This is a genomic window from Pelomonas sp. Root1217, from assembly GCF_001425705.1.
GTDB lineage: Bacteria > Pseudomonadota > Gammaproteobacteria > Burkholderiales > Burkholderiaceae_C > Pelomonas.
The window spans coordinates 842,123-896,881 of sequence record NZ_LMDC01000001.1; the positions used below are offsets into that span (position 1 = coordinate 842,123).

Annotated in this window: 55 protein-coding genes and 1 tRNA gene (2 of these 56 only partly in view); 35 read left to right on the top strand and 21 right to left on the bottom strand. The window is 67.3% G+C overall.

Annotated features, from left to right (window positions below; all coding sequences use genetic code 11):
• From adk to ASC95_RS03880, 6 genes are all read right to left on the bottom strand, one after another.
• Nucleotides 1–587: the 5' portion of an adenylate kinase gene (gene adk, locus ASC95_RS03855; protein WP_057296431.1), read on the bottom strand. The gene continues 67 nt to the left of window position 1, outside the view; only the first 587 of its 654 coding nucleotides appear in the window; it begins with the start codon at nt 585–587; the stop codon falls past the left edge of the window.
• 89 nt (nt 588–676) lie between these two features.
• Nucleotides 677–1,414: a 3-deoxy-manno-octulosonate cytidylyltransferase gene (gene kdsB, locus ASC95_RS03860; protein ID WP_057296432.1), complete on the bottom strand. Its 738-nt coding sequence runs from the start codon at nt 1,412–1,414 to the stop codon at nt 677–679.
• Nucleotides 1,415–1,487: 73 nt separating this feature from the next.
• Nucleotides 1,488–1,703: a Trm112 family protein gene (locus tag ASC95_RS03865; protein ID WP_056197799.1), complete on the bottom strand. Its 216-nt coding sequence runs from the start codon at nt 1,701–1,703 to the stop codon at nt 1,488–1,490.
• Nucleotides 1,703–2,746: a tetraacyldisaccharide 4'-kinase gene (gene lpxK / locus ASC95_RS03870; RefSeq protein WP_057296433.1), complete on the bottom strand. Its 1,044-nt coding sequence runs from the start codon at nt 2,744–2,746 to the stop codon at nt 1,703–1,705. Before lpxK ends, ASC95_RS03865 begins: the two co-directional genes overlap by 1 nt.
• The gene (locus ASC95_RS03875; protein ID WP_056197797.1) at nt 2,712–3,128 is read right to left on the bottom strand and encodes a biopolymer transporter ExbD; all 417 of its coding nucleotides are present in this window, start codon (nt 3,126–3,128) and stop codon (nt 2,712–2,714) included. The genes lpxK and ASC95_RS03875 overlap by 35 nt, the downstream gene beginning before the upstream one ends.
• A gap of 165 nt (nt 3,129–3,293) precedes the next feature.
• A complete protein-coding gene (locus ASC95_RS03880; RefSeq protein WP_057297034.1) occupies nt 3,294–3,911 on the bottom strand; it encodes a MotA/TolQ/ExbB proton channel family protein in 618 nt (205 codons plus the stop codon).
• 371 nt (nt 3,912–4,282) lie between these two features.
• Here ASC95_RS03880 and xseA point away from each other — a divergent pair, with 371 nt between their 5' ends.
• Nucleotides 4,283–5,584 carry an exodeoxyribonuclease VII large subunit gene (gene xseA / locus ASC95_RS03885; RefSeq protein WP_057297035.1) on the top strand — a complete coding sequence of 434 codons (1,302 nt, stop codon included), beginning with the start codon at nt 4,283–4,285 and terminating at the stop codon, nt 5,582–5,584.
• 57 nt (nt 5,585–5,641) lie between these two features.
• Complete coding sequence (locus tag ASC95_RS03890) at nt 5,642–6,223, top strand: superoxide dismutase (protein WP_057296434.1); 582 nt, start codon at nt 5,642–5,644, stop codon at nt 6,221–6,223.
• 184 nt (nt 6,224–6,407) lie between these two features.
• Here ASC95_RS03890 and ASC95_RS03895 read toward each other — a convergent pair whose 3' ends face one another.
• A complete protein-coding gene (locus ASC95_RS03895; RefSeq protein ID WP_057296435.1) occupies nt 6,408–7,622 on the bottom strand; it encodes a polyhydroxyalkanoate depolymerase in 1,215 nt (404 codons plus the stop codon).
• A 103-nt stretch (nt 7,623–7,725) separates the two neighbouring features.
• On the opposite strand from ASC95_RS03895, the gene ASC95_RS03900 reads away from it, so the two are divergent.
• Nucleotides 7,726–8,463 carry a glutathione S-transferase family protein gene (locus ASC95_RS03900; protein ID WP_082567460.1) on the top strand — a complete coding sequence of 246 codons (738 nt, stop codon included), beginning with the start codon at nt 7,726–7,728 and terminating at the stop codon, nt 8,461–8,463.
• A gap of 3 nt (nt 8,464–8,466) precedes the next feature.
• Here ASC95_RS03900 and ASC95_RS03905 read toward each other — a convergent pair whose 3' ends face one another.
• Complete coding sequence (locus ASC95_RS03905; RefSeq protein ID WP_057296436.1) at nt 8,467–8,919, bottom strand: cupin domain-containing protein; 453 nt, start codon at nt 8,917–8,919, stop codon at nt 8,467–8,469.
• 107 nt (nt 8,920–9,026) lie between these two features.
• On the opposite strand from ASC95_RS03905, the gene ASC95_RS03910 reads away from it, so the two are divergent.
• The 9 genes from ASC95_RS03910 to ASC95_RS03950 are packed head-to-tail and all read left to right on the top strand — an operon-like array spanning nt 9,027 to nt 16,603.
• Nucleotides 9,027–11,234 (top strand): cation-translocating P-type ATPase, encoded by a 2,208-nt coding sequence (locus tag ASC95_RS03910; protein WP_157255935.1) that lies wholly within the window; start codon nt 9,027–9,029, stop codon nt 11,232–11,234.
• Nucleotides 11,234–11,383, top strand: coding sequence for a cbb3-type cytochrome oxidase assembly protein CcoS (gene ccoS, locus ASC95_RS03915; RefSeq protein ID WP_056197788.1), 150 nt, complete (start codon nt 11,234–11,236; stop codon nt 11,381–11,383). Before ASC95_RS03910 ends, ccoS begins: the two co-directional genes overlap by 1 nt.
• Before the next feature lie 46 nt (nt 11,384–11,429).
• Complete coding sequence (gene ccoN / locus ASC95_RS03920; protein ID WP_057296437.1) at nt 11,430–12,878, top strand: cytochrome-c oxidase, cbb3-type subunit I; 1,449 nt, start codon at nt 11,430–11,432, stop codon at nt 12,876–12,878.
• 10 nt (nt 12,879–12,888) lie between these two features.
• The gene (gene ccoO, locus ASC95_RS03925; RefSeq protein ID WP_057296438.1) at nt 12,889–13,512 is read left to right on the top strand and encodes a cytochrome-c oxidase, cbb3-type subunit II; all 624 of its coding nucleotides are present in this window, start codon (nt 12,889–12,891) and stop codon (nt 13,510–13,512) included.
• A 12-nt stretch (nt 13,513–13,524) separates the two neighbouring features.
• Nucleotides 13,525–13,656 (top strand): cbb3-type cytochrome c oxidase subunit 3, encoded by a 132-nt coding sequence (locus tag ASC95_RS30355; protein WP_057296439.1) that lies wholly within the window; start codon nt 13,525–13,527, stop codon nt 13,654–13,656.
• A complete protein-coding gene (gene ccoP, locus ASC95_RS03935) occupies nt 13,653–14,573 on the top strand; it encodes a cytochrome-c oxidase, cbb3-type subunit III (RefSeq protein ID WP_057296440.1) in 921 nt (306 codons plus the stop codon). The genes ASC95_RS30355 and ccoP overlap by 4 nt, the downstream gene beginning before the upstream one ends.
• Nucleotides 14,574–14,578: 5 nt before the next feature.
• On the top strand, nt 14,579–16,033 hold the full coding sequence (gene ccoG / locus ASC95_RS03940) for a cytochrome c oxidase accessory protein CcoG (protein WP_057296441.1): 1,455 nt from the start codon (nt 14,579–14,581) through the stop codon (nt 16,031–16,033).
• Between the two features lie 16 nt (nt 16,034–16,049).
• On the top strand, nt 16,050–16,313 hold the full coding sequence (locus tag ASC95_RS03945) for a hypothetical protein (RefSeq protein WP_057296442.1): 264 nt from the start codon (nt 16,050–16,052) through the stop codon (nt 16,311–16,313).
• Entirely contained in the window at nt 16,310–16,603 is a 294-nt protein-coding gene (locus ASC95_RS03950; protein ID WP_235537679.1) for a hypothetical protein, read from the top strand. The genes ASC95_RS03945 and ASC95_RS03950 overlap by 4 nt, the downstream gene beginning before the upstream one ends.
• Here the strand turns inward: ASC95_RS03950 and ASC95_RS03955 are convergent.
• A complete protein-coding gene (locus ASC95_RS03955) occupies nt 16,566–17,891 on the bottom strand; it encodes an NAD(P)/FAD-dependent oxidoreductase (RefSeq protein ID WP_157255936.1) in 1,326 nt (441 codons plus the stop codon). The two genes, ASC95_RS03950 and ASC95_RS03955, sit on opposite strands and share 38 nt — an antisense overlap.
• A 141-nt stretch (nt 17,892–18,032) precedes the next feature.
• Here ASC95_RS03955 and ASC95_RS03960 point away from each other — a divergent pair, with 141 nt between their 5' ends.
• The 4 genes from ASC95_RS03960 (at nt 18,033) to ASC95_RS03975 (ending at nt 22,239) form a co-directional block, all read left to right on the top strand.
• Nucleotides 18,033–19,538 carry a HAMP domain-containing sensor histidine kinase gene (locus tag ASC95_RS03960; protein WP_082567461.1) on the top strand — a complete coding sequence of 502 codons (1,506 nt, stop codon included), beginning with the start codon at nt 18,033–18,035 and terminating at the stop codon, nt 19,536–19,538.
• Nucleotides 19,522–19,980 (top strand): hypothetical protein, encoded by a 459-nt coding sequence (locus ASC95_RS03965; RefSeq protein WP_157255937.1) that lies wholly within the window; start codon nt 19,522–19,524, stop codon nt 19,978–19,980. The genes ASC95_RS03960 and ASC95_RS03965 overlap by 17 nt, the downstream gene beginning before the upstream one ends.
• 308 nt (nt 19,981–20,288) lie before the next feature.
• Nucleotides 20,289–21,695, top strand: a complete 1,407-nt coding sequence (locus ASC95_RS03970) for a sigma 54-interacting transcriptional regulator (protein WP_057296445.1) — start codon at nt 20,289–20,291, stop codon at nt 21,693–21,695.
• 199 nt (nt 21,696–21,894) lie between these two features.
• Complete coding sequence (locus ASC95_RS03975; RefSeq protein ID WP_082567462.1) at nt 21,895–22,239, top strand: BON domain-containing protein; 345 nt, start codon at nt 21,895–21,897, stop codon at nt 22,237–22,239.
• A gap of 57 nt (nt 22,240–22,296) precedes the next feature.
• On the opposite strand, the gene ASC95_RS03980 is transcribed toward ASC95_RS03975, so the two are convergent.
• Nucleotides 22,297–23,034 carry a helix-turn-helix domain-containing protein gene (locus tag ASC95_RS03980; RefSeq protein WP_057296447.1) on the bottom strand — a complete coding sequence of 246 codons (738 nt, stop codon included), beginning with the start codon at nt 23,032–23,034 and terminating at the stop codon, nt 22,297–22,299.
• Between the two features lie 84 nt (nt 23,035–23,118).
• Here ASC95_RS03980 and hemN point away from each other — a divergent pair, with 84 nt between their 5' ends.
• From hemN to ASC95_RS04000, 4 genes are all read left to right on the top strand, one after another.
• Nucleotides 23,119–24,525 (top strand): oxygen-independent coproporphyrinogen III oxidase, encoded by a 1,407-nt coding sequence (gene hemN, locus ASC95_RS03985; RefSeq protein ID WP_057297040.1) that lies wholly within the window; start codon nt 23,119–23,121, stop codon nt 24,523–24,525.
• Nucleotides 24,525–25,145, top strand: a complete 621-nt coding sequence (locus tag ASC95_RS03990) for a sulfite exporter TauE/SafE family protein (RefSeq protein ID WP_057296448.1) — start codon at nt 24,525–24,527, stop codon at nt 25,143–25,145. The genes hemN and ASC95_RS03990 overlap by 1 nt, the downstream gene beginning before the upstream one ends.
• Before the next feature lie 62 nt (nt 25,146–25,207).
• Complete coding sequence (gene icd / locus ASC95_RS03995; protein WP_057296449.1) at nt 25,208–26,464, top strand: NADP-dependent isocitrate dehydrogenase; 1,257 nt, start codon at nt 25,208–25,210, stop codon at nt 26,462–26,464.
• Between the two features lie 33 nt (nt 26,465–26,497).
• Nucleotides 26,498–26,773 (top strand): hypothetical protein, encoded by a 276-nt coding sequence (locus tag ASC95_RS04000; RefSeq protein ID WP_057296450.1) that lies wholly within the window; start codon nt 26,498–26,500, stop codon nt 26,771–26,773.
• Nucleotides 26,774–27,011: 238 nt separating this feature from the next.
• Here the strand turns inward: ASC95_RS04000 and ASC95_RS04005 are convergent, their stop codons facing one another.
• Both ASC95_RS04005 and ASC95_RS04010 read right to left on the bottom strand, forming a co-directional pair.
• Entirely contained in the window at nt 27,012–29,249 is a 2,238-nt protein-coding gene (locus tag ASC95_RS04005; protein WP_057296451.1) for an NADP-dependent isocitrate dehydrogenase, read from the bottom strand.
• A 164-nt stretch (nt 29,250–29,413) separates the two neighbouring features.
• Nucleotides 29,414–29,668: a cold shock domain-containing protein gene (locus tag ASC95_RS04010; RefSeq protein WP_056199553.1), complete on the bottom strand. Its 255-nt coding sequence runs from the start codon at nt 29,666–29,668 to the stop codon at nt 29,414–29,416.
• 195 nt (nt 29,669–29,863) lie between these two features.
• Between ASC95_RS04010 and clpS the strand changes: the two genes are divergently transcribed.
• Complete coding sequence (gene clpS / locus ASC95_RS04015) at nt 29,864–30,244, top strand: ATP-dependent Clp protease adapter ClpS (RefSeq protein WP_082567463.1); 381 nt, start codon at nt 29,864–29,866, stop codon at nt 30,242–30,244.
• Entirely contained in the window at nt 30,241–32,568 is a 2,328-nt protein-coding gene (gene clpA, locus ASC95_RS04020; RefSeq protein ID WP_057296452.1) for an ATP-dependent Clp protease ATP-binding subunit ClpA, read from the top strand. Before clpS ends, clpA begins: the two co-directional genes overlap by 4 nt.
• A 48-nt stretch (nt 32,569–32,616) precedes the next feature.
• Here the strand turns inward: clpA and ASC95_RS04025 are convergent, their stop codons facing one another.
• From ASC95_RS04025 to ASC95_RS04045, 5 genes are read right to left on the bottom strand one after another with little or no spacing between them, the layout of a single operon-like run.
• Nucleotides 32,617–33,390, bottom strand: a complete 774-nt coding sequence (locus ASC95_RS04025) for a zinc-dependent peptidase (RefSeq protein WP_369820588.1) — start codon at nt 33,388–33,390, stop codon at nt 32,617–32,619.
• On the bottom strand, nt 33,390–34,136 hold the full coding sequence (locus ASC95_RS04030) for a UDP-2,3-diacylglucosamine diphosphatase (protein WP_057296454.1): 747 nt from the start codon (nt 34,134–34,136) through the stop codon (nt 33,390–33,392). The genes ASC95_RS04025 and ASC95_RS04030 overlap by 1 nt, the downstream gene beginning before the upstream one ends.
• Complete coding sequence (locus tag ASC95_RS04035) at nt 34,133–34,630, bottom strand: peptidylprolyl isomerase (RefSeq protein WP_057296455.1); 498 nt, start codon at nt 34,628–34,630, stop codon at nt 34,133–34,135. The genes ASC95_RS04030 and ASC95_RS04035 overlap by 4 nt, the downstream gene beginning before the upstream one ends.
• Nucleotides 34,627–35,190, bottom strand: coding sequence for a peptidylprolyl isomerase (locus ASC95_RS04040; protein WP_057296456.1), 564 nt, complete (start codon nt 35,188–35,190; stop codon nt 34,627–34,629). Before ASC95_RS04040 ends, ASC95_RS04035 begins: the two co-directional genes overlap by 4 nt.
• 13 nt (nt 35,191–35,203) lie before the next feature.
• On the bottom strand, nt 35,204–35,731 hold the full coding sequence (locus ASC95_RS04045) for a tetratricopeptide repeat protein (RefSeq protein ID WP_057296457.1): 528 nt from the start codon (nt 35,729–35,731) through the stop codon (nt 35,204–35,206).
• Between the two features lie 119 nt (nt 35,732–35,850).
• Between ASC95_RS04045 and cysS the strand changes: the two genes are divergently transcribed.
• The 8 genes from cysS (at nt 35,851) to ASC95_RS04085 (ending at nt 44,918) form a co-directional block, all read left to right on the top strand.
• Nucleotides 35,851–37,224, top strand: a complete 1,374-nt coding sequence (gene cysS, locus ASC95_RS04050; protein ID WP_057296458.1) for a cysteine--tRNA ligase — start codon at nt 35,851–35,853, stop codon at nt 37,222–37,224.
• Nucleotides 37,224–37,853: a DNA-3-methyladenine glycosylase gene (locus ASC95_RS04055; RefSeq protein WP_057296459.1), complete on the top strand. Its 630-nt coding sequence runs from the start codon at nt 37,224–37,226 to the stop codon at nt 37,851–37,853. Before cysS ends, ASC95_RS04055 begins: the two co-directional genes overlap by 1 nt.
• Before the next feature lie 103 nt (nt 37,854–37,956).
• Nucleotides 37,957–38,928: an acetyl-CoA carboxylase carboxyltransferase subunit alpha gene (locus ASC95_RS04060; protein WP_057296460.1), complete on the top strand. Its 972-nt coding sequence runs from the start codon at nt 37,957–37,959 to the stop codon at nt 38,926–38,928.
• Complete coding sequence (gene tilS, locus ASC95_RS04065) at nt 38,897–40,201, top strand: tRNA lysidine(34) synthetase TilS (protein WP_082567464.1); 1,305 nt, start codon at nt 38,897–38,899, stop codon at nt 40,199–40,201. The genes ASC95_RS04060 and tilS overlap by 32 nt, the downstream gene beginning before the upstream one ends.
• A gap of 60 nt (nt 40,202–40,261) precedes the next feature.
• On the top strand, nt 40,262–41,542 hold the full coding sequence (locus tag ASC95_RS04070; protein ID WP_057296462.1) for an aspartate kinase: 1,281 nt from the start codon (nt 40,262–40,264) through the stop codon (nt 41,540–41,542).
• A 48-nt stretch (nt 41,543–41,590) separates the two neighbouring features.
• Nucleotides 41,591–41,684, top strand: a tRNA-Ser gene (locus ASC95_RS04075).
• Between the two features lie 166 nt (nt 41,685–41,850).
• Complete coding sequence (locus tag ASC95_RS04080; protein WP_057296463.1) at nt 41,851–42,849, top strand: tripartite tricarboxylate transporter substrate binding protein; 999 nt, start codon at nt 41,851–41,853, stop codon at nt 42,847–42,849.
• Nucleotides 42,846–44,918 carry a GGDEF domain-containing protein gene (locus tag ASC95_RS04085; protein WP_057296464.1) on the top strand — a complete coding sequence of 691 codons (2,073 nt, stop codon included), beginning with the start codon at nt 42,846–42,848 and terminating at the stop codon, nt 44,916–44,918. The genes ASC95_RS04080 and ASC95_RS04085 overlap by 4 nt, the downstream gene beginning before the upstream one ends.
• Nucleotides 44,919–44,925: 7 nt before the next feature.
• On the opposite strand, the gene fdhD is transcribed toward ASC95_RS04085, so the two are convergent.
• Nucleotides 44,926–45,690, bottom strand: a complete 765-nt coding sequence (gene fdhD, locus ASC95_RS04090) for a formate dehydrogenase accessory sulfurtransferase FdhD (RefSeq protein WP_057296465.1) — start codon at nt 45,688–45,690, stop codon at nt 44,926–44,928.
• Nucleotides 45,691–45,728: 38 nt separating this feature from the next.
• Here fdhD and ASC95_RS04095 point away from each other — a divergent pair, with 38 nt between their 5' ends.
• Together ASC95_RS04095 and ASC95_RS04100 are read left to right on the top strand one after the other, a co-directional pair.
• The gene (locus tag ASC95_RS04095) at nt 45,729–46,346 is read left to right on the top strand and encodes an FMN-binding negative transcriptional regulator (RefSeq protein ID WP_057296466.1); all 618 of its coding nucleotides are present in this window, start codon (nt 45,729–45,731) and stop codon (nt 46,344–46,346) included.
• A gap of 123 nt (nt 46,347–46,469) precedes the next feature.
• On the top strand, nt 46,470–49,349 hold the full coding sequence (locus tag ASC95_RS04100) for a pitrilysin family protein (protein WP_057296467.1): 2,880 nt from the start codon (nt 46,470–46,472) through the stop codon (nt 49,347–49,349).
• 3 nt (nt 49,350–49,352) lie between these two features.
• Here the strand turns inward: ASC95_RS04100 and ASC95_RS04105 are convergent, their stop codons facing one another.
• Both ASC95_RS04105 and ASC95_RS04110 read right to left on the bottom strand, forming a co-directional pair.
• The gene (locus tag ASC95_RS04105) at nt 49,353–50,168 is read right to left on the bottom strand and encodes a DUF72 domain-containing protein (protein ID WP_057296468.1); all 816 of its coding nucleotides are present in this window, start codon (nt 50,166–50,168) and stop codon (nt 49,353–49,355) included.
• A 36-nt stretch (nt 50,169–50,204) separates the two neighbouring features.
• The gene (locus ASC95_RS04110) at nt 50,205–51,881 is read right to left on the bottom strand and encodes an electron transfer flavoprotein-ubiquinone oxidoreductase (protein WP_057296469.1); all 1,677 of its coding nucleotides are present in this window, start codon (nt 51,879–51,881) and stop codon (nt 50,205–50,207) included.
• A gap of 132 nt (nt 51,882–52,013) precedes the next feature.
• On the opposite strand from ASC95_RS04110, the gene ASC95_RS04115 reads away from it, so the two are divergent.
• Genes ASC95_RS04115 through ASC95_RS04125 form a run of 3 tightly spaced genes read left to right on the top strand, consistent with a single transcriptional unit; the run spans nt 52,014 to nt 53,836 of the window.
• Nucleotides 52,014–52,796: an SDR family oxidoreductase gene (locus tag ASC95_RS04115; protein WP_057296470.1), complete on the top strand. Its 783-nt coding sequence runs from the start codon at nt 52,014–52,016 to the stop codon at nt 52,794–52,796.
• Complete coding sequence (locus tag ASC95_RS04120) at nt 52,797–53,420, top strand: YceH family protein (RefSeq protein WP_057296471.1); 624 nt, start codon at nt 52,797–52,799, stop codon at nt 53,418–53,420.
• On the top strand, nt 53,417–53,836 hold the full coding sequence (locus ASC95_RS04125) for a thioesterase family protein (protein WP_057296472.1): 420 nt from the start codon (nt 53,417–53,419) through the stop codon (nt 53,834–53,836). The genes ASC95_RS04120 and ASC95_RS04125 overlap by 4 nt, the downstream gene beginning before the upstream one ends.
• On the opposite strand, the gene ASC95_RS04130 is transcribed toward ASC95_RS04125, so the two are convergent.
• Nucleotides 53,829–54,759, bottom strand: the 3' end of a protein-coding gene (locus ASC95_RS04130; RefSeq protein ID WP_057296473.1) for a TonB-dependent receptor. Its footprint extends 1,772 nt past the window's final position; 931 of the gene's 2,703 nt are visible here — the last part of the coding sequence; its start codon lies off the right edge, out of view; its stop codon occupies nt 53,829–53,831. The two genes, ASC95_RS04125 and ASC95_RS04130, sit on opposite strands and share 8 nt — an antisense overlap.

The following is a 54,759-nucleotide window of genomic DNA, read 5'->3' on the forward strand; positions in this document are numbered from 1 at the left end:
TACTTGGGCGCGTTGGCGTCGCCGGTGGCGGCCCACTGCGAGTAGTAGTCGACCAGAGGCCGGGTCTGGGCCGAATAAACGTCCAGGCGCTTCTTGACGGTCTCTTCCTTGTCGTCCTCGCGCTGGACCAGCGGCTCGCCGGTCTCGTCGTCCTTGCCTTCGACCTTGGGCGGGTTGAACTTGACGTGGTAGGTGCGGCCTGAGGCCACATGCACGCGGCGGCCGCTCATGCGTTCGATGATGGCGTCGAAGGGCACGTCGATCTCGAGCACGTAGTCCAGCTTAACGCCGGCCGCCTTCATCGCGTCGGCCTGCGGGATGGTGCGCGGGAAGCCGTCGAAGAGGAAGCCCTTGGCACAGTCGTCCTGGGCAATGCGTTCCTTCACGAGGCCGATGATGATGTCGTCGCTGACCAGGGCGCCCGAATCCATGACGGCCTTGGCAGCCAGGCCCATTTGCGTGCCGGCCTTGATGGCAGCGCGCAGCATGTCACCGGTGGAGATCTGCGGAATGCCGAATTGCTTGCAGATGAAGGCAGCTTGGGTGCCTTTGCCGGCGCCTGGCGCGCCCAGAAGAATCAGTCGCATGGGTCTCCTCGTCTCGTCAGGACTGTGAAAAAGTCCTGCATCTGGTCAGCGGTCGAGTATCGCATGGGGCCTTTCGGGGGCCTGACGTGTCAACCCTTGATGAGGCGGCGAACGCGCTCCAGATCCTCGGGCGTGTCGACGCCCGGACCGGGCCGTTCAACACTGATGTGCACGGCGATGCGCTCGCCATGCCAGAGCACGCGCAGCTGCTCCAGCGACTCGATCTGCTCCAGCGGACTGACGGCCAGTGTCGGGAAGCGACGCAGGAAGCCGGCGCGGTAGGCATACAGGCCGACATGGCGCAGTGCGCCGTTCGGCTGGCCGCCGCCGTCGCGCCACCAGGCGATGGGCGCGCGTGAGAAATACAGCGCCCGGGCCGCCTTGTCGGTGACCAGCTTGACGACATTCGGGTTCGCGAACTCGGAAGGATCAGTGAGCGCATGCGCGACGGTAGCCATTACGCAGTCGGCCTGGGCGGTCAGCGTTGCCGCGCAGGCGTCGATCATGGCCGGCGCGATCAGCGGCTCGTCGCCCTGCACATTGACGACGACGGCATCGTCAGCCAGCCCGAGCTGCTCGACGGCTTCGGCCAGACGGTCGCTACCGGACGGATGGTCGGCCCGCGTCATCAGCGCGCGCACACCATGGGCGACGCAGGCGGCCGCAACTTCGGGAGCATCGGTCGCCACGACGATCTGGCTGGCACCCGACTCGGCAGCACGCCGGGCAACGCGCACGATCATCGGCAGTCCGGCGATGTCGGCCAGCGGCTTGTTCGGCAGCCGCGTCGATGCCAGGCGCGCGGGGATGATGATGGTGAAGCTCATTGGTGCACCCTTCGGCCTGCGGCCTGTCCCGCCAAGCGGGAGCGAGCTTGCTTGGGGCGGCCCGGCGCGGCGCTCACGGTGCCAGCACGACCGGTGGCGCGGGAGCGTCAGGGTCCCAGGCCTTGGCTTCGCTCTCCAGCATCAGAGGAATGCCGTCGCGCACGGGAAAGGCCAGGCGGTCGGCGCGGCAGGCCAGCGCCGGCAATTCCAGTCCGGCACCTTCACGCAGCAGCGTCAGCGGCCCCTTGCACAGCGGGCAGACCAGCATTTCGATGAGGCGTTGATCCATCAGACGAGAGCGAAGAGTTTTTGCAGTTGGGTGTCCAGCGCCGCCTCGAAGCCGGCACCGGGCGAGAAGTCTAGCGCCACGACCCAGACGGGCAGGGTGCCGACGCGCTCGGGTGGCAGCTTCACGGCATCCTTCTCGGTCAGCAGGATGCCGGCGGCATCGGCCGGCCAGGGGAGGTCGGCGAAGTCGGCATGGTCCGGCAGGGACCGTGCGTCGAAGGACAGCCCCAGCCCGGCCAGCATGTCGAAGAAGCGCTGTGGCCTCGCGACACCGGCAACGGCGAGCAGCCCTGGCCGCCCACGCAGTGCCAGCAGCGTGTCCATCTGCGCCGGCTTGCCGGCCCACCAGTCGACCAGGGTCACCGCACCGGCCAGGCGCCGCTCGGCGACAAAGCCGGGCAGGGTGGTGCTCGGCCGGGGCGCGTTATAGACAACCAACTGGTCGGCCCCAAGCGGCGCGGGTGGTTGGCGCAACGGGCCGGCCGGCAGCAGGCGGCCATTGCCAAGCCCACGCTCATCGAACACCAGCAGGCTCAGGCGTCGAGGCAGGCGCCAGTGCTGCAGGCCGTCGTCGCTGACCAGCAGCTGCAGCCCCGGCTCGGCCGCCAGCAGCGCGCGCGCGGCGGCAACGCGATCCTGGCCGACCGCCACCGGCACACCGCTGCGCAGATGGATGAGCAGGGGCTCGTCGCCGACTTCGCGCGCCGTCGACACACGAGTGACGAGGCGCACGCCGTCGCCCTCGCGGCCATAGCCACGCGACACAACGCCGGCACGCAGGCCGCGTGTGCGCAACATCTCCAGCAGGGCCAGCGTCGTCGGCGTCTTGCCGGCGCCGCCGACGATCCAGTTGCCGACGACGATGACGGGCACGGGCAGCGTTTGGACGCGCGTCAGCCCCGTGCGGTAGGCGAGATGGCGCAGCGCCAGCAGCGCGCGGTAGAGCCAGCTCAGCGGCAGCAGCGTGACCGACAGCGCACCGCCGCTCAGCCACTGCTGCTGGAGCCGATCACCGAGCGTCGGTCTGCGCGGCGAAGGTGACACGCGTCAGGCCGACGCGGCGCGCGGCGTCCATCACGTTGATGACGGCCTGGTGGGGCGTGGCGGCGTCGGCTGAGATGATCAGCGACGCGTCGGCGTTGCCCCCGGAGGCCTGGCGCAGCGCGGCGATCAGGATGTCCACCGAGCGGCCTTCCACCGGCTGGCGGTTGATGACGAAGCGGCCGTCCGCGGCGATGCCGACGATGACCTCCTGTGGCCTGTCCTTCAACTTCTCGGCATCGGCCGAGGGCAGGGTGATCTGCAGCTCGGTGAACTTGGAGTACGTCGTCGACAGCATCAGGAAGATCAGGATCACCAACAGCACGTCGATGAAGGGGATCAGGTTGATCTCCGGCGGCTCGCGGTGCGGGGAGCGGAATCTCATGATGTCAGTTCATCCATTGTGTGTGGCACTCAACGCATTGCGGGCCGAGCGCTGGGCCGCTCCCGAGCCGGCCCGCACTGACGATGTGCTTGCGGCTCGATGCCGCAAGCATCGTCGTCCCCTCGGGGGACCGGCCAAGGTACGCCTTGGACGAGGGGCTTCATCTCAAGCCGTATAGCGGCGCAACTGGCCCAGCAGGCGGTCTGCAGCGGCTTCGAGTTCCAGCACGTATTCCTCGATGCGGCCACGGAAGTAGCGGTAGAACATCAGCGAGGGGATGGCGATCATCAGGCCGAAGGCGGTGTTGTAGAGGGCGATGGAGATGCCGTGGGCCAGCTGCGCGGGGTTGCCGCCGCCGGGCGTCTGGCTGCCGAAGATCTCGATCATGCCGACCACGGTGCCCATCAGCCCCAGCAGCGGCGCGGCCGTGGCGATGGTGCCCAGGGTGTTCATGTAGCGCTCGAGCTGGTGCACGGCGCGTCGGCCGGCAAATTCGAACACCAGGCGCAGCTTGCCCTCGGGCATTTGCGGCTCGGCGGTCACGGCGCGCAGGCCGGCGGCCAGCACCTCGCCCAGCAGGGAGTTCTCGGCCAGGCGGTCGACCATGTCGGGCGCTGGCAGTTGCTGGGCGCTGACGTTCATGACGTCCTCCAGCAGCCGCGGCGGCAGGATGCGGCTGGCGCGCAGGCTGGACAGCCTCTCGATGATCAGGGCCAGGGCCACCACGGAGCACAGGAGCAAGGGCCAGATCGGCCAACCGGCGGCTTGTATGATCGAAAACAAGGGCGTCCCCGTCGATGAAAAGGCCAGCAGGCCGGTCACAAAAACGGCCGCTGGCGGCCGGATGAGTGCGCGGGATTATGGCCCCAGCCTTGCGCGCCTCGGCCGATCTGCGCCACTGCGAAAGCGTTCTCACAATCCACCGTTACTGTGGATAACTTTGTGGGCAACGCAGCGGCGCTGGCCTGCAGAGGCCGTCAAATCAAGGCCTTGGACAAGTTGCCTCCAATTTGAGCAGTGGAATTCGAATTGAAAAACAAGGCCTTATGTGCTCATGACAGCTCTGTGACGGGCGAAATGAGCCGAAATTGCCCGCCAGCCCAGTATCGGCGCGGCTGTGGACTTCCCGGCCCGCGCCGGCATTGGGTTTGCGCGTGATTGAGCCCCGCGAAGCCGCTTCAAATCGTCGTGTCTGGGGCGTGGCTGGTTTGCTGGAGGCGGTGAGCCAGAGCCTGGCTGAACGCTTTTCGGTCGTCGCGGTCGGCGGCGAGATCACCGGCTTCACGCGCGCCGCCAGCGGCCATTGCTATTTCGGACTGAAGGACGCAGACGGTCAGGCCGCCAGCCTGCGCTGCGCGATGTTCCGCCGCGCCGCGGCGATGCTGGACTTTGCGCCGGCCGAAGGCGTGCTGGTCGAGGTGCGCGGCCGCGTCGCCGTCTACGAGCCGCGCGGCGAACTGCAGTTCGTCGTCGAGGCCATGCGCCGCGCTGGCGCCGGCACGCTGTACGAGCAGTTCCTCGCGCTTCGAGCGCGGCTGACGGCCGAGGGCCTGTTCGATGCCGACACCAAGCGCGCGCTGCCCACCCACCCGCGCCGCATCGGCGTCATCACGTCGACGGCCGGTGCGGCCCTGCACGACGTGCTGACGGCGCTGGCCCGGCGAGCGCCCCAGGTCGAGGTGCTGGTCTACCCGAGCCCGGTGCAGGGCGCCGAAGCGCCACCGGCGCTTGTTGAAGCGCTGAGGCGCGCCAACGAGCGGGCCGAGGTCGACGTGCTGCTTCTGGTACGCGGTGGCGGCTCGCTGGAGGACCTGTGGGCCTTCAATGACGAACGCGTCGTCCGCGCGGTGGCGTTGTCAGCGCTGCCGGTCGTCTGCGGCGTCGGCCACGAGACCGACGTGACGCTGTGCGACCTGGCCGCCGACCTGCGCGCGCCCACGCCCACAGCGGCCGCCGAACTGGCCGCGCCGTCGCGCACCAGTCTCCTCCAGCACCTCGCCGCGCTGGAGCGTGGCCTGATCCTGCGCGTCGACCACCGCCTGCAAACCCTCGCCCAGCGCCTGGATCGCCTCGCGCTGCGCCTGTCCCGCCCCAGTGATGTACTGACCCGCCAGCGCCGCTTGCTGGAGCTGCTCGCCCAGCGGGCCAGCGCGGCGCCGCGGCGGCGCGTCGAATTGCAGGGCCAGCGGCTGATCCATCTGGAGCAGCGCCACGAACGCGCCCATCGCGAGATCCTGGCGCGCCAGCACACCCGGCTGAACGCGCTGCAGGCCCGGCTGCAGGCCCTGGACCCGCAGCATGTGCTGGCGCGCGGCTACGCCTGGCTGGATGACGGCGCCGGCGGTGCGGTGACGTCCGTGCATGCCTTGCTGCCGGGCGCCGAGGTGCGCGCGGTACTGGCCGACGGCAGCCTCGACTTGCGCGTTCTGGGGGTACAGCCTTCGCCGCAGGGGTGATTGGCTCTCCCTACAATCTTTGCGTTTCCCTTCCCCCCAACACCTGAGGACTCCACGATGGAACACACGCTGCCCCCGCTGCCTTACCCGATCGACTCGCTGGCCCCGCACTACAGCAAGGAGACCCTCGAGTACCACCACGGCAAGCACCACAACGCCTATGTGGTGAACCTCAACAACCTGCAAAAGGGTACCGAGTTCGAATCGATGACGCTCGAGGAGATCATCAAGAAGAGCTCCGGCGGCATCTACAACAACTCGGCCCAGATCTGGAACCACACGTTCTTCTGGAACTGCATGAAGCCGCAAGGCGGCGGTGAGCCCAGCGGCGCGCTGGCCGCGGCCATCAACGCCAAGTGGGGCAGCTATGCCGCCTTCAAGGAAGCCTTCGTCAAGAGCGCCGTCGGCAACTTCGGTTCGGGCTGGACCTGGCTGGTCAAGAAGGCCGACGGCTCCGTCGACATCGTCAACATGGGCGCCGCCGGCACGCCGCTGACGACCGGCGACAAGGCCCTGCTGACCGTCGACGTGTGGGAACACGCCTACTACATCGACTACCGCAACCTGCGCCCCAAGTTCGTCGAGACCTTCCTGAGCAATCTCGTGAACTGGCAGTTCGCTGAGTCGAACTTCGCCTGAAGTCAGCAAGCCCCTCGTCCAGTCGTGCTCCCGCTGAACGCGGGCACGTCTGGCCGGTCCCCCGAGGGGACGGCGATGCCCGCGGCATTGAGCCGCGGGCCCATCGCCAGAGCGGGCCGGCTCGGGAGCGGCCCAGCGCTCGGCCCGAATACCCAATGAAAGAAGCCGGCCTCGTGCCGGCTCTTTATTGCGATACCTGGATCACGTGCCGCACCAGTGGATAGACCTGGTGCTGCCAGCGCCGCCCGCTGAACACGCCGTAGTGGCCCACATTGGGCTGGATGTAGTGGGTGCGCATATAGGCCCGCAGGCTGCTGGCGAGGTCCTGGGCGGCCAGCGTCTGGCCGACGGCGCAGATGTCGTCGCGCTCGCCCTCCACGGTCAGCAGCGCGGTGCGGCGAATGGCCGCCGGGTTCACGCGGCGGCCCCTGAAAAACATCTCGCCGCGCGGCAGGTCGTAGGTCTGAAAGACGCGCTCTACCGTCTCCAGGTAGAAGTCCGCCGCGAGGTCGGCCACGGCCAGGTATTCCTCGTAGAACACGCGTGTGACCTCGGCCTTGTCGAACTCGTCGGCGACGAGGTGCTTGTAGTAGTCCTTGAAGGCGTTGGTGTGCCTGTCCTTGTTCATGCTCATGAAGGCCGACAGCTGCACGAAGCCCGGGTAGACGCGCCGCCCCGCGCCCGCGTGCTGCCAGGGCACGTGGCTGATCAGGTTCTTCTTGAACCACGAGATGGGCTTGCTGGTGGCGAGTTCGTTGACCGCGGTGGGGCTGACGCGGCAGTCGATCGGGCCGGCCATCAGCGTCAGGCTGGCTGGCGTGGCGGGGTGGTCGTCCTCGGCCATCAGCGCCACGGCCGCCAGTGCGCTGACACAGGGCTGGCAGACGGCCACCACGTGGGCCTGCGGGCCGATGGCGGCCAGGAAGTCGATCAGGTGGCCGGTGTATTCGTCCAGCCCGAAGCGGCCGGCCGCCAGCGGCACGTCGCGCACGTTGTGCCAATCGGTGATGTAGACGTCATGGTCCTGCAGCAGCGTGCGCACCGTCTCGCGCAGCAGCGTGGCGAAGTGGCCCGACATCGGCGCCACCACCATCACTTTGGGTTGCTCAGGCGCGCCTTCCTTGCGAAAGCGCAGCAGCGTCGCAAAGGGCGTGGTCAGCGTGGCTTCTTCGGTGACAGGCCACCGTTCGTCGCCGCTGACGATCTCACCAATGCGCCAGGGCGGGCGGGTGTGGGTGATCTGGGCCAGCTCGAAGACCTTGCCTGCCGCCGACCACTGGCGCGCTGGCAACCAGCTGGCGTCAGCAATGCCGGGCTGCTGCAGGAAGGGAATCGACATGCGCGTGGCCATGCGCAGCGGCCACAGCAGATCGGTATGGGCCTGGTAGGCGGGGTACATGGTTGCTCCTGCAAGGCCGGTGATGCCAGGAGCGACGCAAGGAGCGCGCCAGCATGGCATGGGCCTTGCGTCGATGGAGTGCCCAGACCGAGAAGGAGACGCCATGCCTGTTGCCACGCCGACCCGCCCCGCCGCCAAGGCGGCGAAAACCGCTCCAGCACCGGCGCGCAAATCCAAGACCGCGACACCCGCGGCCACGCTGACGCTGAGCAGCAAGAACTACTCGTCCTGGTCGCTGCGCGGCTGGCTGCTGACGCGCTTTGCCGGCCTCTCCTTCGAGGAGATCATGGTCTCGCCTGACGACGAGGATGCGCGCAAGGAACTGCTGCTGCTGGCGCCCTCTATCCGCGTGCCCTGTCTGCGCCACGAGGGTGTCACGGTGTGGAACAACCTGGCCATTGCCGAGTATCTGAACGAGCTTTCCCCCAAAGCCGGTCTGTGGCCCGCGGACCGCGTTGCGCGGGCCCATGCGCGGGCCATCTGCGGCGAGATGAACTCAGGCTTCGCCAATCTGCGCGCGTCGCTGCCCATGAACCTCAAGGGCCACTTTCCGCGCCACAAGATCTGGGCCGGGGCCAAGCCCGACATCGAGCGCATCACCGAGATCTGGACCGACTGCCTGGCCCGCTACGGCGGGCCCTATCTGTTCGGCGCCAAACGCAGCGCTGCCGACGCGATCTTTGCGCCCGTCGTCACGCGTTTCCTGACCTATGACGTGCCGCTGAACCCCGCCTGCATGGTCTATTGCAAGGCCATCGCCGCCATGCCGGAGCTGAAGGAGTGGACCGCCGCGGCGCGCCAGGAGCCCGACGAGATCGAACAGCTCGACATGGATTTTTGAGCTTCACGCCCAGGGCGCCGGGATCGGCACCTCGCAAGGCGCCGGCATGTCCACCGTCTTGAAGTCCGCCGGCGAGACGATCTCCAGGTACTCCATGTCCGGCGAGTAGTCGAACAGGTAATGCACGATGCCGGGGCGCTGGTGCACGCAGTCACCCGCCTCGACCAGCGTCACCTGATCGCCGTACATGAACTTGGCCCAGCCCTTGGTCATCAGCACGATCTGGAACTCCGCCTCATGGCGGTGCCATCCGGTGCCCTTTTCAGGGGCCATGTTCGCCTTCACAAGGTGCGCGATGACCCTGCCCGCCGTGGCTTGGGCCACGCCCAGGTCGCGGTAGAGGAAGAAATCTCTCAGGCCGTCGGGGCGCCAGGGCGTGTCCCCGGGCTTGACGTGGGAGAACTGCGTGGCGGACGCGTCGTTGGCGGCGTCCACGGGTATCGACAGATCCGACATGAGGGGCCTCCTGAAATGCTGCAGGTTGGAGCACACGCAATATGTGTTCCCGCAAAAGCTTGACCCAGGTCATGGGGGCGGCGGGGCGAGCCATCTAGATTGGCGGCGTGAGTGCACCCCCTCCCGGCTTGTGTGCGGCTGATGCCGACGCCCGCCTCCTAGCCCCCTTCACGACCTGGCCCGATGGCCCGGGTGGTGTGGCGCTGTCGCAGTTCCAGGTGGCAGGCATGCATTGCGCGGCCTGCTCGGGGTTGATCGAAGCGGCGCTGCTGAAGCTGCCGGGCGTGCGCGGCGCCAGCGTCAATCCGGCGTCGGCCCGGCTGGCCTTGCAGTGGTTGCCTTCACAGCTCGCGCTCGCCGACGTGCTGGCCGCGCTGCAGGTGGCAGGTTACCGGGCCACGCCCGACGTCGCCGCGCCGGCGCGCGAGCTGCGCCGGCAGGAAAGGCGCCAGGCCCTGTGGCGGCTCTTTGTCGCTGCCTTCCTGATGATGCAGGTCATGATGATGGCGGCGCCGGCCTATGTCGCCGCTCCGGGTGAGCTCAGCGCCGACCTGGACCGCCTGCTGCGCTGGGCCAGCTGGGTGCTGACGCTGCCCGTCATGGTCTTTTCGGCCGCCCCCTTCATGGTAGGCGCCTGGCGACAGCTCAGGGCAGGGCGGCTGGGCATGGATGTGCCGGTGGCGGTGGGCATCGCCGTCACTTTCGTGGCCAGCACCGGCGCACTGTTCGACCCCGGCGGGCCCTTGGGCCACGAGGTCTACTTCGATTCGCTGACGATGTTCGTCGCGTTGCTGCTCCTGGCGCGCTGGTTCGAACTGGGCGCGCGGCATCGTGCGGCGGATGCGCTGGAAGCGGTCGCCGGTGCGTTGCCGACGGCGGCCGAGCGGCTGCGTGAGGACGGCAGCAGTGAACGCGTCGCGCCCGAGACACTGCGCGTGGGTGATCGCATCCGCGTCGCGGCCGGCGAGGCCTTCGCGGCCGACGGCCGCGTGCTGTCCGGCCAGGGCTGGGCCAATGAGGCCCTGCTGACGGGCGAATCCGCGCCGGTCGCCAAGACGGCGGGCGATGCGGTCGTGGCCGGCAGCATCAACCTGGACGGCCCGCTCATCGTCAGCGTGCAGCGCGTGGGTGCCGACACGACGGCGCAGGGCATCGTGCGATTGATGCAACAGGCACAGAGCCAGCGGCCTTTTGTCAACGGCGTGCTGGACCGCGTCGCCGCGGGCTTCACGGCGGTCGTGCTGCTGCTGGCGCTGGCGGCGGGCATTGCCTGGTGGTGGATCGATCCGTCGCGCGCGGTGGCCGTTGCGGTCGCAGTGCTCATCGTCACCTGCCCCTGCGCGTTGACGCTGGCCGCGCCTGCGGCCTGGCTCTCGGCCAGCGGCGCGCTTGCGCGGCGTGGGTTGCTGCTGACAGACCTGGCGGCGCTGGAGCGGCTGTGCGCCATCGACACCGTCGTCTTCGACAAGACCGGCACGCTCAGCGAGGACCGTCTGCAGCTGCGTCGCCACTGGGCGCAGGGCGCCGATGCCGGCGCGCTGCTGAACGTCGCCCGCAGTCTCGCCGGGCTGTCGCGTCACCCGGTGGCGCAGGCGCTGGCCGACGGAAGCGCCGGCAGCTGGACGAACGTGCGCGAAGTCGCCGGCCGCGGCGTGGAGGCGCGCGACGCAACCGGCCAGGTCTGGCGCCTCGGTGCGCCGGCCTGGGTCAGCGCGCAGCCCGACCCGGCTGCGCGGCTGGCGTTCGGCCCAGTGGGCTGCGGCGACTGCGTGCTGTGGCTGGACGTTGCCGAGGCGCCACGTGCCGACGCGACCGCAACGATCAAGGCCTTGCGTGCCCAGGGCAAGCGCGTGCGCCTGCTGTCGGGCGACCAGCCGGCCGCGGTCGCGCGCATGGCGGCGTTGCTGGACATCGCCCACTGGCGCGCGGGCGCCACGCCCGAGTCCAAGCTTGCTGCGCTGCGTGACTGGCAGGCGCGCGGCGAGCGCGTGCTGATGGTCGGCGACGGCATCAACGACGCGCCGGTGCTGGCCGCGGCCGACGTGCGCATCGCCATGGGACAGGGCGCCATGCTGGCCCGCAGTGCCGCAGATGCGTTGCTGGTGTCCAACCAGCTGATGGTCATCCCGCAGGCACTTGCGCTGGCGCACAGGACGCGCCGCGTGCTGCGTCAGAACCTCGCCTGGGCGGCGCTCTACAACCTGGCCTGCGTGCCGCTGGCACTGACCGGTTGGCTGCCGCCACTGGCGGCGGGCCTGGGCATGGCGGCGAGTTCGCTGTTTGTCGTGCTCAATGCCCAGAGATTGGCCCGCTGATGGACATCCTGTATCTCCTCATCCCCTTCTCGGTCGTGCTGGTGCTGCTCATCGTGGCGGTTTTCGGCTGGGCTGTGCACTCCGGGCAACTGGACGGCTTCGAACACGAGGCTGAACGCATCCTGCTTGACGAGGATCAAGGCGTCTAGGAGCCCTCGCGCGAAGAATCGTTTGCATCAGACTGAAGGAGTCGCGATGGCGAACGAAAAGGCGCTGGCCACCACTGGGGCGGTATACGAAGACGGGCCGGTACGCGCATTTGCGCTGGCCGCCGTTCTATGGGGAGTGGTGGGCATGCTGGTGGGCGTCATCATTGCTGCCCAGCTGGCCTGGCCAGATCTCAACCTCGGCATTCCCTGGCTGAGCTACGGGCGCCTGCGGCCCCTGCACACCAATGCCGTCATCTTCGCCTTTGGCGGCTGCACGCTGTTCGCGACCAGCTACCACGTGGCGCAGCGCACCGGGCAGACGGCGCTCTTCTTGCCGAAGCTGGCCTGGTTCACCTTCTGGGGCTGGCAGCTGGTCATCCTGCTTGCGGCGCTCTCGCTGCCCATGGGCTACACGACCGGCAAGGAATACGCCGAGCTCGAATGGCCCATCGACATCCTGATCACCGTGGTCTGGGTGGCGTATGCGGTGGTGTTCTTTGGCACGATCGGCACCCGCAAGATCCGCCACATCTACGTGGCGAACTGGTTCTTCGGCGCCTTCATCATCGCCGTGGCCCTGCTGCACATCGTCAACAGCGCCGAGATCCCGGTCAGCATGACCAAGAGCTACTCGGCCTACGCCGGCGTGCAGGACGCGATGGTGCAGTGGTGGTACGGCCATAACGCGGTGGGCTTCTTCCTGACCGCAGGCTTCCTCGGGATGATGTACTACTACATCCCCAAGCAGGCCGAGCGCCCCGTCTACAGCTACCGGCTGTCCATCGTCCACTTCTGGGCGCTGATCTTCACCTACATGTGGGCGGGCCCCCACCACCTGCACTACACGGCGCTGCCGGACTGGGCGCAGAGCATCGGCATGATCTTCAGCCTGGTGCTGCTGGCGCCGAGCTGGGGCGGCATGATCAACGGCGTCATGACGCTGTCGGGCGCCTGGCACAACCTGCGTGACGACCCCATCCTGAAGTTCCTCATCGTCGCGCTGTCGTTCTACGGCATGTCGACCTTCGAGGGGCCGATGATGTCGATCAAGACGGTGAACTCGCTGTCGCACTACACCGACTGGACGGTGGGCCACGTGCACAGCGGCGCCCTGGGCTGGGTGGGCCTCATCTCGATGGGCTCGCTCTACCACCTGATCCCGCGCATGTTCGGCCGCACGCAGATGTACTCCAAGAGTGCCATCGAGCTGCACTTCTGGATCGCGACGCTGGGCATCGTGCTCTACATCGCCGCGATGTGGATTGCCGGCGTCATGCAGGGCCTGATGTGGCGCGCGGTCAACCCCGACGGCACGCTGGTCTACACCTTCGTCGAAAGCGTCAAGGCGACCTGGCCCTTCTACGTGATCCGACTCAGCGGCGGCCTGCTCTACCTCGCCGGCATGCTGATCATGGGCTGGAACGTCATCAAGACCGTGCAGGCCGGCAACTCGCAGTCCGTGCGCATCCCGGCCCCCGTGCTGGCCCACGCCTGAAGGAGATTCCATGAGCAACAACACCCAAGCCGTCTCCGGCCACCAGCGCATCGAAACCAGCAACCTGCTGATGATCGTGCTGGTGCTGCTGACCGTGCTGGTTGGCGGCGTCGTCGAGATCGTGCCGCTGTTCTTCCAGCGCTCCACCACGCAGGCCGCCCCCGGCCTCAAGCCCTACACGCCGCTGCAGCTGGCCGGCCGCGACATCTATCTGCGCGAGGGTTGCTACAACTGCCATTCGCAGATGATCCGCCCGCTCGCCGCCGAGACGCTGCGTTATGGCAAGTACTCCACTGCGGGTGAATTCGTTTACGACCACCCCTTCCAGTGGGGCAGCAAGCGCACCGGTCCCGACCTGCACCGCGTCGGAGGCAAATACAGCGACGACTGGCACCGCATCCACCTGAACAACCCGCGCGACCTGGTGCCCGAATCCAACATGCCCGCCTACCCCTGGCTGGTGAGCGCCCCGGTGGACGCCGCCGGTATGCCGGCGCGCCTGGCGGCGATGCGCATGCTGGGCGTGCCCTACACCGAGGACGAGGTGAAGGCCTCCTCCGACGACGTGAAGGGCAAGACAGAGCTCGACGCGCTGGTGGCCTATCTGCAGGTGCTTGGCACCGCGAACAAGTAAGGAGCCCGCACCATGGGCATCAACGAACTGCGTATCGCCGTGACCCTGGTGTCGCTGGCTGTCTTCCTCGGCATCATCGCCTGGGCCTGGCGCGGCCGCTTCGACGACGCCGCACGCCTTCCTTTCGAAGGAGATGAGCAATGAGCGACTTCTTCAACGGCGGCTGGTCGGTCTTTATCGCTGTCGCCACCATCGCCGGCCTGATCGCCTGCGGCATCCTCCTGATCATCGCCAGCCGCCGCCAGGTGATGGCGACCGACAACACGACCGGGCACGTCTGGGACGAGGATCTGCGCGAACTCAACAACCCGCTGCCGGCCTGGTGGATGGGCCTGTTCGTTCTGACCATCGTCTTCGCCGGCATCTACCTGGCGCTGTATCCGGGCCTGGGCAACCAGGCGGGCAAGCTGGGCTGGACGAGCCTGGGCGAGCACGCCAACGACCTGGCACAGGCTCGCGCCACCATGGCACCGGTCTATGCCGCCTTCGCCGACAAGACGCCGGAGCAACTCGCCAAGGATCCCAAGGCCCACGCTATCGGTGAGCGGTTGTTCGCCAACAACTGCGCGCAGTGCCACGGCGCTGACGCCAAGGGCTCCAAGGGCTTCCCCAACCTGACCGACACCGACTGGCTGTGGGGCGGCTCGCCTGAAACCATCACCGAGACCATCACCAAGGGCCGCGAGGGCAACATGCCCGTGATGGCACCGGCAGTGGGCGCGGCGGAGGACGTGCGCAACGTCGCCCATTACGTTCTGTCGCTGTCGGGCAGCCCGCACAACGCGCTGTATGCCCAGCTCGGCAAGCCCAAGTTCACCGCGTGCGCGGCCTGCCACGGGCCCGGCGGCCAGGGCAACCCGGCCCTGGGGGCGCCCAACCTGAGCGACAAGGTCTGGCTGCACGGCTGGGGCGAGGAGGCCGTCACGGCCATGGTCAACAACGGCAAGCACAACGTGATGCCGGCCCACGGCGAGCGGCTGACGCCCGAGCAGATCCGCGTGCTGGCTTCCTATGTCTGGAACCTGTCGCAATCGCAAGGCGTCATCGCTGCCGCCCCCTGAGTCCCATGCCTGTTCCCTCTGCGCCCGGTTCGGGCGATGCCGTCCAGGTCATCCGCCTCTACAAGTCGGAAGACAAGATCCACCCGCGTTCGGTGGACGGCTTCTACGCCCGCTGGCGCTGGGCCATCGTCGCGCTGACCCAGCTCGTGTTCTACGGCCTGCCCTGGCTCAACTGGGGCGAGCGGCAGGCCGTGCTCTTCGATCTGGGCTCGCGGCGCTTCTACATCTTCGGCCTGGTGCTGTATCCGCAGGACTTCGTGTACCTCACGGGCCTGCTGATGATCTCGGCTTACGCGCTATTCCTGTTCACGGCCGTGGCCGGGCGGCTGTGGTGCGGCTATGCCTGCCCGCAGACGGTCTACACCGAGATCTTCATGCGCGTGGAGCGCTGGTTCGAAGGCGACCGCAACGCGCGGCTGCGGCTGGACAAGGCGCCCTGGTCCCTCGACAAGCTCTGGCGCAAGACGGCCAAGCAGTCCGTGTGGATCGCCATCGGCCTGTGGACCGGCTTCACCTTCGTCGGCTATTTCACGCCCATCCACACGCTGGCCGCCGAGGTGGGTAGCCTGGGCCTGGGCCCGTGGGAAACCTTCTGGGTGCTGTTCTATGGCTTCGCCACCTACGGCAACGCCGGCTACATGCGCGAGCAGGTCTGCAAGTACATGTGCCCCTACGCGCGCTTCCAGAGCGCGATGTTCGACCGCGACACGCTGATCGTCAGCTACGACCCCGAGCGCGGCGAGCCGCGCGGCAAGAACGCGCAGCGCGGCAAGAAGGGCGAGGCGCGCAGCGCTGCCGCCCCCGTGGGCGATTGCATCGACTGCAACCTGTGCGTGCAGGTCTGCCCGACCGGCATCGACATCCGCGACGGCCTGCAGTACGAATGCATCGGCTGCGCGGCCTGCATCGACGTCTGCAACGGCGTCATGGACAAGATGGGCACCGAGCGCGGCCTCATCCGCTACGACACCGAGAACGGCCTGGAGCAGCGCCTGACGCGCGCGCAGCGTTGGCAGCATGTGCTGCGCCCGCGCGTGCTGATCTACACCGCCGTGCTGATCGTCATCTGCACGGCCCTGATGTGGAGCCTGCTGTCGCGGCACAGCTTCCGCGTCGACATCGTGCGTGACCGCGCTTCGATGGCCCGACTCGTCGAGGACGGCTGGATCGAGAACGTCTACCGTCTGCAGGTCATGAACGCCACCGAGTCGCCCCAGCGCTACCGCATTGAGGCCGAGGGCCTGCCTGGCCTGGTGCTGACCCAGGCCACCACCGTGGACCTGGGCTCGGCCGAGGCGCGCTGGGTGGCGGTGGCCCTGCGCGTGCCGCCCGAGACGGCACAGCAGCTCAAGGCCGGCGCGCATCCCATGCACTGGCGCATCAGCCGCATCGGCGGTGAAGCGGGCGGATCGGCCACCGAGACCGTCGTCGAGAAGTCCACTTTCGTGCTGCCGCGCTGACGGCAAGGAGAACCCCATGTCCGCCCTGAATACCCCCTCCGCCTGGCGCGAGCCCATGGTCTGGCTCGTGGTCGGCGGCCCGGCGACGGTCGTCGTCGCCAGCTTCATCACGCTGGCGCTGGCCATCCGCCACCCGGACCCGCCGCTGGACCTGCGCCCCACCGCCCAGGCTGCCGACGACACCGAGCCCGCCGACCTGCGTGCCCGTGCCGGTGATGCGGTACCGGCCCTGGTCGCGCGCAACCATGCCGCTACGGGCACGGCGGGCCTGAAGAGATGAACGGCACAGCCGGCCCCACGCGCATCAAGCGCTTTGCGATGGCCGTGGCCTGGTCGTCCTTCCTTGCGGCCGGTGTGCTGGAAGCCCTGGTCTTTGCCGTCGTTGACCCGGCCGACATGCGCTGGTTCGGCGCCGCGCCGGTGCAGCTGTCGACCCAGGCCATCTACACCCTCAGCTTCCTGATCTTCTGGGCCGTCACCGCCTTGGGCGCCAGCCTGGCGTTGCTGCTCATCAGCCTGCCTGGCGACGAGGTCAAGCCTGGGCGTCACGCGCCGGGCTGGCCTCGCTGAGCCCGGCGCCTGCCACCACGCGTGCGTTGCGGTCATGCGTCCAGTAGGCCCAGGCCCAGTCCACCAGCACGACAAAGCGGTTGCGGAAACCGATCAGGAAATAGACGTGGGCGAACAGCCAGAACAGCCAGGCTGGCAGGCCTGAGAAGCGCAGCGGCCCGGCCGGCGTGCCCAGGTCGACGACGGCGCTGTGGCGGCCGATGGTGGCGAGATTGCCGTAGTCGCGGTAGCGAAAGGCCTGCGTCGCCTCGCCGCGCAGCCGGCGCTGGATGTTGGCGGCGGCATGCCGGCCCATCTGCTTGGCGCCGGGTGACACGCCGGGCACTGGCTTGGGAGGCTGGCCGGGTGCGTGGCTCTGCGCGGCGGCGAGGTCGCCGATGACCTGGATATTGGCCTGGCCCTTCACGCTCAGGTCGGGCTCGACGACCACGCGGCCGGCGCGGTCCAGCGTGCAGCCGGTTGCGTCGGCCAGCGCGCGGCCCAGGGGCGAGGCCGCCACGCCGGCGGCCCAGACGACGCAGCGGCTGTGCAGGCGCTCCGGGCCGGCGGCCGTCGTGATGTCCAGCCCCTCGGCGTCGATACCGGTCACACGCGCGTTCAGGCGCACGTCCACGCCGAGCGCCCCCAGTTGCTCGCGGGCGCGTTCGCTCAGGCGCTCGGGCATGGCCTGCAACACGCGTGGGCTGCCCTCGACCAGCAGCACGCGTGCCTGGCGTGGGTCGATGCGGCGGAATTCACCGGGCAGGGTGTGGCGTGCAATCTCGGCAAAGGTGCCGGCCAGTTCGACCCCGGTCGGCCCGCCGCCGACGACGACGAACTGCAGCAGGGCGGCGCGCTGAACGGGATCGTCCTCACGCTCGGCAGCCTCGAAGGCCAGCAGCACGCGGCGGCGGATCTCGAAGGCGTCGCTCAGCGTCTTCAGCCCCGGTGCGTGCTCGGCCCAGTCGTCGCGGCCGAAATAGCTGTGCGTGGCGCCGGCGGCGACGATGAGGTGGTCCCAGCGCAGCGTGGCGCCATCCTTCAGCGTGGCGGTTCGCGCGTTGGCGTCGATGGCGACGATCTCGCCCATCAGCGTCGTCACATTGCGCTGGCCACGGAATAGGTGGCGGATGGGCGCCGCAATCGACGGCGCCGACAGGCCCGCCGTGGCCACCTGGTAGAGCAGGGGCTGGAAGAGATGATGGTTGGTCTTGTCGACAAGGGTGATGTCGACGTCGGCGGTGCGCAGGGCACGCGCCGCCTCCAGGCCGCCGAACCCGCAGCCGATGATCAAGACATGAGGACGCATGGACAGCCATCCTACGCTTCGTTTGCTGCGCCGCAGCATGGCCGTTTTTCGAATGGCGGCAGGCCGGTTGCATCGTGATGCAAAGCCAGCCGGCGGGGGCCGATCACGCGCCGTTTGCGCACCTAGGATGCTGCGCCCACGATGTCATCCGCCACGCTGGCCACCGCCTCTTCTGCCGCCGAACCGACCTGGCAACGCCCGCGCGGCGGTGGCCTGCGTGGGCTGTCCTTCCACCAGTGCCTGCTGGCTGCCTTCCTGCTGATCACGGCGCTGCTGGGCGGCGCGGCGGCCCAGGCCATGTTCGCGCTGGAGCATGTCGCATTGCAGAGCCGCGAGGCCGCGCAAGACGCCGCCAATCTGAGCGCGCAGGTGCAGCGGTTGTCCGAACGCACCGTGGCCATGGAGCGCAGTGCGCGGCAGTTCCTGGTGCTCGACGACGCCAGCCTGCGCGAGCGCTTCCAGGCCGCCTGGGCTGACGCCAAGGCCACGCAGGCGGTGCTGGCTGGCACCCTGACCGAGCCGGCATCGCGGCAGCTGTTCGCCGACTGGGGCAGGCAGGCCGAGGCGGCCTGGGAGGTGCTGCAGAACCCAGGCATCACCCGCGTCCGCTCCACTGCACTGCGGCGGCTGACACCGGTATTCGCGCGGCTGCACGGCCTCAACGAGACCCTGACCGAGCAGAGCCAGCGCGCCGTGGACCGCCGCAGCGACGCGGTGCTTGCCGAACTGGAGCAGCAGCGCCGCCTCATCAGCGCCCTGGTGCTGGGTGCCATCGCACTGGCCGTGCTGCTGGCGCTGGGTTTCGGCCACTGGCTGCTGCGGCCGCTGGCCCATGTCGAGGCGGCCATCGGCCGGTTGGGCGACAACCGCTTCGACGAGCCCGTGGAGGTGCGCGGCCCTGCCGACCTGCGCCGGCTCGGGCGGCAACTGGAGTGGCTGCGCCAGCGCCTGGCCACGCTGGAGTCGGACAAGACGCGCTTCGTGCGCCACATCTCGCATGAGCTGAAAACGCCGATGGCCTCCATCCGCGAAGGCGCGGCCTTGCTGCGCGACGGCGTGGCCGGCCCGCTGACGCCGGACCAGACCGAGATCGTGCGCATCCTCGGCGACAACAGCGCCGCCCTGCAGGGCCAGATCGAGGACCTGCTGCGCTACCAGACGCTGGCCTCCAACTCTCAGCAACTGCAGCGCCGCGCGACCGACCTCAAGGCGCTGCTGGCGCGCGTGGTGGATGAACAGCGCCTGCTCTGGCAGACGCGCGGCCTGCAGGTGCGCATCGACGCCGCAGCCTGCAGCGCCCTTGTCGACGACGCCAAGCTGGCCATCGTGCTGGCCAATTTGCTGGCCAACGCGCTGCGCTTCAGCCCGCCGGGGGGCGTCATCGTGCTGACCCTGGAACAGGACGACCGCAAGTTCTGCATCGACTGCGTCGACGCCGGTCCCGGCGTGGCAGCCGAGGATGCCGAGCGCATCTTCGACCCCTTCTACCAGGGCCGCAACCAGGCGCCGGGCGCGCGCCGTGGCAGCGGCATCGGCTTGTCCATCGTGCGCGAGATCGTGCAGGCCCACGGCGGCAGCTGCCGGCTGCTGGCCAGCGAAGGCGGTGCCCATTTCCGGATCGAGATACCCCATGCGAAGACTGCTTGAGATTGGCTCATTGCTGTTGCTGGCCGCCTGCCAGACGGCCCCGCCGGCGCCCGTGCCGGCTCCGCCGCCCCCTGCACCGGTCTGCCCGGAGCCGCCCGCGCCACCGCCGCAAGCCGACGAGTTGAAGGCGCTGGTCGGCTATGCCGAGGATCTGCGCAAGGCGCTTGCCCTGAGCCAGGGACGCAGCAGCGCGGATCAGGCCCAGGCGGCGGCGCAGCTCGACCTGATCGCCAATGCGACCGACGCGCTGGCCGAACCGATCAAGCCGCTGGCCACGCTGATGGCCACCCGCCTGGCCGAGCAGCGGCGGCTGCAGGACAACATCGACAAGCTCAGCCAGCAACTGCGCGAGAGCCAGCGCCGCAACGAACAGCTCAACGAGAAGCTCGAGGCCCTCAAGGCCATCGAGCAGACCCTGCCGGGCAAGCCCGGATCGAAATGAAGCCCCTCGTCCAAGGAGTACCTTGGCCGGTCTTGCAGGCCGCGCTGCGGCATGAGCCGCAGCCCTTCGGCAGACACATCCCGCCCACTGGGCGCGATGTGTCCGGCCTCAGCCCCCGTGGGGACGGCGATGCTTGCCGGATCGACCGGCAAGCACATCGCCAAGGCGGGCCGGCTCGGCGAACTGAAGTCGGACACAAGCAGTCCCTGCGGACTGCTTGTGCCTACGCAAGGCCATGGGCCTCTGGCCCATGGCAGGCCCGGCGCTCGGCCCGCAATGCAGATAGCGCGTACTGACAGGAGTCCCGCATGACGACCCCCGCCGCAATCCTTCTTGTCGATGATGACGCCGACCTGCTGCGCCTGATGACGATGCGGCTGACCGCTGCCGGCCACGCCGTGCAGGCGGTGGCCAGCGCCGAAGCCGCGCTGGCCCACCTCGCCGTGCGGCTACCGTCCCTCGTCATCACCGATGTGCGCCTCCCGGGGCTGGACGGCCTGGCCCTGTTCGACGAGGTGCGCGCCCGGCACCCGTCGCTGCCGGTCATCCTGCTGACCGCCCACGGCAACATCCCCGATGCGGTCGAGGCCACGACGCGGGGCGCCCATGCCTATCTAACCAAGCCCTTCGACGGCAAGGGGCTGCTGGACAAGATCAACCAGGCGCTGCGGGTGAACGTGACGGGGCCGGCGCCGCTTGACGGCGATGCTGCGTGGCGCAGCGAGATCATCAGCCGCAGCCCGCGCATGGCCGAGGTGCTGTCCGAGGCGCGGCTGGTGGCGGCGACCGACGCGAGCGTGCTGATCTCGGGCGACAGCGGCACCGGCAAGGAACTGCTGGCGCGCGCCATCCACCGCGCCAGCCCGCGCGCAGCGAAGCCCTTCATCGCGGTGAACTGTGCCGCCATCCCCGAGGCGCTGCTGGAATCCGAGCTGTTCGGCCATGTGAAGGGCGCCTTCACCGGCGCGCAGGCACAGCGCCAGGGCCTGATCCCCGCGGCGCAGGGCGGCACGGTCTTTCTGGACGAGATCGGCGACATGCCGCTGGCCTTGCAGGTGAAATTGTTGCGCGTGCTGCAGGAACGCGTCGTGCGGCCGGTAGGCAGCAACGAGGCGGTGGCGGTGGATGTGCGTGTGCTGTCGGCCACCCACCGCGACCTGGAGCTCGCCATGGCCGAGGGCCAGTTCCGCCCCGACCTCTATTACCGGCTCAATGTTGTGCAGCTGCGCCTGCCTCCGCTGTCGGAGCGGCGCGAGGACATCGCGCTGCTGGCCCAGCACTTCCTGCAGACCTTGGCCGAGCGGCACCGCCGGCCGGTCAAGGGTTTTGCGCCAGATGCGCTCGAGGCGCTGGTGACAGCGCCCTGGCCGGGCAATGCGCGCCAGCTCTACAACGTCGTCGAACAGGTCTGCGTACTGGCCATGGCGCCGCTGGTGTCGCTGACCCAGGTGCAGCGCGCGCTGCAGACGCCGTCGCTGGAGGTGCTGAGCTACCAGCATGCCAAGCAGCGCTTCGAGCGTGACTACCTCAATCAGTTGCTGAAGCTGACCTCCGGCCATGTGGCCGAGGCCGCACGCCTGGCCGACCGCAACCGCACCGAGTTTTATCGCCTGATGCAGAAGCACGGGCTGGATCCGCAGCTCTTTCGCGCCGACCCCCTAGCTGCCGCGTCGGATTCGGGCGACAGAAAACCGTCAGATGAATCAAGCACTTAGGTCTGCATTGCCCTGCGGCGTCGCCGCCCGGCGACAAAAGCGTCGGTGCTGATGGCCGAAGATGGGCCCCGTCGCGCGGGGTTTTCTCCTAAGTCTTTGATCTGTCGAGGAAATTCCAAACTGGCATGGGCCTTGCGCTAAGCCTGTTCGTGGTGCCCCCCGGTATCGCTTTCGATTCACGCATCCTCAGGAGATCTGCATGCGACAAACATCCACCTTCGCCCGACTGCTGTCTGCCGCCTTGATGGCTGGTAGTGCCACTGCGACCTTTGCCGCTGACCAAGCACCGGCGACACCGGCTCCGGCCGAACAGGTTGCTCAGGCGCAAACCGCCGGCGACACGACGATTGCCAGCCAGGCCCAGGCCGTATTGCAGCAGGACAAGGATCTGGCAACGCTGCCGCTGACCGTGAGCAGCAGCGCCGCCGGCGTGGTCGTGCTCAAGGGCGCGGCACCCAGCGCCGACCTGGCCCAGAAGGCCATCAAGCTGGTGCAGGCTGTGCCCGGCGTGAAGGAAGTGCGCAACGAGATCAAGGTCGGCTGACGCCGTTTCCTCGATCTCGAGGCCCTGCGCGCCCCCGCAGGGCCTTTTTTCGTCCGGTCAGGCCTGACTGTTGTTGACGAGGGCCTGCAGCCCCGCCTGGTCGAGGATGCGCAGCTGGCGCTGCCTGACCTCCAGCAGCCCATCCTCGTGAAAGCGCGAGAAGGCGCGGCTGACGGTTTCCAGCTTGAGGCCGAGGTAGCTGCCGATCTCTTCGCGCGTCATGCGCAGCACGAGGCTGGATGCCGAGAAGCCCCGTGCCTGCAGGCGTTGGGTCAGGTTCAGCAGGAAGGCGGCCAGGCGCTCCTCGGCCCGCATGTTGCCGAGCAGCAGCATGACGCCGTGGTCGCGCACGATCTCCCGGCTCATGATCTTGTGAAAGGAATGCTGCAGCACGCTGAATTCGCGTGACAGCTCCTCCAGCTGGGAATAGTGAATGACGCAGACGGACGAGTCCTCCAGCGCGACGGCATCGCAGTGGTGGCGGTCGCTGCTGATGCCGTCCAGGCCGAGCAACTCGCCGGCCATCTGGAAGCCGGTGACCTGGTCGCGGCCATCCTCGCTGCCGACGCGGGTCTTGAAGAAGCCGGTGCGCACGGCGTACAACGCTTCAAAGCTCTCGCCGTTGCGAAACAGATACCCGCCGCGCGGCACGCTGCGTCGCATGGCGACGAGGCCATCGAGGCGGGTCAGGTCGGCGGCCCGCAAGCCCACAGGCAGGCAGAGTTCGCGCAGATTGCAGCTGGCGCAAGCGACCTTGAGCGGCTCGAGGGCGGCGGTGGGGCAGGGAAGACTCATGGGTTGGCATTCTTGGACCGGGCCAGCACTGCGCGCTTGACCTGGATCAAGGCCGACGAGCCGCGGTATCGGCACAGTTGCCGCATGGCTGCTGTGACCGAAAGACCGCTGGACCCCGACCTCCTTGACGCCAATATCAGGCGCCACGACGTGGCCGGCCCGCGCTACACCTCCTACCCGACGGCCGACCGCTTCGTCGAGGCCTACCAGGCACCCCAGCACCTGCAGGCCCTGTCACAGCGCGGCGCGGCCCAGCCGCTGTCGGTCTATGTGCACATCCCGTTCTGTGAGCAGCTCTGCTACTACTGCGCCTGCAACAAGATCATCACCAAGCACCACGAGCGCGCCCAGCCCTACCTGGCCGCGTTGAATCTGGAGATGGACCTGGTGGCCGAGGCCCTGGGCGCTGCATCTGGAGGCATGGCGCCCGTCTCGCAACTGCATCTGGGCGGTGGCTCGCCGACCTTTCTGTCGGACACTGAACTGAGCGTGCTGATGGACGCGTTGCGCCGGCGCTTCAAACTGCTGCCCGGCGCCGAGTTGTCCATCGAGGTGGACCCGCGCACCGTGGACCTGGCGCGCCTGGCGCACCTGCGCCGGCTCGGTTTCAACCGCCTGTCCTTCGGCGTGCAGGACTTTGACCCGGCCGTGCAGAAAGCCGTGCATCGCGTGCAGCCGCTGGAGTCTGTCGCGGCCCTGATGCGCGGGGCGCGCGAGCTGGGTTTCGCCTCCATCAGCGTCGACCTGATCTATGGCCTGCCGCTGCAGACTCCGGTGTCTTTCGCCCGCACCATCGCCCAGGTCGCCGAGCTCCGGCCCGACCGCATCGCGATGTATGCCTATGCCCATCTGCCGCAGCGCTTCAAGCCGCAGCGCCGCATCGTCGCCGAGTTGCTGCCGCCGGCGGGTGACAAACTGGCCATGCTGTCGGGCGCGATCAGTGCGTTGCTGGGCGAGGGCTATGCCTACATTGGCATGGACCATTTCGCGCTGCCTGATGACCCGCTGGCCGTGGCCAAGCGCCAGGGGCTGCTGCACCGCAACTTCCAGGGCTATTCGACGCAGCCCGATTGCGATCTCATCGGCCTGGGCGTGTCGGCCATCAGCCGCGTCGGCGCGACCTATGCGCAGAACGCCAAGACGCTGGCCGAGTACGAGGACGCGCTGAACCAGCGTCAGCTGCCCGTGCAGCGCGGCCTGGCATTGACCCGTGACGACCTGCTGCGCCGCGCCGTCATCATGGCGCTGATGTGCCAAGGCCGGCTGGAGTTCGAGTCCATCGCGGCGTCCTATCTCGTCGACGTCGCCACCTACTTCGCGCCGGAGCTGGAGCGCTTGTCCCGGCTGGCCGACCAGGGGCTGGTCGAGAGGCAACCCGACGCCTTGCAGGTCACGCCGCTGGGCTGGTATTTCGTGCGCGCCGTCGCGTCGGTCTTTGACCGCTACCTGCAGGCCGACGCCAGCCGCGAGCGCTTCTCCAAGATCATCTGATGGATGCGGCCCTGGTCCTGTCCGCCACGCTGATGGGGCTGGCAGGCATGCCGCACTGCGCGGCCATGTGCAGTGCGCCTTGCGCCCTCGCCGCGGGGCACCGGCCCGTGCGGCTGCTGGCCGGCCGACTGTTGGGTTATGCCACGGGTGGGGCCATCGCGGCCGCGTCTGCGCAGGCGCTGGCGCGTGCTTCGCAGAGCGTGACGCTGCTGCAGCCGGCCTGGGCCCTGCTCCAGGCAGCGCTGTTGCTGTTCGGCCTGACGCTGTTGGTGCGTGGCCGCGTGCCGGCGTGGCTGGGCGCCGTGAGCTGGCGCCCACGGCCGCACCAGGCCTTTGCCACCGGCATCGCCTGGGTGGCCATGCCCTGTGGGCTGCTGCATGCGGCGCTGCTGTTGGCCGGGCTGTCAGGCTCGCCCTTGAGCGGCGCCGCGGCAATGGCCGGCTTTGCGCTGGCCAGCACGCCGGGCCTCGTCATCGCGCCGCTGTGGCGGGCGCGGCTGCTCAAGCGGGGCGCGGGTGGTGAGGTGCTGGCGCTGCGCCTGGCCGGGCTCATGCTGGCCGCGGGGGCGGCGTGGGGGCTGGTGCACGGCGTGTGGCAGCAGCTCCTGCTGGCCTGCTGAGCCGCCATAAACTCGCCGGGTTTCGTTTCCTTGTCTCGTCTCTTGCGCGGAGCCCACACGTCATGTCCCAACACATCAAGGTGCCTGAAGGCGGCCAGAAGATCACCGTCAATGCGGACTTCACGCTGAACGTGCCCGATCAGCCCATCATTCCCTTCATCGAAGGCGACGGCACCGGCCTGGACATCACGCCCGTCATGCTCAAGGTGGTGGATGCGGCCGTGGCCAAGGCTTATGGCGGCGCGAAGAAGATCCACTGGATGGAGGTCTACGCCGGCGAGAAGAGCACTCGCGTGTACGGCCCCGATGTGTGGCTGCCTGAAGAGACGCTGCAGGCCGTGAAGGAATACGTGGTCTCCATCAAGGGGCCGCTGACCACGCCCGTCGGCGGTGGCATCCGCTCGCTGAACGTCGCGCTGCGCCAGGAGCTGGACCTGTACGTCTGCCTGCGCCCGGTGCAGTATTTCGACGGTGTGCCCAGCCCGGTGAAGGAGCCGCACAAGGTCGACATGGTCATCTTCCGCGAGAACTCGGAGGACATCTACGCCGGCATCGAATATGAGGCGGAGAGCGACAAGGCAAAGAAGCTCATCAAGTTCCTGCAGGACGAAATGGGCGTCAAGAAGATCCGCTTCCCGAACACCTCGGGCATCGGCATCAAGCCGGTCAGCCGTGAAGGCACCGAGCGCCTGGTGCGCAAGGCCATCCAGTACGCCATCGACAACAACAAGCCCAGCGTCACCATCGTGCACAAGGGCAACATCATGAAGTTCACGGAAGGGGGCTTCCGAGACTGGGCCTATGCGCTGGCGCAGAAGGAGTTCGGCGCCCAGCCCATCGACGGCGGCCCATGGTGCAAGTTCAAGAACCCCAAGACGGGCAAGGACATCACCATCAAGGACAGCATCGCCGACGCCTTCCTGCAGCAGATCATCCTGCGCCCGGCCGAGTACAGCGTCATCGCCACGCTGAACCTGAACGGCGACTACATCTCCGACGCACTGGCCGCGCAGGTCGGCGGCATCGGCATCGCCCCGGGCGCCAACATGAGCGACTCCATCGCGATGTTCGAAGCCACGCACGGCACGGCACCGAAGTACGCCGGCAAGGACTATGTGAACCCCGGCTCCGAGATCCTGTCGGCCGAAATGATGCTGCGCCACATGGGCTGGATAGCCGCCGCCGACCTCATCATCAGCGCGATGGAAAAGGCCGTCCTGAGCAAGAAGGTGACCTACGACTTCGCGCGCCTGATGGACGGCGCGACACAGGTGTCGTGCTCCGGGTTCGGGCAGGTGATGATCGACCAGATGGAGTGACACGGTTTCGCCGCGAACGCCTAGACTTTGGGCATGCCGGACTACATCAACACCTACGTTGACGAAGATCAGCTCCTCATCTACGAGGGGGCCGACTTTGACGAGGTGTATCTGGCTGACCGTTCGGGTGAACGCGGTGCGCAGGTGTGGTGTTGGACCCGTCGTGAGACGGACCTCAACAAGGCCAGCTGGCTGCGGCTGATCGTGGCGGTCGACGACAAGGATTCCGCTGTCACCGTGGAGCGGGTTCGCGGAGCGTTGAAGCCGCATCCTGTGCCGGATCCGTTTCGCACGCCCGCTGCGCACTGACTCGACGCACAAAAGAAAACCCCGGCGCGAAGGCCGGGGTTTGAGGCGACCCGTGGTGCTTCACGTGTCGCCTGTCAGAAGGCTTTGCAGGAGCAAACGCCTGGTATCAGACTGTAGTAAATATTTTTGAAGTTGGGCTGGCTGTTTCATTGCGGAATACCCGCCAGCGTGAAATCGCAACGCCGATGTAAGTAGAACGGGGCACCGATGGCGCCCCGTTTCTTCATACAGCAATCGATCAGCTGGCCAGCGATTGCAGCGCCGCATTGAACGTGGCGCTGGGGCGCATGACCTTGTCCAGCTTGGCAACGTCGGGCAGGAAATAGCCACCGATGTCGGTCGGCTTGCCTTGCACGGCCTTCAGTTCCTCGGCGATCTTGGCCTCGTTGGCAGCCAATGTCTCGGCCAGCGGCTTGAAGCGGGCAGCCAGTTCGGCGTCCTCGGTCTGCTCGGCCAGGGCCTGCGCCCAGTACAGCGTCAGATAGAAGTGGCTGCCGCGGTTGTCGAGTTCGCCGGTCTTGGGGCTGGGGCCCTTGCCGTTGTCCAGCAGCTTGCCGGTGGCGGCATCCAGGGCCTTCGCCAGCACGTTGGCCTTGGCGTTCTTGGTCTTGATGCCCACATCTTCCAGGCTGACCGCCAGGGCCAGGAACTCGCCGAGCGAATCCCAGCGCAGGTGGTTCTCCTCCACCAGCTGCTGCACGTGCTTGGGCGCCGAGCCGCCGGCGCCGGTTTCGTACATGCCGCCGCCGGCCATCAGCGGCACGATGGACAGCATCTTGGCCGAGGTGCCCAGTTCCATGATGGGGAAGAGGTCGGTCAGGTAGTCGCGCAGGATGTTGCCGGTGGCGCTGATGGTGTCTTGGCCGCGAATGACTCGCTCCAGCGTGTAACGCATCGCGCGCACCTGGCTCATGATCTGGATGTCCAGGCCCGAGGTGTTGTGCTCGTGCAGGTACATCTTGACCTTGGTGATGAGCTGCGCCTCGTGGGGGCGGTAGGAATCCAGCCAGAACACCACCGGCATGCCGGAGTTGCGGGCGCGCGTCACGGCCAGCTTGACCCAGTCGCGGATGGCGGCGTCCTTGCACTGGCACATGCGCCAGATGTCGCCCTTCTCGACGTCCTGGCTCATCAGCACCTCGCCGGTGGCGAGGTCGGTGATGTTGGCGACGCCGTCTTCGGGGATCTCGAAGGTCTTGTCGTGCGAGCCGTATTCCTCGGCCTGCTGGGCCATCAGGCCGACGTTGGGCACCGTCCCCATGGTGCGTGGGTCGAAGGCGCCATGCCATTTGCAGAAGTTGATGATCTCCTGGTAGATGCGGGCAAAGGTAGACTCCGGCATCACGGCCTTGACGTCCTTCAGGCGGCCATCCGCGCCGTACATCTTGCCGCCACTGCGGATCATGGCCGGCATGGAGGCGTCGACGATGACGTCGTTGGGCGAGTGGAAGTTGGTGATGCCCTTGGCCGAGTCCACCATGGCCAGCTCGGGGCGGTGTTCGTGGCAGGCGTGCAGGTCGCGCTTGATTTCGTCCTGCTTGCTCTGCGGCAGGCTGGCGATCTTGGTGTACAGATCCACCATGCCGTTGTTGACGTTGATGCCCAGCTCGTCGAACAGCTTGGCGTGCTTCTCGAAGGCCTCGCGGTAGAAGATGCGCACGCAGTGGCCGAACACGATGGGGTGGGACACCTTCATCATGGTGGCCTTGACGTGCAGCGAGAACATCACGCCGGTCTTGCGCGCGTCCTCGATCTCCTTTTCATAGAAGGCCAGCAGGGCCTTCTTGCTCATGTACATGGAGTCGACGACCTCGCGGTCCAGCAGCGACACCTTGGCCTTGAGCACGATGGCCTTGCCGCTCTTGGTGATGAGCTCCATCTTGACGTCCCGGGCGCGGTCCAGCGTCATGGACTTTTCGCCGTGATAGAAGTCGCCGTCATGCATGTGCGACACGTGCGAGCGCGAGGCCTGGCTCCAGTCGTCCATGCGGTGCGGGTTCTTGCGGGCGTATTCCTTCACGGCCTTGGGCGCGCGGCGGTCGGAATTGCCTTCGCGCAGCACTGGGTTCACGGCCGAGCCGATGCACTTGTTGTAACGGGCGCGGATGTCCTTCTGCTCATCCGTCTCGGGCTTCTCGGGATAGTCGGGGATCTTGTAGCCCTTGTCCTGCAGCTCCTTGATGGCGGCCTTCAACTGCGACACGGAGGCGCTGATATTGGGCAACTTGATGATGTTGGCTTCCGACTTCAGCGTCAGCTTGCCCAGGGCGGCCAGGTTGTCGGGCACGCGCTGCTCTTCGGTCAGCAATTCGGGAAACTGGCCCAGGATGCGACTGGCCACCGAGATGTCGCTGCTGATGACGTCGATTCCGGCCGACGCCGCGAAGGCCTTGACGACCGGCAGCAGCGAGGCAGTGGCTAGGCGGGGGGCTTCGTCGGTCAACGTGTAAACAATCTGGGTCTTTTCGGCGGTCATGAGCGTGTTCCGGTAGATGGCAATCCGTGCTGCGCACAGCGCCAGGCGGCGGCGCGCAACACGTAACTCTAGCAAGCCGGGCGCGCCTGCTGCGCGGGCACCGCGGCGCCAATGCAAAAGCCCCGTGGCGTCAGGCCACGGGGCTTTTGATTTGTGAGCTCAGCTCAGGACGCCAGTTGCGGTTGTTGCTGCTGCTCGGCGGCGCGTGCAGCGGCTTCCATCGGCGTGATGTTCTGGGCGAGCTGGCCCTTGGGGCCCTGCACCAGGTCGAACTGCACCTGGCTGCCCTGCTTCAGCGTCCGGAAACCTTCCATCTGGATCGCTGAAAAATGGGCGAAGACGTCATCGCCGCCGGCTTCCGGCTCGATGAATCCGAAGCCCTTGGCATCGTTGAACCACTTGACTTTGCCCAGTGCCATCATCTTGTCTCCATTCTTTGTGGCACCTCCTGGGGAGGCGGAGGCAGATTCTGGTAGCGCAATAAAAAGCGTCAATTCGGGACCTTCCCGGCCGGGTTCACCCTCAGAACCCTCAGCCTCTCGCTTGCAATTTCCGGGAGCGTCGCCAACTGCCCGCGGTCGGCGAGGGGAAGCCCCCGTCGATAGAATCCCGACATGCCTGTGCTCCCCGTCTTTTCACCGCGAAACCAGTCGCCCCCGCCCCCGCCCGTGCCTCCTTTGAAGCCGGGCAAGGACGAAGGCGACGGCGCGGTCGTCGTTGAGCGCCAGACGCAGAAAACCGAGCCCCCGCGGCTCTACCAGGTCCTGCTGCTGAACGACGATTTCACGCCAATGGAGTTTGTTGTCATGGTTCTGCAGGAATTTTTCCGGCATGACCTCGATACGGCGACGCAGATCATGCTCAAAATCCACCACGAGGGTCGCGGGGTCTGCGGTGTGTTCACCAAGGACGTCGCCGCGACCAAGGTGGAGCTGGTTCTGGCCGCCTCACGGCGTGCCGGCCACCCCCTGCAGTGCATTATGGAGGCCGCATGATTGCGCAAGAGCTTGAAGTCAGTTTGCACATGGCGTTTGTCGAAGCACGCCAGCAGCGGCATGAATTCATCACCGTCGAGCATTTGCTGCTCGCTTTGCTCGACAACCCCAGCGCCGCGGAGGTGCTGCGCGCCTGTGCGGCCAACCTCGACGACCTGCGCAAGAGCCTGACGCAGTTCATCAAGGAAAACACGCCCATGGTGGGCGGCAGCGACGAGGTGGACACCCAGCCCACGCTCGGCTTCCAGCGTGTCATCCAGCGCGCCATCATGCATGTGCAGAGCACCGGCAGCGGCAAGAAGGAAGTGACCGGCGCCAACGTGCTGGTGGCCATCTTCGGCGAGAAGGACTCGCACGCCGTCTACTACCTGCATCAGCAGGGTGTCACGCGCCTGGACGTCGTCAACTTCATCGCCCACGGCATCAAGAAGACCGACCCCGAGCCGCCCAAGAACCCCGAGGGCCAGGCTCCCGGCGGGCAGGAAGGCGAGCGCGAGGAAGGCGAGGGCGGCAGCGCCAAGGCCTCGCCTCTGGAGCAGTTCACGCAGAACCTGAACCAGCTGGCCAAGGACGGCAAGATCGACCCGCTGATCGGCCGCGAGTCCGAGGTCGAACGCGTCGTGCAGGTGCTGTGCCGCCGGCGCAAGAACAACCCGCTGCTGGTGGGCGAGGCGGGCGTGGGCAAGACGGCCATCGCTGAAGGCCTGGCCTGGCGTATCACCGAAGGCGAAGTCCCTGAGGTCCTCGCCGACGCCGTCGTCTACTCGCTGGACATGGGTGCGCTGCTCGCGGGTACCAAGTACCGTGGCGACTTCGAGCAACGCTTGAAGGCGGTGCTGAAGTCGCTGAAGGACCAACCCAGCGCCATCCTCTTCATCGACGAGATCCACACGCTGATCGGCGCCGGTGCGGCCTCGGGCGGCACGCTGGACGCGAGCAACCTGCTCAAGCCGGCGCTGTCCAGCGGCGCGATGAAGTGCATCGGCGCGACGACCTTCACCGAATACCGCGGTATCTTCGAGAAGGATGCGGCGCTGTCGAGGCGCTTCCAAAAGATCGACGTGGCCGAGCCTTCTGTCGAGCAGACCATCGAGATCCTGAAGGGGCTCAAGAGCCGCTTCGAGGAGCACCACTCGGTCAAGTACGCCCTGGGCGCGCTGCAGGCCGCGGCCGAACTGTCGGCCAAGTACATCAACGACCGCCACCTGCCCGACAAGGCCATCGACGTCATCGACGAGGCCGGTGCTGCCCAGCGCATCCTGCCCAAGAGCAAGCAGAAGAAGACCATCACGCGCGTGGAAGTCGAGGACATCGTCGCCAAGATCGCGCGCATTCCGCCCGCGTCAGTCAACAGCGACGATCGCAGCAAGCTCAAGACCCTGGACCGTGACCTGAAGAGCGTCGTCTTCGGCCAGGATCCTGCCGTGGATGCGCTTGCGGCCGCCATCAAGATGGCGCGTTCGGGCCTGGGCCGGCCCGAGAAGCCGGTGGGCTCCTTCCTGTTCAGCGGCCCCACGGGTGTCGGCAAGACGGAAGTGGCCAAGCAGCTTGCCTACATCCTTGGCATCGAGCTGATCCGCTTCGACATGTCTGAGTACATGGAGCGCCACGCCGTCAGCCGCCTGATCGGCGCGCCCCCGGGGTACGTCGGCTTCGACCAGGGCGGCCTGCTGACCGAGGCCGTCACCAAGAAGCCGCACGCGGTGTTGCTGCTCGACGAGATCGAGAAGGCGCACCCGGACGTCTTCAACGTGCTGCTGCAGGTCATGGACCATGGCACGCTGACCGACAACAACGGGCGCAAGGCCGACTTCCGCAACGTCATCATCATCATGACGACGAACGCGGGCGCCGAGGCGCTGAACAAGGCGACGATCGGCTTCACCAACTCGCGCCAGCAGGGCGACGAGATGGCCGACATCAAGCGCCTGTTCACGCCGGAATTCCGCAACCGCCTGGACGCCATCGTGTCCTTCCGGCCGCTGGACGAGGAGATCATCCTGCGCGTGGTCGACAAATTCCTGCTGCAACTGGAAAGCCAGCTGCAGGAGAAGAAGGTCGAGGTCAGCTTCTCCGACGCGCTGCGCAAGCATCTCGCCAAGAAGGGGTTCGATCCGCTGATGGGCGCACGGCCGATGCAGCGCCTCATCCAGGACACCATCCGCCGCGCGCTGGCCGACGAGCTTCTGTTCGGCAAGCTGGTCGATGGCGGCCGCCTTGGCGTGGACGTGGACGACAAGGGCGAGACGGTGCTGGACATCCAGCCGACGCCGCCCAAGCCCAGCAAGGACGGCAAGCCCAAGGCTGAGCCGGCGACGGCTTGAGCTTCAGTGCTCAGACGGAAAGGGACGCTGCGGCGTCCCTTTTTACTTTCAACCTGCCAGGTCCTGCTTGAAGAAGCCGGCCAGCAGTTCGTACATCGCCGGCTCCTCGGCGCGCATGGCGGCCGGGGCGACGAAGAAGGCCTCGACGGCGACGGCGAAGAACTCTTCGACGGCCTCGCCGCCATAAGGGTCGATCAAGGTCTCTTCGCCTGCGTCGATGCGGGCGCAGAACTTCTCCCACTCGGCGTCGATGACGGCGATCCAGCGCTCGCGTTCGTCGGCGTCCAGCGGGGGCACGCCGTCAGCCAGCCCATCTCGCATGTCGATGACATGAGCGAATTCATGGATGACGACGTTGAAGACCGCGTCCGCGCCGAACTCGGCCGGGTCGTCGCTGACGGCGATGGCATTCCAGGTCAGCATCAGCGGGCCGCCTTCCATGGCTTCGCCGGCCAGCTCCTCGTCGTACTCGTGGACGACACCGTCCTCGTCCTCGAAGCGCCGCTGCGCCACGACTTCGCCCTCGTGCATGACGATGCCGACGAAACCGTCATACCAGGACAGGCCCAGCCGCAGCACGGGCAGGCAGGCCTGAGCCGCGACGGCGACGGCGACTTCGTCGGTCACCTCGAAGCCGCCGACGCCGTGGAACTCCTTGGTCGACAGGAAGAGGCTGGACAGCCGCCGCAGCTCGGCGCGGTCGTCCTCGCTGCGCTGAGCCAGGAAGGGGTATCGCAGCAGGGTCAGCTGCCATAGCGCATCTGGAATCGCGTGGCGTTCGACGGCGCGTTGCTCACGCCAGTTGCGCAAGGCTTTCAGGATCACAGGGAGAGGCGTTGCAGGCCGGCTGCGGACAGGCGGATGACGTCGCCGCGCGGTGGGGTGCTATCGAGGTCCCAGTCCGACAGCACGATGCGCCGCAGCCCATCGCCCAGGTCATGCTCGGCCGGGCGGTGCGTGTGGCCATGGATCATGGTCGTTGCGCCGGCTTCCTTCAGCAGTGCACGGCAGGCCTCGGCGTCGAGGTCGGTGGCCATCAGCTGCGCCGCCTGCGCTGCGCGGCTGCCTTCGCGCATCTGCCGCGCCAGCGCCTGGCGGGCTTGGAGCGGCTGCGCCAGCACCTGGGCCTGCCATTCGGGCGAGCGCACCTGGCGGCGGAAGGCCTGGTAGGCGGTGTCCGCAAGGCATTGCTCATCGCCATGCACCAGCAGCCAGCGCTGGCCAAAGGCATCGAGCACGGTGGGGTCGGGCAGGGCGGTCATGCCGGTGTGGGCCAGCAACTTTGCGCCGACAAGGAAGTCGCGGTTGCCGTGCATGAAGAAGAGGTCGAGGCGCCGCGACGCATCGCGCAGCAGGCGCACGACGCCGGCCTCGAAGGGCTCGTGGCGCGCGTCGTCGCCGACCCAGACCTCGAAGATGTCGCCGAGCAGCAGCACCGTTTGCGCGGGCGTCTGGGCGAGGTGCTGCTCGAGCCGGGCCAGCGTGCCCGGCGTATCCGGCCCGAGGTGCAGGTCTGACAGCAGATCGATCTGCTGCCACTGCGCCGGGGCCGTCAGTGTGTGAATCAAACCTCGACGGCCTTCTCGATGATGACGTCCTCGACGGGCACGTCACCATGGCCGCCGCGGCCCGCGGTCTTGACCTTCTCGATCTTGTCGACGACGTCCTTGCCCTCGACGACCTTGCCGAAGACGGCATAGCCCCAGCCCGACGGGCTTTCGGACTTGAAGTCCAGGAAGCCGTTGTTGGTCGTGTTGATGAAGAACTGCGCCGTGGCCGAGTGCGGCGCGTTGGTGCGCGCCATGGCCAGCGTGTAGTGGGCGTTCTTCAGGCCGTTGTTGGCCTCGTTCTGGATGGGCGCCTCTGTGGGCTTCTGATTCATGCCGACTTCGAAACCGCCGCCCTGGACCATGAAGCCCTTGATGACGCGGTGGAACACCGTGCCGTCGTAGTGGCCCTTGCGGACGTAGTTCAGGAAGTTGGCGACCGACAGCGGAGCCTTCTCGGCATCCAGTTCGATGAGGATGTCGCCGTGGTTGGTGGTGAGTTTGACTTGGCTCATTTTTTGACGGGCTCGACGAGAGCCTTGGTGATGAAGATGGGCTTGACCGGGAAATGCTGGTGCATGCCGTGCGGCGCGACCTCGACGGCGCGGATCTTGTCGACGACGTCCATGCCCTCGATGACCTGGCCGAAGACGGCATAGCCCGACGCCGGATTGTCCGGCTCACCGTCGAGCATGGGGTTGTCCACCACGTTGACGAAGAACTGCGAAGTTGCCGAGTTCGGGTCGTTGGTGCGCGCCATGGCGATGCTGCCGCGCACATTGGTCAGGCCGTTGTGCGACTCCAGCGGGATGGGCGGCTTGGTTGGCTTCTGGTTCAGCTTGGCGTCGTAACCGCCACCCTGGATCATGAAGGTCGCAATGACGCGGTGGAAGACCGTGCCGTTGTAGTGGCCGGCCTTTACATATTGCAGGAAGTTGGCGACAGACTTGGGCGCCTTCTGGGCGTTCAGTTCGATGCGGATGTCGCCTTCGGTGGTCTGCAGCTTGACGGTCTGGGCCTCGGCGCCCAGCGTGGCCAGCAGGCCGGCGAAAAGGAGGGGAAGGATTTTGGTCATGGGAGGCGAGTCGTTAGCGGGTGCGCAATTCGCGGGTCAGGGCCAGCGTGCGGCTGATCTTGCCGGCCAGCGTGTCGCTGGGCATCAGGGCCGACTTCTGGGCACGCTGGTAGGCGCGCAGAGCCAGGCGTACCAGCACGTCGCCAAGATTTTCCTGGGCCTGCGCGTGGTCGGGATTCAGGCGCAGGGCCTGCTCCAGTGCGGCCTTGGCATCATCGAGTTCGCCAGCGGCCGCGTGCAACACGGCGAGGTTGTTGTAGGGGTCGGCCAGGTCGGGAAAATCCTGCGTGAGGCGCGTGAAGATGGCCGTCGCCTTCGCTGGCTCGCCCAGTTCCATGCGCATGACGCCCAGAGCGAAGCGCAGTTGCAGATCATCAGGCTGACGCGTCAGCGCCTGCTCGACCTGCTCGACGGCCTGGCTCTTCTGGCCGGCCAGCCAAAGCCGCTGGGCGCTGGCAAGGTCGTCGGCGCGGACCGGCGTGGTTGCCAGCGCCAGGATCAGCAGGCAGGGCAACGCGAGGGTGGGGAAGGGCAGGCGCATGAGGGTTGTAGCGGGGGGCGGCTTCAGGGTCGGCCGCTATACTGAAATCATTCTATGAGCCCCGCCTGGGCGGACCCGGTGCGGGGCTTCTTGTTGGTGGCTGCTGCCTTCGCTTCTCCATGTCCCTGCGCGTTCACAACTCCCTCAGCCGCACTCTCGAAGACTTCCAACCGCTCGTGCCTGGCCAAGTGCGCATGTACGTCTGCGGCATCACGGTCTACGACCTGTGCCACATGGGACATCTGCGCATGAACATGGCGTTCGACGTCATCTACCGCTGGCTGCGCGCCAGTGGCTATGGCGTCACCTATGTGCGCAACATCACCGACATCGACGACAAAATCATCAAGCGTGCCGTCGAGCGCGGCATCACCATCCGTCAGCTCACTGAAGAGATGAGCTCGGCGATGCACGAGGACTTTGCCGCCGTCGGCCTGCTGCGCCCCGATCACGAGCCGCGTGCGACCGAGTATGTGCCGCAGATGTTGTCGCTGATCGAGCGCCTGGAAGAGCGTGGCTTGGCCTATCGCGCTGAAGGTGGCGACGTGAACTACGCAGTGCGCAAATTCGACGGCTACGGTAAGTTGAGCGGCAAGAGCATCGACGACCTGCGCGCGGGCGAGCGGGTGGCCGTAGACGACGGCAAGCTGGACCCGTTGGACTTCGTTCTCTGGAAGGCCGCCAAGGCGGAGGAGCCCGCCGACGCCAAGTGGGCCGCGCCTTTCGGTGAGGGTCGCCCGGGCTGGCACATCGAATGCTCGGCCATGAGTTGCGCCCTGCTCGGCGAAAGCTTTGACATCCACGGCGGTGGCACTGACCTGCAGTTCCCCCATCACGAGAACGAGATCGCGCAAAGCGAGGGTGCAGGCTACCCCTTTGCCCGCTACTGGCTGCACAACGGCTTTCTGAACGTCGATGGCGAAAAGATGTCCAAGAGTCTGGGCAACTTCTTCACCATCCGCGACGTGCTGCAGAAGTTCGACGGCGAGACGCTGCGCTTCTTCATGCTGCGCACCCACTATCGCCGGCCGTTCAACTTCAGCGATACCCACCTGGAAGACGCGCGGGCAGCGCTGACGCGGCTGTACACGGCGCTGGACGCCGTGCCGCCCGCCGACATCGCCATCGACTGGGCCGAGCCCAGCGCCGCTGCCTTCAAGACGGCGATGGACGAGGACTTCGGCACGCCCGGGGCCATCGCCGTGTTGTTCGACCTGGTCAACGAAGTCAACCGTGATCGCTCAGCGCAGCGTGCCGGCTTGCTGAAGGCGTTGGCCGGCGTGCTGGGCATCCTGCAGCAGGAGCCGCGCGCCTATCTGCAGGGCGGCTCGGGCGTTGATGACGCTGCCTGGGTCGAGGAGCGCATCGCGGCCCGCGCTGCCGCCAAGGCCGCCAAGGACTTTGCGGGTGCCGACGCGATCCGCGCCGAGCTGTCCGCCAAGGGCATCATGCTGAAGGACGGTGCCGACGGCACGACCTGGGTGAAGAGCTGATGCCACCGGAAGTGATCCCGGCCTACTGGGACGAGGCCTGCAGACACCTGGTCAAGCGCGACCGGGTCATGAAAAAGCTCATCCCGCAGTTCGGCGAGGCCCGCCTGCAGAGCCGCGGCGACGCCTTCGCCACGTTGGCGCGCTCGATCGTCGGCCAGCAGATTTCCGTCAAGGCGGCCCAGTCGGTCTGGAATCGCTGGATGGCGCTGATGACAAAATTCCAGCCGGCCGCCGTGCTGGGCCTGGGTGTGGACGAGCAGCGCGCCGCCGGCCTGTCCGCCCGCAAGGTCGAATACCTGCGCGACCTGGCGGAACATTTCGACACTGGCCAGGTTCATGTGCGCCAATGGGCGCAGATGGACGATGAAGCCATCATCGAGGAGCTGGTCGCCATTCGGGGCATCGGCCGCTGGACGGCCGAGATGTTCTTGATTTTTCACTTGATGCGCCCCAATGTGATGCCCCTGGATGACATCGGCCTGCTGAAGGGCATCAGCCAGAACTACTTTTCCGGTGAGCCCGTCTCGCGCGCCGAGGCGCGCGAAGTCGGCGACGCCTGGGCGCCCTACCGTTCGGTAGCGGTTTGGTACATTTGGCGCAGCCTCGACCCGCTGCCTGTGGACTATTGAGGTCATTGTTCAACCACCCGGAGCGGGCCGCACGCCGGGACGCTCCAGAGCCGACAGACCCGTCAAGGGATCAGCCGGCGTACTCACCGGACGAGGGGATCCATTGAGCAAAAAACATTTTCTGGAATTCGAGCAGCCCATCGCCGAGCTCGAGACCAAGATCGAAGAGCTGCGTTATGTGCAGAGCGAGTCGGCGGTCGACATCTCCGAGGAGATCGACCGCCTCTCCAAGAAAAGCCTGCAGCTGACGAAGGACGTCTACTCCAACGTGGCGCCCTGGCAGGTCTACCAGATCGCCCGCCATCCGCAGCGCCCGCAGACGCTGGACTACTGCTCGGAAGTCTTCACCGAGTTCCAGGAACTGCACGGTGACCGCCACTTCGCCGACGACGCGGCCATCGTCGGTGGTATCGCGCGCTTCAACGGCCAGGCCTGCATGGTCATCGGCCACCAGCGCGGCAGCGATGCCAAGGAGCGCACGCTGCGCAACTTCGGCATGCCGCGCCCTGAGGGCTACCGCAAGGCGCTGCGCCTGCTGAAGCTGGCCGAGAAGTTCGGCCTGCCGGTCTTCACCTTCATCGACACCATGGGCGCCTACCCTGGCATCGGTGCCGAGGAGCGCAGCCAGAGCGAGGCCATCGGGCGCAACATCCTCGAGATGGCGCAGCTCGAAGTGCCCATCATCGCCACCGTCATCGGTGAGGGCGGCTCGGGTGGTGCCTTGGCCATCGGCGTGGCCGACCAGGTGCTGATGCTGCAGTTCGCGGCCTATTCCGTCATTTCGCCGGAGGGCTGCGCGTCCATCCTGTGGAAGAGCAGCGAGCGCGCCTCCGATGCGGCCGAGGCCCTGGGCATCACAGCCCACCGCCTGAAGGCGCTCGGCCTGATCGACAAGATCGTCAGCGAGCCGGTGGGCGGCGCGCACCGCGACGCCAAGCAGATGGCGTCCAACCTGAAGCGCGCGTTGAGCGACGCGTTGCGCCAGGTCAGCGACCTCAAGACTCGTGAACTGGTGGACCGCCGCTACGAGCGCCTGCAGGCCTATGGCCGATTCGGCGACACCAAGAACAGGTGATGCGGTCGCCGTCGCATTCAGCGGCGGCCTGGATTCCACGGCCCTGTTGCATGCGACCGCCCGCGCGGCGCAAGGCAACAGGGTCGTTGCCTTTCATGTCCACCACGGCCTGCAGCCGCAGGCCGACGACTGGGTCACGCATTGCGAGCGCGTGGCGCATGAGTTCGGAGCGGCTTTTGTCTGCACGCGGCTGAGCGGATCGCCGGCGCGCGGCGACAGCGTGGAGGCCTGGGCTCATGCGGGCCGGCATCGCGCCCTGCATAACATGGCTGTCGCGGCGGGTGCAGATCTGCTGCTGTTGGCCCATCACCGTCAGGACCAGGCGGAGACCTTCGTCCTGCAGGCTTTGCGCGGTGCCGGCACGGCAGGCCTTGCTGGCATGCCCAGGGCGCAATGGCGCGACGGCGTCTGCTGGGCGCGGCCCTGGCTTGATCAGCCGCGCGACCTCATTCGCGCCTACGCCGAGCAGCATGGGCTCAGCTGGATCGAAGACCCGAGCAACGCCGACCCGCGCCATGCGCGCAACCGGCTGCGCCAGACGCTTTGGCCAACCTTTGCGGCGGCCGAGGCGGGCCTGGCCCGGTCGGCGCGCTGGGCCCAGGAGGCTGAGGAACTGGCCGCGGAAGTTGCGGCATCCGACCTTGGGGCGCTCGCGACGGTCGAGCGGCTGGATCTGGCCGCCGTGTTTCGCCTGTCGCCTGCCCGCGCAAGCAACGCGCTGCGCTCCTGGCTGTCGCAGTACACGAGCGTGCCCGCCAGCCTGGTCGAGCGACTGCGGTCTGAATGGCAATCGGGCGCCACGCTGTCCTGGCCAGCGCCCGGTGGTGTCGTGCACGCTTATCGCGACGGCCTTTACTGGGCCGCCGAACCGGCCGCCCCACCGGCGACCTCGATGCTGGATCTGAGTCGCCCCGGCCTGCATCCTCAGCCGGCCTGGCAGGGCGCCTGGCTTGTCGAGCCGGCCTCGCCCGGGATCGCGGTGGCGCGACTCGCCCAACTGACCCAGCGCGCTCGCACGGGCGGCGAGCAATTCCAACGCGCCCCGGCCTCCGTGCGGCGCGCCCTCAAGAAGGCCTGCCAGGAAGCCGGTCTGCCGCCGTGGCGACGCGGCGGCCCGCTGCTTTTCGACGCGCAGCAGCGCCTCATCGCCGTGGCCGGGCTTGGCATGGACGCCCGTGCCTTCGCCGATCAAGATGAGCCGAAGCTGTCCTTGCGCTGGCTGGAGGACGCAGCCTTGCCGCAGAGCGAAGGCGAGGGCGGGACTGCCGCATAAAATCTGGGGTTTGCGAGCATCCGTCCCGGCAGCTCACTCTTCCAGCCTTCGCTCAAACACATGGCTCTGATCGTCCACAAGTACGGCGGCACCTCGATGGGGTCCACCGATCGCATCCGCAACGTGGCCAAGCGCGTCGCCAAATGGGTGCGCGCCGGCCACCAGATGGTGGTCGTGCCCTCGGCGATGAGCGGCGAAACCAACCGGCTGCTCGGTCTGGCCAAGGAGCTGTCGCCCACCAGCATGACGCCCGCCGTGATGCGCGAGATGGACGCCATCGCCGCCACCGGCGAGCAGGTCTCCGTCGGGCTGCTGGCCATCGCGCTGCAGGCCGAAGGGCTGGAAGCCGTCAGCTACGCCGGCTGGCAGGTGCCGGTGGCCACCGATTCCTCCTTCACCAAGGCCCGCATCGAGAGCATCGATGACGTCCGCGTGCGTGCCGATCTGGCGGCGGGCAAGGTGGTGGTCATCACCGGCTTTCAGGGCATCGACCCGGAAGGCCACATCACGACGCTGGGCCGCGGTGGCTCCGACACGTCGGCCGTGGCGATCGCCGCGGCGATGAAGGCCGCCGAATGCCTGATCTACACCGACGTGGACGGCGTCTACACAACCGACCCGCGTGTGGTGCCCGAGGCGCGTCGCCTGAGCACCATCACGTTCGAGGAAATGCTGGAGATGGCGTCGCTCGGCTCCAAGATCCTGCAGATCCGCTCCGTGGAGTTCGCCGGCAAGTACCGCGTGCCGCTGCGCGTGCTGTCCAGCTTCACCCCGTGGGACATCGACATCACTGAAGAGGCCGCCTCCGGCACGCTGATCACTTTCGAACAAGAGGATGACAACATGGAACAAGCCGTCGTTTCGGGCATTGCCTTCAACCGTGACGAGGCCAAGGTGACGCTGCTCGGCGTGCCCGACAAGCCCGGCATCGCCTTCCAGATCCTCGGCCCCGTGGCCGAGGCCAACATCGACATCGACGTCATCATCCAGAACGTCTCCCACGACGGCAAGACCGACTTCTCCTTCACCGTGCATCGCAACGACTACGCGCGCACGATGGAGTTGTTGCAGAACACCGTCGGCCCGGCCACCAACGCCAGCAAGGTCGTCGGCGACCCCAAGATCTGCAAGGTCTCCATCGTGGGCATCGGCATGCGCTCGCATGTCGGCGTGGCCAGCAAGATGTTCAGGGCGCTGAGCGAAGAGGGCATCAACATCCAGATGATCTCCACCAGCGAGATCAAGACCAGCGTCGTCATCGACGAGAAGTACATGGAGTTGGCCGTGCGCGCCCTGCACAAGGCCTTCGACCTGGATCAGGAAGCCACCGCCACGGCCTGATTTCCGTCTGAAATCGCTCTGCACTGGTATAGAATGCGGGGCTGTGCTGGAGACGTGACCGAGTGGCCGAAGGTGCTCCCCTGCTAAGGGAGTATTTGCGCTAAAACGCGAATCGAGGGTTCGAATCCCTCCGTCTCCTCCAAACACATCAAAGCCCGTCCTTGCGACGGGCTTTTCTTTTCGGCGTGCCAACAGCGGTGCTTCCAGGCGATTCGTCACGAATTGATCGTTTCGAGTCCAAATTTGCCAAATTGCCGAGTGATTCGGTTATTTATGATCGCCACGTGGCGATCAAGGCAATAAATCGGATGGGGCATGGCCTCATCACCCTGCTGGTGCTGGCTGGCGGTCTGCTGGCCGCTGGGGCCGCTCGGGCCGTGCAGCCACCCACACACGCTCCGCCAGCGTCGCCCGCCGCCGTCCGGCTTTTCGTGCCCTTCATGGCCGGCGGCGAAGCCGACGACTCGGCGCGAAATTTCGTCCAGAGCGCGACACGCGTTGGCGGCCCGGGCTTCGAGATCGTCCATCTGACGGCTGAATTGGGTGCCGCAGCCGGGCGGGCTGTCAGGCAAGCCGCGCCCGATGGCATGTCGCTATTGCTGGCGCGGGTGGGCAGCGTTGCCATCCTGCCGGCACTATCGCCACGCACGGCGGCGCCGTTGAGTGACTTCACGGTGCTGGCCGTGCTCGACCAGGCGCCACTCATCTGCGCCGTCCGCAGCAGCACGCCCATTGGGTCCATGCGCGAGTTGCTGGCAGCCATCGCCGCGGCACCAGGGCAGTTGCGCTACAGCACGAGCGGCGCCGGCAGCCTGCAAAACCTCGCCGTGCGCTATCTGCTGGCATTGAGCGGCCTGCCGGGCGACGCGGCCAAGCCGGTGCATTTCGGCCAGGACTCACTGGCCACCCAGGCCCTGCTCAATGGCGATGTGGATTTCAGCTGCAACACCGCGCGCAGCATCGTGCCGGCCGTGCAGTCGGGCGCGCTGCGTGGGTTGATGACGACGGCCCAGGGGCGGCTGAGGTCGCTGCCGCAGTTGCGCAACGCCGCCGAGCTCGGCCTGCGCGATATGCAGCAGTTGCAGGGTTGGTCGGCCCTGCTCGGGCCAGCCGGCATGCCGGCCGGGGCCGTTCAGCGCTGGCGCGTGCTGCTCGACAAGGTGGCCGCCGATCCTGAGTGGCAGGCCGGCACCGAAGCGCTGAACGCGTCGGCCCGCATCCAAGCAGTCAAGGACCCGACGCCGTACTTGCGCCAGCAGGGGCAGTTCTATGAGCGCCTCGTGACGACGCTGGAGGCCCGGCCATGAGCTCGGACGGCCTTTCGCGTCGTCGGCTCTGGCCCTGGGTCGTGGATGCGACGCTGGTCGTGCTCATCTTGGTGGTGGGCCTGGCAGGCAGCGTGGGCGCCTATCGCGCGCTGGCGCTGAAGGTTGCGGGCCAGCAGCGCGAGCTGTTGAACGCCATGGGGCAGAGCGTCGTGGGTGCCTTTGATCTGCAATTGGTGAGGGTGGTGGAGACACTGCAGGCGGCCAGCCGGATGTTGTCGGCCCAACCGGGGCTGACGCGCGCTCAATTTGCGCGCTATGGCGCCGGCCTGGTCACCGACTCCTCGGCCCTGACCTTGCTGGAGTGGCAGCCCGTCGTGCCGCATGCGCAGCTGGCAGAGTTCGAGAGGCAGGCGAATCTGGAGCAACCGGGCTATCGCGTCGTCGAGCCGGCGTCGCAATACCAGGGCGAGGGGCTCATCGCCGCGCGCGAGCGCGACGTGCATGTGCCGGTGCGCTATTCCTGGCCCGAGAACGGCTCCGCCGTGGGTGTGGACATGGCCTTCGACCCGCGCCGCATGCGCTCCAAGCTGCTCGCCCGCGATGCCGGCGTGCCCATCGCGTCCGAGACATTTCCGTTGATCCGGCTTGGCCAGCAGGCGGTCGCCATCAGCGGCTTTGCGGTATCTGCGCCGACCTACCGGGGCACACAGCCGGCGGGTGTCGAGGCGCGTCGTCGCGAGCTGACGGGCTTCCTGGCCGGCGTTATCGAGCTGCCGACGCTGATGGCCGAGGCGGCGCTGCGGGCTGACGCCAATGGCCTGGATGTCTTCGTCTTCGACCAGGAGGAGAAGCACCGGCTCATCTATTCATCGGCCGGCAGTGAGCCCTTCCAGTCCGACGAGCGCGACACGGCGCTGAGCATCGACGTGGGTGGGCGCCTCTGGCAACTGGTGCTCAGGCCTCGGCCCGGCGCGCTGGCTGGGGAAGGTGACCAGACACCCCTGCTGGTCCTGGCCGCAGGCAGCCTGGCAACCCTGCTCGTCGCGTTGGCGGTGGCGCGCAGCCTCGTCGTCAGGCGCCACCTGGAGCGGACCGAGGCGGACCTGGCTGAAGATCGTCAGCGCATGGCCAATGTGCTGGACGGGACGGCGGCCGGCACCTGGGACTGGCATATCGACACCGGCCGGCTCAACGTCAACGAGCGGTGGGCCCAGATGCTGGGCCGCAGCCGCGCCGAACTTGAACCCGTGACGAGAACGACCTGGGAAAGACTCTGCCATCCCGGCGATCTCATCGAGTCGAGCCTGGCGATGAAGCGCCATTTCAGTGGCGCGGACGAACGCTACACCGCCGAGTTCCGCATGCGCCACGCCGATGGCCACTGGGTCTGGGTGCAGAGCAACGGCAGCGTCTTCGAGCGTGACGCCCAGGGGCGCCCGCTGCGATTGGCCGGCACGCACATGGACATCTCCCGCCGCAAGGCTGACGAGCAGCGGCTGTATGACGACGCCCGCGCCCTGGAGGCGGCAAACCGCCAGTTGCGCGACCTGGCCATCGTCGACGCCCTGACCGGCGCCTTCAACCGGCGTCATTTCAATGATGTCTGCCTGGCTGCCCTGGCCGGCGCCCAGCGCGGCCAGGCCGTGGCGCTGTGCATGCTCGATGTGGATCATTTCAAGGCCTACAACGACCGCTACGGTCACCAGGCTGGCGATGCCGTCCTCAAGGCCCTGGCACAGACGCTCAAGGACTCCCTCAAACGCTCCACCGATGCGTTGTTCCGTCTGGGGGGCGAGGAGTTCGGCGTGATCTTCTCGGCCACGTCGGCCGAGATGGCGCTGGATTTCGTCGAGCAGCTCAACGCCGCCTTGCATGGCCTGGCCATGCCCCACGAGGGCAGCCCGCAACGGGTGGTGACGGCCAGCTTCGGCCTGGCCTGGTGGGCCGGGCCGACCTCCAGTCTGACGCCCGAAGTCATGTATGCAGCGGCCGACGAAGCCTTGTACGAGGCCAAGCGCGGCGGGCGCGACCAGATCGTCATGCGCTGTTTCCTGGCTGGCGAAGGCGAGGCGCAGGACGAGGTGCGGGCCGCGGCGGCGGCACGATGACCGGCCGTCAGGCGTAGCGCGTTGCGCGGCCCCCGCGCACGAAGGCCCAGAGCTCCAGCCCCAGGCCGCGCGCGGTCGCAATGGCCAGGCTGCTGGGGGCAGACATGCAGGCCAGCAAGCCGACGCCGGCCATCGCCGTCTTGTGCACGAGCTCGAAACTGGCCCGGCTGGACATCAGCACGAAGCCCTTGCGTGCGTCGGCATCGCTGCGGGCAAGGGCGCCGGTCAGCTTGTCCAGTGCGTTGTGGCGGCCGATATCCTCGCGCACCAGCAGCAGTTCGCCGCTGGGCAGACACCACGCCGCACCATGCAGGCCACCGCAACGCGCATTGAGCACCTGGGCGGCGGGCAAGGCAGTGAGGGCACGGTCCAGAGCTCCCGAGGCGAGCGTTGGCGCAACGACGGCGGCGGGTTGCAGCGCGCCGAGCAAGGCCAGGCTTTCGACGCCACAAAGGCCGCAGCCGGTGCGGCCCGCCAGCGTACGCCGGCGCACCTTCAGGCGCTGCTCGCAGGCGGCGGTCACCGTCAAGGCCAGTTCGATGCCTTCGGGCCGCGTCTCGATCTCGACGTCCAGCAGTTCGCGCCGCGACGTGAACCAGCCTTCCGCGAGACCGAAGCCGAGGGCGAAGTCCTCCAGATCGGCCGGCGTGGCCAGCATGACGGCCTGGGAGACTTCGTTGACCGTCAGCGCCACGGGCACCTCGACAGCCACCTCTTCTTCGGTCGCCGTATTCAGGGGTTTCAATGTCCGCAGCGCGGCCTCGGTTTCCATGGCGGCGATGATAGAAGCCTCGCTTTGCCGGAGTCGCTGTGTACCTGCCCGCCCACTTCAAGTCTGCCGACCTCGAACATGCGCTGCGCCTGATCGGTGAGCATCCGCTGGCCTTGCTGATCGGGCCGGACGCGCAGGGCGAGAGCTTCGGCAGCCATCTGCCGCTGGTCGTCGTGCCGCAGCAGGACGGCCTTGTGCTGGAAGGCCATATGGCTCGCGCCAATCCACATTGGGGCTGGCTGTCACAGCAGAAGAGCCTGCTGGCTGTCTTCAGCGGCCCGAGCGCCTACATCAGCCCGAGCCACTATGACGCGGTGCAGAACGTGCCGACCTGGAACTATGCGGCACTGCATGCCTATGGCGACATCGAGTTGATCGACGGCCAGGCCGACAAGGACGGGCTGCTGAAGCGCCTCATCGGCCGCTTCGAGCCCGAGTACGCCGAGCAGTGGCGTGGCCTCAACGAGGACTACCAGCGCAAGCTGCTGGGCGCCATCGTCGGCTTTCGCATCCGCGTGACGCGCTGGGAGCTCAAGCTCAAGCTGAGCCAGAACCGCGCGGCGGTGGAACGCGAGCGCATCCGCGACGCGCTGGCGGCTTCGCAACAAGCCGAGGCGCGCGACGTGGCCGCGTGGATGGCGCGGCTGCAGGCCTGAGCGGCCCAGGGGTGGATTGGGAAATATTGCCCCGCAATCGCTCAGGAGTTTGATCCGGTCTCGCCGTGCCCGCGCGCTACCGTCCGGCCGCCTCATGACAAGGCGATCGGGACGAAAACGCGAATGATCGAGACAAGCCATCCGCTGAACTTCCGCCGGTGCGCCACGGCGCTGGCTGCCGCACTGGCCATGTCCTTGCTGGCACCGCATGTGTTTGCCGATGTGGCGCTCACTGGACCCGTCGCCGAGCAGCGATCAGTCGGGCCGCTGTGGGGCTATGAGCTGGCGCAGCGCACGCCCGACCCGGCCGTGCGTTTCGGCCGCCTGCCCAACGGCCTGCGCTATGCCCTCCAGCGCAACGAGACGCCCAAGGACGGCGTGGCCATGCGCATGCGCATCGGCTCGGGCTCGCTGCAGGAGCGCGACGAGGAGCGCGGGCTGGCCCATTTCCTGGAGCACATGGCCTTCCGGGGCAGCGCCAACGTGCCGGACGGCGAGGTCGTCCGCATGCTGCAGCGCCAGGGCCTGCGCTTCGGGGCCGACACCAACGCCTCGACCGGGCTGGACCAGACGATCTACCACTTCAACTTCCCCAAGGCCGACGCCGCCGCGCTGGACACGGGGCTGATGCTGTTCCGCGAGATCGGCGACCGGCTGACGCTGGACCCGCGGCTCGTCGAGCGGGAGAAGGGGGTGATCCTGTCCGAGGAGCGCGTACGCGATGTGCCGGTGATGCGAGCCGCCTTCGCCCAGTTGCAACAGCAGCTGGAGGGGACGCGGGTGACGCAGCGCCTGCCCATCGGCCGCATCGAGACCGTCCAGGCCGCCACGACCGAGCGACTGCGCCGCTACTACGCGGCCAACTACCGGCCTGACAACGCCACGCTGATCGTCGTCGGCAACATCGACGTGGACGCCGTGGAGCGCCAGATCCGCGAACGCTTTGCCGACTGGCGCAACGCCACGCCGCCCGACACGCCCGACCTGGGCGTGGCCCGGCCGACACGGCCGACCGTCGAGTTCGTGGCTCCGGACGCCCCGAGCGCGCTCACGCTGACTTGGTTGCGGCCAGTGGATATCCGCCCGCACACGCCGGCGGTGTCGCGTGAGTTCCTCGTCCAGGGTCTGGCAGTCAGTGCACTCAACCAGCGCCTGAGGGATCGCGCGCAGCAGCCGGGCAGCCCCTTGATCGGCGCCACGGCCAGCGTCCAGGCCTCCGTCTACCGGGTGACTGGGCTGGCCCAACTGGCGGTGCACGCGCAACCGGGGCGATGGACCGACGCGCTCGACGCGGCAGTGGCCGAGCTGAGGCTACTGCTGGTCCATGGTGTGACCCAGGCAGACCTGCAGCGCCTGCTGCCGGGCGTGCGCAGCCAGATGCAGGCCCGCCTGGCCCAGGAGCCCACGCGACCGCACGCGGCCATTGCGGACCGGCTGATCAACGCGGTCCAGCCGCATGCCCCGCACCTCAGCGCGCAGCAGGCGCTGACCGAGACCGAACCCTTGCTGGCCGCCCTCCGGCCCGAAGAGCTGACCGCCGCGTTGCGCCTGTGCTTCGCAGGCGCCCAGCCGCTGCTGTTCCGCAGCACTCAGACCGGCGCCTTCGGTGTGGAGAAAGTGACCCAGCAGTTGGCCCATGCGATGACACGGCCGATCGCTGAGCCGGTGGCCGTCGCGGCCACGGACTGGCCTTACACCGACTTCGGCCCGCCCAGCGCCATCGTGGCCCGCACCCAGGACGTCGAGTTGGGCACGACGAATGTCCAGTTCGCCAACGGCACGCAGCTGGTGATCAAGAGCACCTCGCTGCAGAAGGACAGGGTGAACGTACGGGTTCAGCTGGGCCAGGGGCGCGCCGGCATCGCCGCCAGGCATTGGCACGCCATTTGGGCCTTGGGCTACTCACTGCCGATGGGGGGCACCGTGCAGCGGTCGACGGCGGAAATCTGGCAGTGGCGGCAGCTCAGCGGCAAGCGCATCGACCTCGGCTTCAGCGTGGGTCAGTACGCTTTCATGCTGTCGGGCATGACCCGCCCCGCCGACCTGCTGGCCCAGATGCAACTGCTGGCGGCCCATGCCCGCGACCCCGGCTTCCGCCCCGAGTTCGGCGAGAAGCTGGCCGCGCTGGGAGGATCGCAGGTGGCCTCGCTGGAGGCACGGCCCGCCGCAGTCCATGAGCGCGAGGTGTCGCGCGTCATGAACCGCGGCGATGCGCGCCTTGGCATCTCGCCCAGCGCTGCCGACGTGAGGGCCACGCGCGCCGACGAGCTGCCCGTCATCCTGAAATCGGCGCTGGCCAGCGCCCCGGACATCTTCATCGTCGGCGACGTGAGCGAAGACGCCGCCATCGCCGCCGCGCAGGCCACCTTCGGCGCCGGCGACGAGCGGCCACGGCAGCCGCGTGCCGCGCTGAAGGCCGAGCCCGTAACGGTCGGCGGTGCGCCCCACGTGGTCTACCACCGCGGTCGGGCCGACCAGGCGGTGCTGGGCTGGTACTGGTCCATGCCCGACCACTGGACGAATCCAGCGCTGTCGTACACCGGCCGCGTGGCCGGCGCGGTGCTGCAGGCCCGCTTGGTGGAAACCGTGCGCGCGAAGCTGGGCATCACCTACTCGCCGCTCGCTGGGGCTTCCGCCTCGCTGGACGTGCCGGGCTCGGGGCGCCTCTTCGTGAACATCGAAACGCCACCGGAGAAGTTCGACGCCGTCCGCGAGCTGCTGCGCGCGCAACTGCGCGAGCTGGCCGACCAGCCTATCAGCGCCGACGAGCTGCAACGTGCCAGGCAGCCTCGGGTGGAGAGTGTGCTGAAGGAGCCCGAGAGCCCGTCGTACTGGGTCAGCTGGCTGGCGCGCATCCAGGCGGATCCGCGCATGAAGGACGCCATGCTGGCCGAAGTCGCCGGGTTGCAGGCCGTGAAGGCGGAGGACGTGCAAGCCTATTTCCATGATCACATCGCGCCGCGTCCGCCCGTCGAGGTGGTCGCGCGCGCCGCCGGGTCGTAGGCGTTAGGACTCGACCGTCTCGCCCAGCGCCCGGCGCAGCGCCATCGCGGCATGCGGCGCGCGCTCCTTGGCGCCGCTGATGAAGTAGACGAAGACGTCGCGCGGCGCTGCGGCTTCGGCCGGTGCAGGCTCGATGCGCGGCACGCCGTCGGGCTCGCCACCTTCGGCCCAGGTCTGCGCGGCGATTGCGAGCGCCGGGAACACCTCGGGCTTGCAGCCCAGCGGTTCGTCCGAGTGGGTGCGCATGATGCGGGTGTAGACAAAGTCGCCCGTCGGCTCGGCAATCGGTGGGTAGTCGTCGGACTCGGTGAACACCGTCGCGGCCTTGTACTGCCGGGCCAGCGCCAGGTACTCGGGACATTGAAAGCTGGCGTGGCGCACATCGAGTGCATGGCGCAGCTTCAGGCCGTCGACCTCGGCCGGCAGCAGTTCCAGAAAGGCCGTCAGGTCGGCCGCGTCGAACTTGTGCGTCGGCGCCAGCTGCCAGACGATGGGACCGAGCTTGTCGCCGAGTTCGGCAATGCCGCTGTCGATGAAGCGCTTGATGGAGTCGGCCCCGTCCGCCAGCACGCGCCGCTGCGTCGCGAAGCGGATGGCCTTCAGCGAGAACATGAAGCCCTCGGGCGCGGTGTCGCGCCACTTGGCGAAGGTGGCGGGCTTTTGCGCGCCGTAGTAGGTGCTGTTGATCTCGATGGCCGTCAGGCGCTGGCTGGCGTACTCCAGCTCACGCGCCTGGGGCCAGCCTTTGGGATAGAAGTTGTCGCGCCAGGGCTCGAAATTCCAGCCGCCGATACCGACCCTGATCTTGCCGTCTGCCATGCCATCCGCTCCGTCCAGAAGAGAAGAGCCGTCAGCTTACATGCCCGCGTAGTTAGGACCGCCGCCGCCCTCGGGCGTGACCCAGACGATGTTCTGCGTCGGGTCCTTGATGTCGCAGGTCTTGCAGTGCACGCAGTTCTGCGCGTTGATCTGCAGCCGCTCGCCGCTGCCGGTCTCGTTGGGCACGAACTCGTAGACGCCTGCCGGGCAGTAGCGGCTCTCCGGGCCGGCGTATTTGGCGAGGTTGACCTGCACCGGCACGGAGTTGTTCTTCAGCGTCAGGTGGGCCGGCTGGTTTTCCTCGTGGTTGGTGTTGGAGATGAACACCGACGAGAGGCGGTCGAAGGTCAGTTTGCCATCGGGCTTCGGGTAGCTGATGGGCTTGCATTCGACGGCCGGGCGCAGCGACTGGTGATCGCCCTTGTGGTTGTGCAGCGTCCAAGGCGGGTTCTTGACACCCAGCTTGGGCAGCAGCCACTGCTCGATGCCCGTCATCAGCTGGCCGGTCGTCTTGCCCTTCTTGAACCAGAGCTTGAAGTTGCGCGTTTGCTGCAGTTCCTCGTTCAGCCAGCTCTTCTCGAAGGCCGCGGGGTAGGCGGCCAGCTCGTCCTGGGCGCGACCGGCTTCCAGCGCGGGCGCCAATGCTTCGGCGGCGAGCATGCCGCTCTTGATGGCAGCGTGGCTGCCCTTGATGCGCGCGGCGTTCAGGTAGCCGGCGTCGCAACCGATCAGGCAGCCGCCGGGGAACACCGTCTTGGGCAGGGCCTGCGGCGTGCCGTTGTTGATGGCGCGGGCGCCGTAGCCGATGCGCTTGCCGCCCTCGATGTGGGCACGGATGGCCGGGTGGGCCTTCCAGCGCTGCATCTCCTCGAACGGGCTCAGATAGGGGTTGTCGTAGTCCAGGCCGATGACGAAGCCCAGCGTGACCTTGTTGCCTTCCAGGTGGTAGAGGAAGCCACCGCCGAAGGTGTCGCCCTCCATCGGCCAGCCGGCCGTGTGCACGACCTTGCCGGGTTGGGCCTTGTCCGCCGGAACCTCCCACAGCTCCTTCACGCCGATGGCATAGGTCTGCGTGTCCTTGCCTTCGCTCAGCTTGAACTTCTCCAACAGTTGCTTGCCCAGGTGGCCACGGGCGCCTTCGGCAAACACTGTGTATTTGCCGAGCAGTTCCATGCCGAGCTGGAAGTGGTCGGTCGGCTCGCCGTCCTTGCCCAGGCCCATGTTGCCGGTGGCCACGCCTTTCACACGGCCCTGCTCGTCGTACAGCACCTCAGCGGCGGCGAAGCCGGGGAAGATCTCGATGCCGAGTCCCTCGGCCTGCTGCGCCATCCACTTGACGACGTCGGACAGGCTGATGACGTAGCAGCCGTGGTTGTGGAAATTGCGAGGCACGAGCCAGTCGGGCGTGCGCTGGCTGCCCGTCTCGGACAGAAACAGCACGTCGTCGCCGGACACGGCCTGGTTCAGCGGCGCCCCGAGTTCCTTCCAGTTCGGGAACAGCTCTTCCATCGCACGCGGGTCCATCACGGCGCCCGACAGGATGTGAGCGCCAGGCTCCGAGCCCTTCTCCAGCACGACGATGTTGGCATCGGGCTTGAGCTGCTTCAGGCGGATGGCCGTGGCCAGGCCGGCCGGGCCGCCACCGACGATGACCACGTCGTATTCCATGGACTCACGGGGGCCGAACTGGGCGAGGATCTCTTCGGACGTCATGCAGGTTCTCCGTCAGCTTTTGAATTGCGCGCGATTCTAGAGAGGCTGGATTGCGAACCGAACGATCGTGCTTTTTTAGGTTGCGCGGTCTAGACCGGTAGGATGGACGCAACCCACTCGGAAGGCAGTCCCATGAGTTACTCCATCAATCTCGAAGGCCGCGTGGCCTTGATCACCGGTGCGTCCAGCGGCCTGGGCGCGCAGTTCGCCAAGACCCTGTCCCAGGCCGGCGCCTGCGTCGTGCTGGCGGGCCGGCGCGTCGAGCGGCTGAAGGACCTGCGCGCCGAGATCGAGGGCAATGGCGGCGATGCCCATGTGGTGCAGCTGGACGTGACCGACGTGGCCAGCATCAAGAGCGCGGTGGCCCACGCCGAGACCGAAGTCGGCACGCTCGACATCCTGATCAACAACTCCGGCGTGTCCACGACGCAGCGCCTCACCGACGTCACCGAGAACGACTACGACTACGTGATGGACACCAACACGCGCGGCGCCTTTTTCGTCGCGCAGGAGGTGGGCAAGCGCATGCTGGCCCGCGCGCGCGGCTCGGCGCCAGGCACCTTCATCGGCGGGCGCATCGTCAACGTCGCGTCCATGGCCGGCCTGCGCGTGCTGGGCCAGATTGGCGTCTATGCGATGAGCAAGGCCGCGGTCATCCACATGACGCGAGCGATGGCGCTGGAGTGGGGCCGCTACGGCATCAACGTGAACGCCATCTGCCCGGGCTATATCGACACCGAGATCAACCACCACCACTGGGGCACCGAGCAGGGCAAGAAGCTGGTCGACATGCTGCCCAGGAAGCGCGTCGGCCAACCGAAGGATCTGGATACGTCACTGCTGATGTTGTGCGCCACCGAAAGCCATTTCATCAATGGCGCGGTCATCCAGGCCGATGACGGATTCGGAGTCTGAATGCTGAAGCGAGACCTGACCCCGCTGGAGGCTCGCGTCCTCGCCGTTCTTGTCGAGAAGGAAAGCACCGTGCCGGACAGCTATCCGCTGTCCGCCAATGCGTTGACAGCGGGCTGCAACCAGAAGACGGCGCGCGACCCGGTCATGGACGTCAGCGAGGCCGAGGTGCTGGCCACCGTGGAGGAGCTGAAGGCCTTGCACCTGGTCACGACGGTCAGCGGCAGCCGCGTGGTGCGCTATGAGCACAACTTCGCGCGCGGCATGGGCGTGCCGGGTGCAGCGATGGCGCTGCTGACCCAGCTGATGCTGCGCGGCCCGCAGACGGCGGCCGAACTGCGCCAGAACACCGAGAGGCTGCACCGCTTTGCCGATGTGTCGTCGGTGGAGGGCTTCCTGGAGGAGCTGTCAGAGCGCGAGCAGCCTTTTGCCATCAAGCTGCCGCGGGCCCCGGGTGCCCGTGAGGCACGCTGGGCCCACTTGCTGTGCGGGCCCGTCGCGTCCGTACAGCAGGCAGCGGCCGCCGCTCAACCGCGCGATGAAGAGGTCGCCTTGTTGCGTGCCGAGGTCGCCGCACTGCGCAGCCTCGTCAATCGCATCGCCGCGGAACTCGGCATCACGCCATGAGATACATCGTCCCGGCCAAGAAGAAGCTCACCTATGAGTGCCGCATCACGATGCGTTGGGGCGACATGGATGCGATGGGCCACATCAACAACACGCTGTATTTCCGCTATCTGGAGATCGCGCGCGTCGACTGGCTGACGCAGATCGGCGCCGCGCCCAACCCGGGCGGGCAGGGGCCGGTCATCGTCAACGCCTTCTGCAACTTCTATCGCCAGCTGAAGGCGCCAGGTGAGGTGCTGGCCAGGCACTACGTCAGCGACGCGGGCCGAACCAGCTTCGAGACCTGGATCACGCTGGAGCGCGCCGACGAACCCGGCGTCATCTACGCCGAGGGCGGCGCGACGACGCTGTGGTTCGACGCGCAGACCGACAAGGCCATTGCCCTGCCGGACTGGGTGAGAAACCTCGTCACCTGAAGGCGTACTTCAAGCTGGCGTAGATGTAGCGCCCGCGCGGGTCGGTGTAGCTGGGGTCGTAGCCGGACAGGAAGAACCAGGCCTGCTGCGAGAACGGCGGCGCCTTGTTGAGCATGTTCTGCACGCCGACGCGCAGCGTCGTCGACTTGTTGGCCTCCCAACCGGCCGACAGGTTCCACAGCGAGTAGGCGGACACCTTGCGGTCGGGCTTGCCGATGATGTGCTGGTCGTTGTAGCCCTGCAGATAGCTGTTGGACAACGTCATAGACACGGGGCCAGTTTCCCAATCCAGGCTGACCGTGTGGCGCCAGCGCTGCACGACGCCGTCGTTGATGAAGACGCCGAGATTGTTGACGAAGGGGTCGCCGTCGCCGGTCTGCTGCTGGGACTTCAGCGTCAGCGTGCCGTTGACGCGCAGGCCGAACTGGCCGAATCCGGTCTTCAGGCCGTTGAGGTTGACACCGAGGTCCAGCCCGGAGATGCGCTGCTTGCCGCGGTTCTCCTTGAAGAGGTCGATGGCCTCGATGGCGTCGTCTTCATCGCGGTGGACCAGGCTGCCGTACTTGGCCAGGTTGCCCAGGATGACGTCCACGCCCAGCGTGCTGATCAGGTTGCTCTTCTCGATGTTCCAGTAGTCGGCATTGAGGCCGACGCCGCGCCGCGGTTCGAAGACGATGCCCAGCGAGAACTGGCGCGACTTCTCGGGCTTGAGCTTGGCATTGCTGAAGTTGCGCGTAATCCAGATGTCCGAGCAGTCGGTGGGCGTGTTGGTTGGGTCGGCGGCCATGCAGACGGGGTCGACCAGCGTGGCTGACTGACCTTCGGTAACGGGGCGGTACAGGTCCGACAGGCTGGGTGCGCGGAAGCCCTTGCCGATGGAGGCGCGCAGCAGCAGCTCAGGCATCGGCACGTACTTCAGGCCC

Excerpts from the sequence above, each read along its gene's own strand:
- kdsB (WP_057296432.1), bottom strand. The coding sequence starts at position 1,414 with ATGAGCTTCACCATCATCATCCCCGCGCGCCTGGCATCGACGCGGCTG.
- ASC95_RS03865 (WP_056197799.1), bottom strand. The coding sequence starts at position 1,703 with ATGGATCAACGCCTCATCGAAATGCTGGTCTGCCCGCTGTGCAAGGGG.
- ASC95_RS03875 (WP_056197797.1), bottom strand. The coding sequence starts at position 3,128 with ATGAGATTCCGCTCCCCGCACCGCGAGCCGCCGGAGATCAACCTGATC.
- ASC95_RS03890 (WP_057296434.1), top strand. The coding sequence starts at position 5,642 with ATGGAACACACGCTGCCCCCGCTGCCTTACCCGATCGACTCGCTGGCC.
- ASC95_RS03895 (WP_057296435.1), bottom strand. The coding sequence starts at position 7,622 with ATGTACCCCGCCTACCAGGCCCATACCGATCTGCTGTGGCCGCTGCGC.
- ASC95_RS03900 (WP_082567460.1), top strand. The coding sequence starts at position 7,726 with ATGCCTGTTGCCACGCCGACCCGCCCCGCCGCCAAGGCGGCGAAAACC.
- ASC95_RS03905 (WP_057296436.1), bottom strand. The coding sequence starts at position 8,919 with ATGTCGGATCTGTCGATACCCGTGGACGCCGCCAACGACGCGTCCGCC.
- ccoS (WP_056197788.1), top strand. The coding sequence starts at position 11,234 with ATGGACATCCTGTATCTCCTCATCCCCTTCTCGGTCGTGCTGGTGCTG.
- ccoN (WP_057296437.1), top strand. The coding sequence starts at position 11,430 with ATGGCGAACGAAAAGGCGCTGGCCACCACTGGGGCGGTATACGAAGAC.
- ccoO (WP_057296438.1), top strand. The coding sequence starts at position 12,889 with ATGAGCAACAACACCCAAGCCGTCTCCGGCCACCAGCGCATCGAAACC.
- ASC95_RS30355 (WP_057296439.1), top strand. The coding sequence starts at position 13,525 with ATGGGCATCAACGAACTGCGTATCGCCGTGACCCTGGTGTCGCTGGCT.
- ccoP (WP_057296440.1), top strand. The coding sequence starts at position 13,653 with ATGAGCGACTTCTTCAACGGCGGCTGGTCGGTCTTTATCGCTGTCGCC.
- ccoG (WP_057296441.1), top strand. The coding sequence starts at position 14,579 with ATGCCTGTTCCCTCTGCGCCCGGTTCGGGCGATGCCGTCCAGGTCATC.
- ASC95_RS03945 (WP_057296442.1), top strand. The coding sequence starts at position 16,050 with ATGTCCGCCCTGAATACCCCCTCCGCCTGGCGCGAGCCCATGGTCTGG.
- ASC95_RS03950 (WP_235537679.1), top strand. The coding sequence starts at position 16,310 with ATGAACGGCACAGCCGGCCCCACGCGCATCAAGCGCTTTGCGATGGCC.
- ASC95_RS03955 (WP_157255936.1), bottom strand. The coding sequence starts at position 17,891 with ATGCGTCCTCATGTCTTGATCATCGGCTGCGGGTTCGGCGGCCTGGAG.
- ASC95_RS03960 (WP_082567461.1), top strand. The coding sequence starts at position 18,033 with ATGTCATCCGCCACGCTGGCCACCGCCTCTTCTGCCGCCGAACCGACC.
- ASC95_RS03965 (WP_157255937.1), top strand. The coding sequence starts at position 19,522 with ATGCGAAGACTGCTTGAGATTGGCTCATTGCTGTTGCTGGCCGCCTGC.
- ASC95_RS03970 (WP_057296445.1), top strand. The coding sequence starts at position 20,289 with ATGACGACCCCCGCCGCAATCCTTCTTGTCGATGATGACGCCGACCTG.
- ASC95_RS03975 (WP_082567462.1), top strand. The coding sequence starts at position 21,895 with ATGCGACAAACATCCACCTTCGCCCGACTGCTGTCTGCCGCCTTGATG.
- ASC95_RS03980 (WP_057296447.1), bottom strand. The coding sequence starts at position 23,034 with ATGAGTCTTCCCTGCCCCACCGCCGCCCTCGAGCCGCTCAAGGTCGCT.
- hemN (WP_057297040.1), top strand. The coding sequence starts at position 23,119 with ATGGCTGCTGTGACCGAAAGACCGCTGGACCCCGACCTCCTTGACGCC.
- ASC95_RS03990 (WP_057296448.1), top strand. The coding sequence starts at position 24,525 with ATGGATGCGGCCCTGGTCCTGTCCGCCACGCTGATGGGGCTGGCAGGC.
- icd (WP_057296449.1), top strand. The coding sequence starts at position 25,208 with ATGTCCCAACACATCAAGGTGCCTGAAGGCGGCCAGAAGATCACCGTC.
- ASC95_RS04000 (WP_057296450.1), top strand. The coding sequence starts at position 26,498 with ATGCCGGACTACATCAACACCTACGTTGACGAAGATCAGCTCCTCATC.
- ASC95_RS04005 (WP_057296451.1), bottom strand. The coding sequence starts at position 29,249 with ATGACCGCCGAAAAGACCCAGATTGTTTACACGTTGACCGACGAAGCC.
- ASC95_RS04010 (WP_056199553.1), bottom strand. The coding sequence starts at position 29,668 with ATGGCACTGGGCAAAGTCAAGTGGTTCAACGATGCCAAGGGCTTCGGA.
- clpS (WP_082567463.1), top strand. The coding sequence starts at position 29,864 with ATGCCTGTGCTCCCCGTCTTTTCACCGCGAAACCAGTCGCCCCCGCCC.
- clpA (WP_057296452.1), top strand. The coding sequence starts at position 30,241 with ATGATTGCGCAAGAGCTTGAAGTCAGTTTGCACATGGCGTTTGTCGAA.
- ASC95_RS04035 (WP_057296455.1), bottom strand. The coding sequence starts at position 34,630 with ATGAGCCAAGTCAAACTCACCACCAACCACGGCGACATCCTCATCGAA.
- ASC95_RS04040 (WP_057296456.1), bottom strand. The coding sequence starts at position 35,190 with ATGACCAAAATCCTTCCCCTCCTTTTCGCCGGCCTGCTGGCCACGCTG.
- ASC95_RS04045 (WP_057296457.1), bottom strand. The coding sequence starts at position 35,731 with ATGCGCCTGCCCTTCCCCACCCTCGCGTTGCCCTGCCTGCTGATCCTG.
- cysS (WP_057296458.1), top strand. The coding sequence starts at position 35,851 with ATGTCCCTGCGCGTTCACAACTCCCTCAGCCGCACTCTCGAAGACTTC.
- ASC95_RS04055 (WP_057296459.1), top strand. The coding sequence starts at position 37,224 with ATGCCACCGGAAGTGATCCCGGCCTACTGGGACGAGGCCTGCAGACAC.
- tilS (WP_082567464.1), top strand. The coding sequence starts at position 38,897 with ATGGCCGATTCGGCGACACCAAGAACAGGTGATGCGGTCGCCGTCGCA.
- ASC95_RS04070 (WP_057296462.1), top strand. The coding sequence starts at position 40,262 with ATGGCTCTGATCGTCCACAAGTACGGCGGCACCTCGATGGGGTCCACC.
- ASC95_RS04080 (WP_057296463.1), top strand. The coding sequence starts at position 41,851 with ATGGGGCATGGCCTCATCACCCTGCTGGTGCTGGCTGGCGGTCTGCTG.
- ASC95_RS04085 (WP_057296464.1), top strand. The coding sequence starts at position 42,846 with ATGAGCTCGGACGGCCTTTCGCGTCGTCGGCTCTGGCCCTGGGTCGTG.
- fdhD (WP_057296465.1), bottom strand. The coding sequence starts at position 45,690 with ATGGAAACCGAGGCCGCGCTGCGGACATTGAAACCCCTGAATACGGCG.
- ASC95_RS04100 (WP_057296467.1), top strand. The coding sequence starts at position 46,470 with ATGATCGAGACAAGCCATCCGCTGAACTTCCGCCGGTGCGCCACGGCG.
- ASC95_RS04105 (WP_057296468.1), bottom strand. The coding sequence starts at position 50,168 with ATGGCAGACGGCAAGATCAGGGTCGGTATCGGCGGCTGGAATTTCGAG.
- ASC95_RS04110 (WP_057296469.1), bottom strand. The coding sequence starts at position 51,881 with ATGACGTCCGAAGAGATCCTCGCCCAGTTCGGCCCCCGTGAGTCCATG.
- ASC95_RS04115 (WP_057296470.1), top strand. The coding sequence starts at position 52,014 with ATGAGTTACTCCATCAATCTCGAAGGCCGCGTGGCCTTGATCACCGGT.
- ASC95_RS04120 (WP_057296471.1), top strand. The coding sequence starts at position 52,797 with ATGCTGAAGCGAGACCTGACCCCGCTGGAGGCTCGCGTCCTCGCCGTT.
- ASC95_RS04125 (WP_057296472.1), top strand. The coding sequence starts at position 53,417 with ATGAGATACATCGTCCCGGCCAAGAAGAAGCTCACCTATGAGTGCCGC.